The following is a 57671-nucleotide window of genomic DNA, read 5'->3' on the forward strand; positions in this document are numbered from 1 at the left end:
CCGACGCTGCCGCGTCCACCGCAAGCCCGGCTCGCGAACATGACGACCACAAGATCGCCCCTCAAGGATGAGCCGGGATGGGCGACACATACGCCAAAACCGAATTTCGGTAAAGTGGAATCTTTTTGAGCATTGGGATTGACGACGCCGCGACACACGAGGCCAAATCATCCCTTCGGCCGCACCGGCGTCCCATCGGCCATGAGGGTCACGCCCTTCCGCTCGACGATCATCGCGTAGGCCCGCGGCTGGCGGTGGACGTCGAAATTGAAGGTGGTGCGCTTGTAGGAATTGCAGAGGTCGAGATCGCAGCGCGCCAGCGCGATCTCGTCGCCCTTGGTCGTGCATCTCGCGACGATCTCGCCGGAGGGCGCGATGATGCAGCTTCCACCGATATGGTCCACGCCCTCCTCGACGCCGGCCTTGGCGACGCCGACTACGAAAGTGCCGTTCTGGTAGGCGCCGGACTGCATCACCAGATGATTGTGGAACAGCGAGAGATCGTCATGCTCAGGCGCAGGCGGATTGTGCACCGGCGTGTTGTAGCCGATCATCACCATCTCGACGCCCTGCAGGCCCATCACCCGGTAGGTCTCGCTCCAGCGGCGGTCGTTGCAGATCGCCATCCCCATCACGCCACCGAACACCTCGGTCACGCCGAAACCGCTACCCGGCTCGAAATAGCGCTTTTCCAGATGCTGGAATTCGCGCCACGGCTCGTGTTCTGCGTGGCCGGGCAAATGGACCTTGCGATACCTGGCGACGATCGTGCCGCTCTGGTCGACCAGGATGGAGGTGTTGTAGCGCCTGACAATTCCAGCCTCGATCGTCAGCTCGGCATAGCCTAGATAAAATCCGATGCCGATCTCGCGAGCGAGATCGAACAGCGCCTGAGTCTCCGGCCCCGGCATCTCGCGCTCGAAAAAGCTGTCGATCTCCGCCTGATCGTCGAAATACCAGCGCGGAAAGAAGGTGGTCAGCGCGAGCTCGGGATAGACGATCAGGTCGCAGCCATTGGCCCTCGCCTGGCGCATCAGGGCCATCAGCCGCGCCACGACTTCGGTCCTCGTCTCGGTCCTCGCGACCGGGCCAAGCTGGCCGGCCGCGACATTCACAAATCTCGCCACGAATCTTTCCTTCGTCCGCTTCCCGGATCACGTCGCGGCAGAGCCTATCGCGCGACGCGCCGCGCGCACAGCCTCGGTGTCCGGCAGGGTGCCCAACCGAGAGGCAGCCCTACCGTCACGGGGGAAGCGCCGACTATGGCTTGTGATTTAACGCATACACATCGCGCGGAAACGCCCTCACAGCGCGCGACTTACCATCCCGCCGAGGCTGAGACAGGCGCGTTAAAGAACATCGTCTGATCGCGCGCCGCCATGCGCGATGGCTGGCGTCGATGGTGCCGCTCCGCAATGCGCTTGTTCGGAACGGTCCGCGCCACTTCCTTCGGCGTCGCGGCAGGCTGCGTCACCATCGCAAAAGCTTGGCGCGGGCTCTCCTGCGTCGGGATCGCGTTTACGACGGCAGGTACGGAGGTCGGCGGAACCGCCTCGGCCTTGGACAGGGAAATTTGCCGTACCCTGGTATCAAGCACGATCTTCTCGGGCCAGACTTGCGCAGAATGAACGCGCGCAATCGATCGATCCGGACCCGTCCCGGCGGCCGCGCTCACGGGGCCACCCATGTAGTGATCTGCAAGGAACAGGAGGGCGAGCAGAGCGCCGCCGATGAAGACGAAATAGCGGATGAGCGGCATGGGTCCCTCGATCGCCTCGTTGTCGAGGTCCCTGCAGCAACGGGAAGGAGTGGCAATCGTTCCGGAGCGTCCTCGAAGCAATCGCGCCCGGCGGAGAACCAGATCTGCTCCCTCAGCCCGCGCGCTGGCATTCTCCTTGCTGCACGACAGTCAATCCCTCAGATCCGCAGTGGGTCTGTCTCAAAGTGAGGCGATTGCCATGCAGCCGACGTACCGTTTCGAAGCGACCATGCCGACCCAGCTCCACGCCCTGATCTCCGATCTGCGTTGGCGCATGCAGATGATCGACGCCGACATTCTGGACGAAGAGCGGAGAGCTGGAATCTCCGATCCCAAAAACCTCGCCTACCCCATGCTCGCGCAGAACCTGAGGGCCCGGCGCGACAATATCCAGGTGAGTATCGCAATTCTCGAAAGCCGGCTTGAAAAGCAGTCGCCCGAGTGGCCGCGCGCTGCCTGACGCGCACGATCTGGGCGATAGCTCGAGCCGCACCCCGATACCGCGAGGGAACTCGCGTTGCCCATCTGCAACGGTTCCCTGCCGTCTGAAGCCGGACAAAACAAACTCCCATTCCGGCCACGAACCGCTCTCACAACGCCGTGAGACTAGCAGGGGAACGACGATGCGTGCACAACGCGTTTGGAAAGTGAACGGGGCCGCCAGCATCGGGCAGCTTCAATCGAGACTGGACGATCTCAACAAGCGTCTCGGTCAGCTCGAAAACCAGCATCCGGAGAGCTGGAAGGTCGAAGAACTCAGATCGAGCGCGCTCAGGCTGTCGCGCGAGATCGACGACATCCGCTGCGCCGAAGCGACGGCGGCACTGAGCGAGTTGCTGCGGAAATAGCCGGCGTTTGCGATTCGCCTGGCGCGCAAGGAACCAACGTTGGCCCCCGCCATTGCCATGCCGAGCATGGAGCAAAATCATGACTAGGCACCTGACGCGGACCTATCTCGCCCGCGGGGTGGCCGGCGCGGTGTCCACGCTGGTCCTGTGCGCGGCGACGGCATTCACCATCGCGCGCCATTTCGCGCTGTGAGGTAATTCGCATGACGTCCGACCCCGAGGAATCGGTAAGGCTGCAAGGCTTCGGCGAGATGACGTTGCGCACGGCCATCACGACGCTGATGCTGCTTGCGCCGCGCGAGCGGGTGGACACCGCCATCTTCCGTGTCCGCGACGGCGAGCGACTGGCCACGAGCGAGATCGCCGAACTCGCGTCGAGCTGGGGCATCGAGCCGACGGTTCACGTCAGGTCCCCGCGACTCGTCCCAGACCGGCACTGGCCGGAAATCGTTCGCGGCATGGTGCGCGAGGCGCCGTTGCCGTCGCTGATGGTGGCATTCATGCTCGGTGTGCTGGTGGCGAGGCGGTAGTCCCCCGACCTGCCGTGCCGCGCCGCTCCATCAGTGCCGGCGAGCCAAGGGCGCTTTCTGCCGCCGCAAGCGCCCTTCTTGGACACGAGCTTTGGACCCGAGCCGCTATTACGTGAACATGAAGTAATCGCTGTGAAGGTTCGCGACCGTGGACCCCTTGATCAGGATTGTATCGTGGCTGTCCAGTGTGACCAGGACATCCGAACCCTGCTGGGTCATGTGAAGATCGTTGAAACTTGCAGCAAGCAAAGAGCTGACCGAGATCTTGTCCGTGCCGGCGGAGGTATCGGTGTTGAAGCTGTAGACCGTGTCATTGCCGCCCTGATAGGCTACCGTGCCGCCATTGGTGGAGCGGAAGTAGAACGAATCGTTGCCCGTGCCACCGGCAAGATTCAAGTTGTCGGCATAAGCATAGACTTCGTGGGCCCCGCTGGTGTGCGTATATTCGCGCATCGTCAGGTTGCCGCTAAGATCCATCGTATCGGTGCGGATATCACCGGTCCCATCCTGGCTGTAATAGTCGACAGCACGGGCGCCGCCAGCCTCGATGAGCGTGTGGTTGAGGATCGCACCGGTGCTGGAGTAGTTGGAGATTTCCTTGCTACCATCTGAATTGTGCTTTTCCAGATAATCGTAGCTGCCGTCGGAGTGGAAGCGTTCGACGAGCGTTAGGTTGCCGCCGTCGTCGTTGGCTTGATGCGTCGAGGTGTAGGACTGCCCGGTGATTTGATAGACATAGGCATCCGACGAGCCGTCCTTGTGAAGAACGCTGTCCTTGATCAGCACACCGCCCGTATAGGATTTATTCTCTGCGCTACCGTCCACGTTGGCCGTGTACTCGGTCAGCTTGTAGCCGGCCAAGGTGTCGTAGGTGGCGGTGGTGGTGCCGGTCGAGGTGACCGAGACCTCCGTGCTCAATTTGCCGGTGCTGGTATAATAGTCGTAGAGCTTCGAACCATCCGCGTGGTAGGCCGCCTTGTAGTCGTAAGTGCCGTCGGAGTGGAACCGTTCGACAAGTGTTGCATTGCCGCCGGCGTCACTGGCTTGATGGGTCGAAGTGTAGGACTGCCCGGTGATTTGATAGACATAGGCATCCGAAGAGCCATCCTTGTGAAGGACGTTGTCCTTCGTCAGCACACCATTGGTGTAAGTCTTGTTCTCAGCGCTGCCGTCTGCATTCGCAATGTAGTCCGTGAGCTTGTAGCCCGTCGCTGTGTCATACGTAGTTGTCGTGGTGCTGGTCGATGTGATGGCCACTTCGGAGCTGTGAAGCCCTGAGCTCGTATAGTAATCGTAGACCTTGGAGCCATCCGAGTTGTAAACCACCTTGTACTGATAGCTGCCGTCGGCGTGGAAGCGCTCGACCAGCGTCACCTTGCCGCTCGCGTCGCTCGCCTGATGGGTCGTCGTGTAGGACTGGCCCGCGATATTGTAGACGTAGACCTCGGACGCCCCGTCCTTGTGACGGACGTTGTCCTTCATCAAAGCGCCGTTTGCATAGGCCTTGTTGTCGGCGCTGCCGTCCACGTTTGCCGTATAAACGCTGAGCTTGTAGCCCGTCGTCGCATCATAGGTCGTTGTCGTGGTGCCAGCCGACGTGATGACCACTTCGGAGCTGTGAGCTCCCGTGCTCGTATAGTAATCGTAGACCTTGGAGCCATCCGAGTTGTAAACCACCTTGTACTGATAGCTGCCGTCGGCGTGGAAGCGCTCGATCAGCGTCACCTTGCCGCTCGCGTCAGTCACCTGGTGGGTCGTCGTATAGGACTGGCCGATGACATTGTAGACGTAGACCTCGGACGAGCCGTCCCTGTGAAGGACGTTGTCCTTCATCAACACGCCGTTTGTATAGGCCTTGTTGTCGGCACTGCCGTCCGAATTGATCGTATGAACCTGGAGCTTGTATCCGGTCGCGGGATCATAGGTGGTCGTGACCGTGCTGGAAGACGTCACGCTGATTTCCGTGCTCAGCGCACCGGTGCCGCTGAAGTAATCATAAACCTTGGAACCGTCAGTGTTGTACACAGCCTTGTACTGATAGCTGCCATCGGCGTGGAAGCGCTCGATCAGCGTGACCTTGCCGCCCGCATCGTACGCAGTGTGATCTGACGTGTAGGATTGGTCGGTAATGCCGTAGTGATAATAGTCGAGCCGCCCGTCGGTCTGCGCAATGCTTTTCGAGGTGATCGCACCGCTGCTGCTGACACCCCAAACGATGGTCTCGGTAAGGGAACCGCCGGCGTCAAAATCCTGCTCCTTGATCCAGCCGCTGCCGCTCCAGGTGACGGAGAAGGAATAACCGCCGTCGATCTTCGACAGGAGATCGCCATAGCGGGCAATGACGTATTGCATGGTCTCGGACGACGAGACGGCCAGAACATGCGAGTCGCTCAAGGTCACCTTTTCCAGTCCGGCGGCGCTCACCAGAGTGTCCATCTGAGCGACGAAGTCGGCCGATGTCATCGTGAGGTCGTAGTCCACCGTCGTCGGGACTTCGGCCGCTGCGGAAGGCGCGCCGACTTCGATCACCAACGGGTGATCGCTGAGCCCGATCTGGATCGTGCTGGTGTTGTAATACACCGCAATCGGGTCGGTACCTGTCAGCGGATCATAAACGTAAATGACACTTTCCACCTGCCCGAGACGAACGGTAACGGAAGTTTCCGGCGTCGTGATTTCGGTCTGGGTCGCATTGTCCCATACGAGCGTATCGGCCCATACGACGAGATCGCTGACGCCGCCTGACTTGTTCATCAGCATCGTATGAGTGTTGCTGGGCGCATTGGAAAGCGTATAGCTCAGATCCGAGCCGGTATGAGAGCTGCCGTCGTCACCGTGGCTCAAGATGGTCGTCAGATTGTGGAGGGCGACAGCGGCTTCCTTAGGCGTTCCATCAACATGGAAGAGACCGAACGAGGCTTCCTTTTCGCCGCGAGACGCCGAGGATGGCGAGTCAAACAGCTCGTAAAGATAGGTGGCGGAGGATCCGTCTTCATACGCCAGAAGCAGATTGGAGAGGACAAGCTTCGCCTGCGCGTCTTCGTTTACGCCGATGCCGGTGACGCTCGACAATGTCGTATAGCCGGTCTCCGTCACAATGACCGGATCGTTCGTCGAAATATCCTGCGCCAGACCGAGATCGTCTTCGATCTGAGCGTCAGCAAGCGCGCCTGTCTGCACATAGACGTGGGCATTCGCCGCGTCCGAATAGGCGCTCATGTCGCCGACTACAGCGTTCGTCGCGTCGGTCTGGTATCCGATACTGAAGTTGACGACGGTGACGTCGCTGAGAACACCGTTGGCCTTCACAGCGGTATAAAGAGCCTCCTGAAACGCTGCTGCGCCTTCAAGCGAGGTCAGTCCGTTGTAGGAAAAGGTGTTCAGGTTGGCTTCGTTGATGCCTTCGATGGACGACAGAGCGCCCGGGTGCTCCGTCGCGAACTCCGCAAGAGAAGCGATGTAGCTGGCCAGCCCGCTGCTGCCCGACTCGGGCAGCGTGTAGCTGACGCGAAAATCGAAAGAGATACCTGCATTGGCAAGCGCGTCGACGACGGCATTTGCATGCCCGATTGCGCTGTAAGAGTCGCGAACGTGACTGATGCCCAGATAGTTCAGGCTGCTGATGATCAGGCTGGAGTTTGTATATGCGTCGGTATAAGCGCCCGCATTGGTGTTGGCGCCGAGAGAATTCAAGAAACTCGACGCGCTGGTAACCGTCGTGTTTGACATGTAGAGCCCCATTGGTCGTGGAGCTCAGACTGGCAAGCTCTCCTAAGAAAACTCCCTTCATGAAAGCTAAAATTGTTCGGCTTTCGCCTAAATTTTCGGCTGTTCCCTACATCAGCGAGGATTCCATGCCCACATCAGGATGACGGTGGAAGGAACCACCAGAATTCACGTCCGCTCGCGCGAGATCGACGACATCAGCTGAGCCGACGCAACGGCGTCGTTAAGCGAGCTTCTGCGCAACTTGCCGGCGCCCGATCATTCGGCGTTACTCGGGAACCGGCCTCCCCTCGCCGCCAGTTCCATGCAGTGCATGGAACAAGATCATGACCATGCGAGCCCATCACGCACGCGGCGTCGCCGGCGCGGTGTCCACCCTGGTTGACGAGATGACGTTGCCCGCGGCGGTCGCGACGATGACGGTGATGGCGCTCGCGCGGCGCGAGCAACAGGAGGCTGCCATCTTCCGCGTCCGACGGCCCGCGTTTGGCCGCGAACGAGATCACTTCGCCTCGGATTGGGGCATGACGCCGATGGTGAAAGCCAGTTCGCCAAGCAGGTCCCGGAGCAGCGCTGAGCGAACATCGCGCGCGGCATGGTGCGCGAGGCGCCGTTGCCGTCGCCGATGATGGCGTTCCTGGTGGGCGTGCTGGTGGTGCGACGGTAGTCCTCTGACCTACCGCGCAGCGCCGGACTATCTTTGCCGGCGAACGAAGAGCCATGCCGCGCGCACAAGCCGCCCCTGGCTTTTGTGCGTTATTATAGATGCTTAGCTGTAAAAACGACTCGCGGAGGCTCCGTCTAGGTCAATCGGTTACAGCCGCGATGTAAACGGCCGGAACGGTTAGGGGGGTCACATCGGGAATTGAGTAAATCCAGGCAGTCATCGCGAAAACATTGACGATGAGCTTGGCATCCGCACCCGTCATCGAGCGAGGCGGCAGGTTCTCACATGAGCTGACTCACATGATCAAGCTCACCTTCACGGCTCAATCAGCGGACTATCGGCCAATAATCTACCTTTCGCGGAATGCGCGGTTCATCTGATCGCTGAATGGCTTTAGGAGATAGGAGGCCGCGGTGCGTTCCTGTGTGGATACAAACACTTCAGCGGGCATGCCCGGGACGAGCTTGAGCCCCTTCAGTTGGACAATCTCATCCTCGCTTGGAAGCAGCTTTATCTGGGTCAAATAGTACTCCTGACCGTTTGCCGGATCGCGCGCCGATGCTGGCGACACCATCGCCACCGTGCCCTTCAATTCCGGTGTCGTTGTACGATTGAAGGCAGTAAGCCTGATACGGGCAGGCTGCCCTACTCTTACCTGATCGATGTCAGCCGGTGAGACTTTGATCTCGAATTTCAGTTCAGCGTTCTCCGGGACCACGGTCGCGATCTTGGCAGCCGGCGTGATGACGCCTCCCACCGTGAAGGCAAACAGTTCATTGATGTGGCCAGAAGCCGGCGAACGGATTTCGGTGCGAGAAAGGCGATCCTCGATCGCGAGCCGACGCTCGTGAAGCTCCGCGATTCGCGCGTCCACCGTGCGCAGCTCTTTCTGGGCTTCCGTGGCCGCGTTATGATCGACGGCAATGATTTGGACCCGAATCTCACTGGTCCGCACCTTGGCGCGAGCGATGCTCGCCTGAATTTCGCCGCGCTCCCCGAGCAGGCGCGCCGTATCACGGTGGGCTGCGTAAACGCGCTGATGTTCGACAATCTTGCGCTCGAACAGATCTTGCAGCTTGTCGCGTTCGGACATCACCAGCTTCAACTCCTCCTCCTTTGCGGCGAGGCGCGCTTCCATGCCCCTGATCTCCTCGCCGGTCTGGCCGATGCTCAGTTCGAGCTGCTCCTTCTGGCTGTCCCTGGCGATCTTGTTGCCGGTGAAGAGGCGGGTTTCACCGTGGATCACGTCGTCGGCAGTCCTCGAGAAGATGGCATGAAGATCCGACGGGATTTCAATGGCCGCCAAGTTGTCGCGTTCGGCTAGCAAACGCGCGCGGCGTCCAAGCGATTCGACGAGCTGGGAGCACACGATGAGAAGTTCCGCCCGGATCTGAACGTCGTCGAGGGTTGCCAGTATCTGTCCCTCACGCACGAACTCTCCCTGCCGAACCGCAAGCGTCTTGACGATGCCGCCGTCCCGATGCTGGACCTCCTTGAGGTTCTGGTCGACTTTGACGGAGCCCGGAGCAACGATGGCCCCCTCCAGCATCGCCATCGCGGCCCAGCCGCCGCAGCCGGCCACGAGCATTCCACTCAGCACCGTGCCAGCCAGGATACGTGGCCAGAGGCGAAAAGGCCTCGCGGCTACAGCCGGCCTCTCGGACCTGGCGGGTGCCGGAGCGGGCACGAAGTCGGAGGCATCGACATGCTTCATGGCTTGGTGTCCTTTACGAGTGAATGGCCGCGAACTGCAGATGGTGGTGACCGGAAATCTCGATAGTCAGGACGTCTTCCGGATCGGGGCGGTCGGCCACGTCAATGGCGGTATATTGACCATCCGCAAGGTCTTCGAAGCGGAAGCGAACCGCTCTGCCATGGCCGCTATTGTCGTCATCCGCGTAGACTTGTTCGAACAAGTCCTCGATCTGTTGCTGCGCGTCATCATCACCAAGAATGATCTGATAGCTTGCGACGACGATTCGGTCCCCGATCGTGAAGTCCGTGATCTTCCGTACCACGTCGCGACCGGGATCCTCACTGGACCCGCGCTGGAACTCAAAAACGTCGCGACCGGCGCCGCCCGTCATCGTCACGGAGGCGTCGGCGGACACGATGCGATCGTCGCCGGAACCCGCAATGATCTCCTCGAAACCCGCAATCAGGTCCTCGCCAATCCCGATGCCTTGCGCTGTTCCGTTGCGCAGATCGATGGTGACGTTCAGCGCGGTCGCCGAATAATCCAGCGTGTCGTAACCCGAATTTCCGTCATAATTGTCAGGAGCCGCATCGGCGGATGCGACCACATGATCGTCGCCCTCCCCACCCCTGACGATATCGGCACCGGCGCCATCCGAAATGGAGTCGTTGCCCGAGCTTCCAACCAGAACGTCATCACCGGCACCTCCCGTGATCACGTCGTCGCCGGCCCCGCCGTCGATCGATGCTGCGGTCGTGCCCGCACCGAGAATGTCATCGCCGGCGCCCCCGACAACGACCTCGAACCCGGCGATACTGTCCACACCAATGTCTTCACCGACCACACTGCCGGTGCTGAGGTCGACGACAATGCTGCGCACGGCCGACGAATAGTCCAGCGTGTCGGTCCCGTTGCCGCCCTCGAACGTGTCGCTTGTCGCATCGGCCGAAGCCAGGACGCGATCTTCGCCCTCCCCACCCCTGACGATGTCGGCCCCGGCGCCGTCTGAAATGGAGTCGTTGCCTGAGTTTCCAACCAGAACGTCATCACCGGCACCTCCCGTGATCACGTCGTCGCCGGCCCCGCCGTCGATCGATGCTGCGGTCGTGCCCGCACGGAGAGTGTCATCGCCGGCGCCGCCGACAACGACTTCGAACCCGGCGATGCTGTCTGCACCAATGTCTTCACCGACCGCACTGCCGGTGCCGAGGTCGACGACGATGCTGCGCTCGGCCGACGAATAGTCCAGTGTGTCTGTCCCAATGCCGCCCTCGAACGTGTCGCTTGTCGCGTCAGCCGAAGCCAGGACGTGATCGTCGCCTTCGCCACCCATGACGACGTCCGAGCCCGCTCCATCGGCAAGCGTGTCGTTGCCGGCGTTGCCGGTCATGACGTCGTTGCCCGCGCCTCCGGCCAATACGTCGTTTCCGGTGCCGCCCGACATCTGGTCATTGCCCGCACCACCATCGAGCGTGTCGTCGTTCTCATCTCCCTGAAGAAAATCGTTTCCAGAGCCCGCCAACAGGATGTCACGCCCTGCGCCGCCTTCGATGTGGTCGTCGCCATCTTCGCCGTAAAGTGTATCGTTGCCGGCTTCACCGAAAATTCTGTCGTTGCCGGCGCCGCCGAATACGATGTCGTTGCCGGCGCCCGCGAATACAATATCGTTACCTGCGCCCGCGTAGACGACGTCGTCGCCCGCGCCGGCCAAGATGTGATCGTCGCCATCGCCCGCGAATATCTTGTCGTTCCCCTCGCGGGCGTCGATGTTGTCGTTGCCGCCGAGCGCGATAATGGTATCCGCACACTTGGTACCAAGCAGATTGTCGTCGCCTTCGGTCCCGATGATCGGTGGCGCCTCGACGACATTGAAGGATGCGGTCTGAACCACGAAATCGCTGCCGTCGCTGACGGCGTAAGTCAGAGTGACTTCGCCGAGCATGCCGCGGTCGTGCGCGAACTCCCAGCCGCCGTCCTCAGTCCGCGTCAACGTGCCGGACGAGGAGGACAGGCCGACCACGGTGAGACGATCGCCGTCCGGATCGGTGGCGCCCGCCAGCAGCGCCATGATGGTGATGGTGAGCGCCTGACATCCGGCCACATCGGGCAGGTGGACCGGGCCGGAAAGCCGCGGCGCGCGATTGCGGATATCCGGCGCCGGACCTGGAGAATCGCGCGTATTGTTGGGCTTGTCGCCGCCGCCTCCACCCCCGCCTCCGCCGCCTCCACCATTCGGAGCATCGGGGCGGTCAGGAGAGCGTCTGTCGCTGGCGCTCCTCGGCGTTTCGCCGCCGAAATCAGTGTCGAGTTTCGGCTGCGAGGTACGCGCCAGTGCGATGACGTCACTGGACCCCAACGCAACGGCTTCCTCGTCCGGGCGGGCTGAAATCCGTACCGCTTCAGTCTTGCCGGACGTTTTTGCAGCCATCTCGACATCACCGGGCTCGGCTTCCGAATCGGCGACGGCGTCGTCCTCCTTGATGGCCTGCTCCTCAGTATCCGAGCTGTGCGGCGGCCGGTGATCATCGTGCTCCGCCAGCGTCGCCGGCAGGAAGCTCTTCAGGTAGGCGGTGCAGGAGCCGACGATCAGCAGAAAGATGAGCGGCACGAAACGACGGCGCCGATCCTCCTTCTCCTCGTAGTCCTCACGGTCGGGCCCGGTCTCGCTGGTTTGCCGCTTGGTGGCCTGAATGTTGATCATGCGGGCCTCCTCATCTGGGATTCGGTCTCACGGGTTTCGGTAGCCGCCGTCGGCTGCAGGACCGGGGTCATGATGTCTTGCTTCTTGCCGAATGCGACCATGCGGCCAGCTTGAACGATGGCGACGAGGTCGACTGCAACCAGCGCGCTTGGCCGGTGCGCGATCACGATGGCGATGCCGCCGCGGGCTCGTATGCTCTCGATCGCGGCCGTCAGCGCCGCCTCTCCCTCTCCGTCGAGATTCGAGTTCGGCTCGTCCATGACGACGATGAAGGGATTGCCATAGAGCGCGCGTGCCAACGCCACCCGCTGCCGCTGGCCAGCGGATAGCGCGCAGCCTTGAGGTCCAAGCCTGGTGCGATAACCGTCCGGCATCCGGACGATCATGTCGTGGACGCCAGCCGCTTTCGCAGCCTCTATAACCTTACGGTAGTCCGGATCCGGCTCGAGACGGCAGATGTTGTCCTGGATGGTGGCATCCATCAGGGCGATCTCCTGCGGCAGATAGCCGATATGTTTGCCGATCTCGTCCTCCCGCCATTGCGAAAGATCTGCGCCGTCGAGCCGGACGCTGCCGCGCAGCACTGGCCAAATCCCGGTCAACGCCCGCACCAGCGTGGTCTTGCCGCCGGCGCTGGGGCCGATGATGCCGAGCGCCTGGCCGGCCTCGAGCTCGAAGCCGACCTCGCTCAGCACGACTTGACCTGATCCCGGCACCGCGACCGTGATCTTGTCGACCGAGAGACGCTCGGTCGGCTCGGGGAGTTGCATGGGTTCATCGGCGGCAGCGAGCGCCACAACGGTGTCCCGAAGCCGATGATAGGCCATGCGCGCGGCGATGAAGGATTTCCAATTGCCAATCGCGAGATCGACGGGAGCAAGCGCCCGGGCAGAGGCCACCGATACTGCGATGATCGTGCCGGCGGACAGTTCGCCTTTGATGGTGAGATAGGCGCCGAGACCGAGCAGCGCCGACTGGAGCACCATGCGCAGCACGCGCGACACCGCAGCGAACGAGCCGGTTATGTCGTTGGCGCGGGTCTGGAGCTCGAGATGCTCCCCGTTGGCCTCGTTGAAGCGGCCCACGGCACGGCCCGCGAAGCCCATCGCCTTGAGGACTTCGGCATTGCGCGCATTGCAGTCCGCAATGCCATTTCGCGCGATCGCAGATTTTCGTAAATTGACGGCGAGCCGCTTGGTCATGATCTCGCTCACGACCGTGAGCACGACGAGAACGAGGGCGCCAGCTACGGTCAGTGCGCCCAGCATCGGATGCAGGACATAGATGAAGGTGAGGTAGATTGGCATCCACGGCAGGTCGAACAGCGCCGAAGGACCCTGGCTGCCGAGGAAGCCGCGGACCGTATCGACATCGCGACCGCGCTCGAGCGCCTCGGAGGTCGAGAAGCCGAAGCGCGGCATGTCGATGGCGACCCGATGCGCCAGCGGTGCAATCTTGCGGTCGATCCGAGCTCCGACCCGCACCAGTACCTGGGAGCGAACTACGTCGAAACAGCCCTGGAATAAATAAAGCCCGATCGCAAGCGTAGAGAGTACCAGCAGCGTCGGCACGCTGCCGCTGGTCAGGGCCCGGTCGTATATCTGCATCATGTAAACCGAGCCGGTCAACGCCAGCACGTTGATCATGCCGGAGACCATGAAGAGGAAGAGAGCAACGCCTCGCAGGCCCTGCGTCAATTCCCTGAGCCGGCGGCGTTTCGCAGCGGTAAGTTCTTTCGATTTCGCCATTGGGTGTGAAGCCGTCTGGTCGGAGGAATCTGAGGGGAGCGAGAGAGACGGGACGGGGCCATTCCCGTCTCTCGGCGGCCGCGACTACAGCGTGGTGTTCGCGGTCGCAACGTTCTGGTGTCCGGCGATCTCGATCTTGAAATCGGCGGCCGTGTTGCCGTCCACGTTGCCCTGGACGATGGTGAAGTCGCCGTCCGCCCGGGTTTCATAGGTCACCGCGAGCTGTCCGGCCGCGGTGAAGGCTGCACCCGTAACCAGCGTGAAGCCCTGGTCTCCGACGACCGAGTAGTCGGCGTCGATGCCGCTGAGGTCGAGCCGGTCGCCAGGCTCGAAGCCGACGATGGTGTCACCGTTGGCCGCTGCCACCGAGTTGAACTTGAAGATGTCGTTGCCGAGACCTCCGTTCATCACGTTCACCGAGTTGCTGGCGACGATGGTGTCGTTGCCGGATCCGGTGTTGACGTTCTCGACTCCCCAGAGCGTATCGTTGCCGGTCTGGGAGCTCATCGCCGTTCCGTTCGACATCGGTCCGGAGCCCAGGTTGACGTAGGCGTTTGCGGTGATTGCCGACATGTCGAGCGTATCGATGCCGCTGCCGCCGTCGCTATCGTCGCCGAAATACGCGTCGTTGCCGTCGCCGATCTCGGCCACAATCAGATCGTTGCCTGCACCGCCGAACACCGTATCGTCACCCGCGCCGGCATTGATCAGGTCATTGCCGCCATCGGCGAAGATGCGATCCACTCCCGCGTCGGTGTAGACAATATCGGCACCGTCGCCGGCGAATACCTGGTCGTCGCCGGCCCCCGAGAGGATCACGTCGCGCCCGGCGCCGCCGTTCACGAAGTCGGCGCCCTCGCCGGCCGAGATCGAGTCCGCACCAGCATTGCCGACCAGGACGTCATCGCCGGCGAAGCCCACGATATTGTCGTCCCCGCCAGCGCCGGTGAGAACGTCGGTCTGCGGCGTACCCGCCAGGACCATCGCGGCGATCGGCGGCGCCGTGTCGGTACCATCGCCCGTGCCTGTACCTGTACCTGTACCTGTACCTGTACCTGTACCTGTACCTGTACCTGTACCTGTACCTGTACCTGTACCTGTGCCTGTGCCTGTGCCTGTCCCTGACCCGGCATCGTCGCCATCGTCGTCACCATCGTCGTCGCCGCCGGAACCGGTGTCATCTCCATCGTTGTCGTCGTCATCATCGTTGCCCGCATCGTCACCGTTCCCGGTTCCGGTGCCTGTTCCTGTTCCTGTTCCCGTTCCGGTACCAGTGCCAGTGCCGGTACCAGTGCCACTGCCGGTCTGGATGGTCGCGAACACGTCTTCCGAAAGATTTGCAAGACCGGTGTTGCGCGCAATGATTGCACCGAAGCCTTGCTCCTCGACGGTCTGATAGAAGTCGAGGTTCTCGACGCGATCGAGATAGTACAGGCGATCGCCTTCCTGGAGGCGATCGAGTTGTTCGTGAAGCACGACCCACATGGTCTGGCCGACCACGCCGCCATTGATGTGCTTCTCCGCGAGCCCGCCGACGAACAGGTCGACGCGATCGATGCCTTTCACGGTATCGTGGTTCGGACCGGTGAGTTCGATACCGGGATTGATCGCCTGGAATGCGGCAATGTCCCCGGCCGCCAGCACGAGATCCGGGTAGGCCTGCTTGAACTGCGCGATCAAAGCATCGCTCAGATTGTTGCGGGTCTGGAAGTCTTCCCAGGAGGTGTAGGGCGTGAGGTTGCCGCCTGCGAAACCCACCGCTTCCTGAACGTACGGGTCGGCAGAGGCCATCAGGTCGGCGCGGATCTGGTTCATCGAGCCGATGCCGACGTCCCATTCCCGCGCCACGTCGAAGGCGAACACGTCCGCGCTGATCCGCACGAGATCGTTGCGCACGGCATCCACGATGTTGACGTCGACCGCTTCGGCCGCCTGCAGGACGCTGCCGCCGAGGATGGCACCAACACCAAGCTGTTCGTAGCCAGGCTTCGGCACGTAGCCCGGAGGCAGCGTGTTCACGAACGCACTTGCATCGTTGGTCGGGTTGAGGAAGGCGTCGAACAGGTTGACCTGGGTCGGTTGACCCTGGGCATTCAGCACCGTCATCGTCTGACCGATCAACGAATGGCCGAACCGGTAGGCTGCCGTAGCGAACTCATGGCTGACCCGGGCATCGACCTCTGGATGATAGCCGTCGAAGCCGTGGTCGCCGTCGCCGCGCATTCCGCCAAGGAGATGATCGGCGAACTCGGTATAGACCACGCGTTGATACTCGGCCTCGTTGACGATCTTGGCCGCCTGGAACAGTTCCTCAGCTGTGCCGGTGAAGCCGGCGGCCAGAAGCCCGTCCACATGGAAGTTGTGGTTGCGAGCCCAGATGGTGTGGATCGAAGTCAGCGCGATATTCTCGTTGGCCCTTCCGTCACCGGCCACATAGTGGTCGAGAAGGCTCATGAAGGGATTGGTGTCGAGCAGCAGCGGGAAGCCGCTGTTCATGAAGTTGTTGACCATCGCAGGCAGCATCGCGTCGTCGATGACACCGCCGTTAACGAGGCCCGGGAAGTAGTCGCGGAATGCGACGTGGTGGTCGCCGGGCAGCGAGTCCGCCGTGAACACCGTGTTGTTGGCCCAATGGTGCAGAATGACTTCCCGCAGCGTGGGCAGCAGGTTGAAGTCCGGGTTCGACGGGTCCGGTCCGCCGGCGAGCAGCCGGCCCGTGAAGCCGCCGTTGCCATCGCCCTCCCGCAACAGCTGGCCGACCAGTTCGTCGGAGCCGTAAGCCTGGTTCTGGTCGACAAAGGGCGAGGTCTTGTTGAGGTGCTGGGGCACGCCATCGGCGTCAATCCCGGCAACCGTGCCGCGGGTCAGATCGGCGGGATTGTCCGTGCCCGGCGCGTGTCCGGTCCCGGGGGCGCCAATCTGGAGCGTGCCATTGCCGCCCTTGCCGAGGAAGTCGAGGCCGTGGTCGAAGTACTGACCGAACGCCGTGAACAGACTGTTGACGCCGGACGCCTCTTTCGGAAGCCCAGCCTCCTGGGTGCCGAGCGCGTTGCTGATCGCGCGGGGATCGAGCCCGTTGAACAGCGGATTGATGGCGCGATTGCCGGTCGCCGGATCGTAGTCGCCGTAATGGGCGTCGGTGATGCGGATGAACGGCTGGTCTGCCGAACCGTAATTCGGATGCGCCAGGTTGTTGCCGGTGCCTTCCAGATCGCGGATGCCGACCGCGTCATTGTCCTCGCCGCCTTGGAGGCCGTTGACGAGGTTCTTCAGCGCCAGCACGTCGGAGGCGTTGAAGGTGATGCTGCCGCCGCCGGCCGGGTTGTCGTTACCGCCGCCACCGTCGTTGCCGCCGGAAGCGGGGATGCCATCGGGGATGACTTCGTCCTGGGGACGAGCACCGATCATGACGTCGTCGTTACCGGTGGTATGGAAGGCAACGTGGTGTGCCGATCCCAGATTGGTCAGGTCGACGGTGGTCGCGCCACCTTGGTCGTTCACCGTGATGGTGTTGAACGAGAGGTTCGTCGGATTGAAATTTCCGATCGGAAGGACTGTATCTGTGCCAAGGCCGGTATTGATGACGATTTCTTCGATTTCGGAAAGTTCAGCAATGATGTTGGCGTTTGTCACCGCTCCGGCCACACCGTTGGTGTTGCGGGTAACGACGATTTCCGTTCCCGCACCGAGACCGATGAGACCTGCGTGAACAGCGCTGCTCTGAATGCCGTCGGCCGCATTGTTGTTCCAGTCGTCGGTGTTGGAATAGATCCTGTAGACTTCATTGGTGGCACTGCCGTTGACGATGAAGGTGTCGCCGAGCGCCCCCTCCGTCCCGCCGTTGACGACATCGCGGCCGTCGGGGGTAAGACCCAGCAGACTGGCGTTCCAGGTGATGGTGTCGTCGTCGGCACCACCATTCAGGATGTCGTTTCCGGTGCCGCCATTGAGGATGTCGTTGCCGTCTCCGCCGTTGAGCGTGTCGTTGCCCCCGTTACCGTTGAGCGTGTCTGCTCCGCCGAGACCGCTCAGGGTGTCGGCGAAGTTTCCGGCCGCCGCGGTGATGACGTTGTCGCTTGCGTTGCCGGTGCCTGCAAACGCCCCGTTGGCGGTGTTGGTCAGATTCTCGACGCCGGTCGTCAGCGTGTAGGCGGCAAGCGTCGTCTCCACCGTATCGACCCCGACTTCGAGTGCCGACTCGATCACCTGGTCGCCGGCGTTGTCGACGACGTAGATGTCGCTGTTGAGACCGCCGGTCATGATATCGGCGCCCGTGCCGCCATCGAGCCGGTCGTTGCCCACGCCGCCGTTGAGGACGTCGACACCGCCGCCACCCGAGAGCGTGTTCGCCGCGGCGTTGCCGGTTATCGTGTCGGCATTGTTGGTACCAACGACATTCTCGATATTGGCGATCGAGGTGAAGCCACTTGCCGTTCCGGCGAGCAGATCCACATTCACCCCCGGACTGGCCGCAGCATAGGCCAGAGTATCGACACCTGCGCCGAGATCGGCTGTGACCGACTCTACGCTGGTCAGCGTGCTTCCCGACACGAGCGCAAGTGCCGAGCCAGCGAGCGTGACATTCAACGTGTTGTTACCCGCTGTGCCCCCGACGGCCAGCGTATCGGTGTCTGCGCCGCCGTTGATGGTGTCGGCGCCGCTGGCACCGGCGATGATGTTGAAAGTGTCGTTCCCCGCAAGCCCGGACATCACGTTCGCAGCTGCATTGCCGGTGATCACGTTGGCGAGCGCGTTGCCTGTGCCGTTGATCGCAGCGGTTCCCGTCAGCGTCAAGTTCTCGACGTTGGCGCCGAGCGTGAAGGTGACCGAGGATTGCACATTATCGGTGCCTTCGTTGACGAGCTCTGTCGCCGTATCGGCGCCGTTGTCGACGACATAGGTGTCGTCACCGGCTCCACCCGCCATCGCATCGGCGGCCGCTCCGCCGTCGAGCCGGTCGTTGCCCTGCCCTCCGTTGAGCGCATCCGTGCCGGCACCGCCGTTGATGACGTCATCCCCGTCGGATCCGTTCAGCGTGTCGTTGCCACCCCGACCGTTGAGGAGATTGGCCAGAATATTGCCGTTCAGGACGTCGTTGGTCGCGTTGCCGCCGACCTTGGCCGAATTCGCCGAGACGAAACTCTCTGCGAGGCCATCCTGGTCAACGTAGCTGACGGTGACCCGGAAGAAATTGAGATTTCCGGCCGGCACCGCGTAATTCTGCTGGTTCGCGGTGCCTGGGGCGAGTGTCCAGCCGTTCAGGCCATCGGTCGACTGCTCCCAGCGATAGGAGAAGCCGCCTGCCCCGGGCAGACCGTTGACGTCGACAATGCCGGAGCGGTCGGCCGTGAGAACGTTCTCGGCGCCCGTGATCGTCACCGAGCCGGTGGCGCGGCCGATGAAGACATCGACCGTGCCGTTCGGCAAGCCCGCCGCATCGCGGGTCGTGAAACGAGCAATTTCGATGTTGGCGAGGGTGTCGATGCCCTCGTCATCGAGCAACGGAATCCGCAGCCCGTCTGCGCCGAGTAGCGGAGCCACGACGTTGTCGGTCACGGTCACGGTGCCGTTGGCGTTGCGGGTGATCGTGAAGTCCGCACGGGCTCCGGCAAAGGTCGCCACGTCGACATCGGCTGCGCTGGCGCCATCCGATATGATCTCGCGGACAGCTTCGAGCTGGCCCGGATTGATTTTTCCGGTGCGCATCAGGTCGGCGAGCGATTTGCCGTCCCAGTCGGAATGGCCGGACCCAGTCACGATGCTTGTCAGACCGTCGACCGAGAACAGCACGGCGCCCGTGGGCCCCGTGGCATCTTTGGTCTGATGAACGGCAATGCGAACGTTGAGCCAGCGGTCGCCGTCGATCATGTCGTTGCCGGCGTTGCCGGTGATCACGTCACTGCCAGCACCGCCGAGCAGGATGTCGCCGCCGTTGGCCGGATCGAAGACTGTCGTGTCGGGGGCGAGGTCGCGGAAGTGCGCTCCGCCTGCGATCGCCGCAACGGTCGCCGCCGATTGGCCGAGCAAGCCTCCCGGCGCGAGCTTGATGAAGTCTTCCATGCCGCGGATCAGGTCGACGTTCTGCGACAGCAGCTGGCTATCGGTCGCAGGTCCCCCGACCGGGCCGGTTCCGACACCGACCGCGCCGACCGGCGCGGTGGTGCCGATCAGGGTGTCGTTGTGCTTCCAGCCCGAGGCGCCTTCGACGGAGTCGTTGCGGTCGCGGAGCGTCAGCGCGGTTTGAGTGAGGAAGCGCGAGATCCCGAGGTCGATAATGCCATTGGTCTCGTCGCCCTTCTGGATCGACCAGTCGAACCCCAGCATGCCGTTGTTGCGCTGAATGCCCGCACCCTGAACCATGATGTCATCGCCGGACTCACCGTCATAGTCGGTGTCGTTGCCCTGGCCGTCGAGAATGTCGTGGCCGATGATGGGCGAATCGAAGAACAGGTCAGAGTTTTCACCGGAAAGGCTATCGAAGCCCTCGCCGCCTTCGAGCCAATCGTCGCCTTCATTGCCCATCAGGCCGTCGGGCGCAGTACCGCCGAGGATAAAGTCATTGCCGGGCCCGGCAAACACTTCCTTCGTGTCCGTCACGCCCATGATGAAGTCGCTGCCCTCGCCGCCGAACAGCAGATCGATGCCCTGGTCAGCTACAATGACATCGTCTCCCGCCTCGCCGCGGAGGAAGTCGTCGCCGAACGGATCCTCGATGATATCGTCGCCATCTCCGCCGAAGACCTGGTCGGACTCCATGCCGGCGTTGAGGTAGTCGTTGCCACCGTCGCCCCAGAGCGTGTCGATGCCCTTGTCGCCGATCAGGCGGTCGTTGCCCTCGGTGCCGCCAAGCGCGACATGCTCGCCGCCCGAGAATTTAAGCACGCCGCCGTCCAGGATTGGCTTGCCATCGGCATCGAACACGGGGTTACCGTTCACGATCCGGGCAGTCCCCTCGATACGCAGCACCTTGGGATCAATCGCCTGCAGGAAGGGATCATCGTGGGTTGGATCGAGGTCGCTGCGGTTGAGCGGATCGGTATGGTCGCGGGAGGGATCGCCGCTGTAATTCTCCTGACCCGCAAACCGGTCGAGTTCCAGGATCATGTCGGTGGTCGACATCAGGACGCCCGGCAGATGGGTCGAATGAAGATCGCCGAGATCCGTGTTGCGCATCACCAGATCGGTGAAGGTGTTGGGTTCGAGCAGGTTGAGCAGGTTCATGCCCTGCGTGCGGCTCAGGTAGTAGAAGCGGTCACCGTTCTGCAGGTGCTCGAGCTGATACTCGAAGATGAAGTTGAACGTCGAGCCCAGTTGGCCGCCGAACTCGTTGAGTTCCTCGGCAAGGCCGCCGATCCACAGATCGATGTGGTTGAGACCGCCAAGGCTGTCATCATTCGGTCCCGTGCCGTCGGCTGCGTAGGCACCGGTGGCATTGAGGAAGTCGAGCCGATCGGCCGCCAATGGATCCGACGCGTGGATCGTGTGCGCCGGAACCGGCGGGTTCATGTTGGCGTTGGCCGGCACGTCCTGGTCGGTGCCGAGCACCAGCACCATGGCGGCCGCGCGTTTGCCTTCTGAGGTGGTTTCCGCCTCGATCAGCGGATGCGTGCCGTAGGCGGCGATGAAGTTCACCACAGACAGCGGATGCTTGATGTGCTGGGCGAAATCGGTCCAGCTGACGTAAGGTTTGACGTCGGCTGCGCCGGTCATCGCGTAGATTTGAGCGCGCGTCTCGTTGAGCGGCGGGATACCGGTCTCTCGTCCGCGGGCCATGTTGAGGGCCGGGAGATCGAGGGGCAGGCCGAGCAGATTGTTGCGCAAGGCTTCGACGACGAATTCGTCGATCTCGTTGCCGACCTGACGAGACATGCCGCGGATCAACGCGCCGGTGGCGGTCTCATCGCTGAGGCCGTCGGGCGTGATGCCGCCCGCGGTGAATTCGATCGGATTGAGGAAGGCTTTGATCAGGGTGACCTGCGCCGCGTCGTCTGCGTTCGGGGTGTCGCTGTTGACCAGCGACAGATCGTTGTCGAGACGGTCGACCGTGTCGGTCAGCATGGAGTGGCCGAAGCGATACACGGTGTGTGCGAATTCGGCGATGATCGCCGGGTTGAGATCGGCGGAATTGGTGAACACGAACGGATCGACGTTCGGCTGGATGCGCCGGGCGAATTCCTCGAACACCAGATGCTGATACTGCATCTCGGTGACAAAGCGGGCCGCCTGGAACAGACGCTCGCCATCCCAATTCAACGCGTCGATCGCGGCGTCCTTGAGCGCAGCATTCGGCTCGGCCAGGATGGCATCGAGCTCGGCCTGGGAGATGCCGTTGCGGACGCCGTTGATATCCGGCGCCATCCATTCATTGACCACGGCCGCGCTCGCCGAGGCGATGATGGTGTCCTTGTTCACCTCGACCAGACGGTTATGCTCGGAATGGAAGATGGTGTGGACAGCAGTGAGGCCAATATTCTCGTTGCCGCGGCCGTCGCCGGTGACGAAATGAAGGTCGAGCAGCTCGTTATCGTAGACGAGGTTATGGCCCTGATTGTCCATCGGAACGGAGTTGCCGACGACTTGTGCGTCGACGCCCGTATCGGGATCGACGTCGTCCGGCCGCAACTGGCCATTGACGATGACCGGGGCCGCCGTATTGGCGATGTCGTTGAGGAAAGCGTGGCCGGTGCCGACGGTGTGAACGGAGAACGAGGACGCGCCGGCGTGCGGCGTAAAGCTGGCGGGCAGGTCTGCCAGCGTAATGTTATGGAGGTCGAGGCCCCCTGCCTTACCCTCGACGGTCATCAGGGTCGTGAAGGTCTGGGCGCCGACCACCTCGGTCACGGTCACCATGACCTGGGCGTAGCCGTGCGCACCCGGCTTGAAGCGACCGTAGGCATCGACCACCAGCTGGGGCACGTCGAGCACGTCGGCATCGTTGAGCATCAGGCCGAGCTTCGTCGCTGCCTGGGCTTTCACCTCGGACCAATTGGCGATGCCGCCATGAGAGCCGTTGAGCAAATGACCGGTGTTGGCCGCAAACGAATCCGCGACATTGTCGCCATTCGAATCGACGGTGAACTTGTATTCGCGCAGGAAGACCTGATGCGAGGCGCTGGAAGTATAAGTTTGGTTCTGGTCGACGAACGGCGTCGTGGTGTTCTGCGACTCGGTGCCGTTCGGGTTCGGGTTGCCGTTCGCGTCGAACGGCGTGGTACGCGACAGCGTCATGAAGCGCAGCTCGGGCGGAAGGTCGTCGGCGGTGCCGAGGATGTGGTCAGCGCCCGCGATCAGCGGATCGTCCGCCTGCAGCGGCATGTAGATAGTGCCGTTACCACCCTTCGTCACAAGGTCCAGACCGTGGTCGAAGAACTGGCCGAAGAAGGCCATCCAGGCGCTGTTGGGCGGGGAAAGGCCGATGTCCGGAGACCGGTTCTCGATCAGAAGCGAACCATCCGGCGAAATCTCGAGGCCGTTGTCCTGCAGCGCAGCGACAAGGGCCGCGGAAGCGCCGGCCGCGGTGGTGCCTTGCTCGGCCGCCACCAGCGCCGCGAGGTTCGACGTCGCCATGGCGGAATATCCAGCCACATCGACCTGCGCCTGGAGGATCTGGGCGAATTCGGAAAACGACAGTCCGTCGCCGAGCGCTGCGGAATAGCCGCTCAGCGCGGTGTCCATCGCGGTCAGTGCCGTCTGCAGGGTCGCGGCCTTGTCGATGTCGGATTGCGCGACGCCGGTTGCGGATTGCAGCGCGACGACGACGGCGTCTTGCGCCAGCTTGGCCGTATGAGCGGCCGAAGCAGCGTCGCCGACCGCCGCCTGGTCGGCCGGGTCGAACGAATTGTCGTTCATGCCGTTGCGAAACTCGACCAGCTTGGCGAGCACGTCGGCCATGCCGTTATTCACCGCCAGGGCCGAGGCGTCAGCGGCGACATAAGCGCCGTGGGTGGCGCTGTTGCCAGCAGCCGCGATCGCCGCGGCACGCGCCGCCAGGATCGAGTCGGCGGCCGCGTTCGGGTCGGCGGCGCCCACCACCTGGAGCGCGGCGACCAGCGCGGAGCGATTGGATAGGGTCTGATCCACGATCAAGTTGGAGATGATGCGCGGATCGGCATCGGCCACGCTGTGCGGGTTGACGAATGCACCGGGAGCCACCGGGACCGCGGGATCATAATTGGTGTTGGTCACGAACAGGCCGTTGGGAAAACCCGGGGTTCCCGGAGGAACCAGCATCATGGTGTCGCCGTCAGCCTCGTTGATGTAGACCGGGGTTAGCAATCGCGGGAATATCTCGTCGGCAGCGCCGACCTGACTCTGCCCCGGCAAAAGGTGATTGAAGCTGCCGTCCACAGTGCGCAGTCCGATCGGCAGCAGCGCCGCGTCCTGACCGATGATATCGACCAGGCTCTCTCCCGCAACATTCCGTTCAGCTACCTTGATCTGGTCCAGGATCTTGGTGAGGTCGGCGAGGTTGACGACGAAGCTGGTGCTCATGACTGGATCCCCTGCTGCTCAGGAACGTTTGCGATGCGCCCACTAAGGCCCGCAAACGATCAGAGAGGTAGGGGACAAGGTCCCAGCTTCGTCGGGACTGAAGCCGGGGTGATTGCTCGGACCTTGGTCTCATCGCGCGGCGACGTAGGTCGATAGCAAGCCACAAGCCCGAAACCATTGTTGCTTGCCTCGTACCGGCGTTCCTGCGCCTCGACGCTTTTGGGGCACGGACAATTGGCGCCGCGGTCTCACGCGCCCCGTCCATGCCCCTGTGTTTCATCGGTGTGGCAAGGAAGCGGCGTTTTTATTGCCGAAATTTCCCGGATTTATTGCCTAATTTTCCCGGACTGTCGTCGCGATACGTTCAAACATCCTCTCGATGACGTTTGCAACAGTGCGGCATAAGGACGCGAAAGGTCAGTTCCGGGAATAACCCGGATCGAATTTGGTTTTTTCTCGGAGTGGTGTGGCGAGTCGATGTCATTGGATTCAAGAATATCGTCCATGTCGCAGCCCGGTTGGCAAATTGGATTGGCCTCGGCCGACATTTTACAGCGTCCCACGCGATTGCTGCCGACCTTCCTGCTTGCGGCAGCAGTCACCATCATCTGCTCGATGACACTGCTTGCTTATGCCGTGTCCAACGCCTTGCAGACGAGCTTGACGCTAACGGCTGCCGAAGAAGGCGCATCACTTCTCGATCTTTTTCTGAGTCCGTTGGTGCAGGAGCTCGCAACCGCCAACAAATTGTCAGACGATAGCGTCAAGAAGCTCGACGAGATATTCGAGACAAGGCTTGGCAGACGTTCGAAATCGATCGAGGTCTGGCGGCGCGACGGCACCTTGGCCTACTCCAGCGGCAACAAGCATCGTGTCGGAACGAAGTCCATCCCGACCGAGATGAACGCCGCTCTTCTGGGACAGGCGACGGCAGCCATTCGAGAAATTGCCGATCAAGTATCGCAGCACCCCATGATCGAGGTCTACGCCCCGCTGTACCGGTCGGGAACGAAGGAGATCATCGCGGCAGGCAAGGTCCTCAACGACGGCGAAAGGCTCGCCGGCGAGTTGCGGGACATCCGGATCAAGTCGGTTGCCATCGTTGCCGCCATCGCGGCACCGATGATGTTCGTGCTGTTCCTGCTGGTTAAGCGCGCAGCCAGCACTGTCCGAAGGCACCGCGTCGCCTTGAAGGAAAAAGTGGCGCAAACGGCTGCGCTGGCGCTTCTTAACGACAAACTGCGCCAGGAAGCAGATAACGCGCGGTTGGAGTCGATTCAATCGAACGAGCGCTTCCTGAATCAACTCGGTCAAGACCTTCACGACGGGCCAATCCAGGTCCTGACGGTACTCGGCCTGAAGCTCGGCGAGCTGCTGGAGACAAACGATCCGGAAGCCCCCGACGATGGTAGGCCCTCTGTCGCAGATGTTGACGAACTGCTGAACGGTACGCTGACCGAGTTGCGCGACATCGCGACTGGCCTAGTATTGCCCGAGCTCAGCGATCTCTCAACGACCGAAACCTTGCGCCTCGCCGTTCGACAGCATGAAGGCAGGACCGGTACAACTGTCAAATCGGAGATCGAAAATCTTCCATTATGTCCCGCGCCGCTGCGAGTCTGCCTGTACCGAATCGTCCAGGAGGCGCTGAACAACGCATATCAGCACGCCCGCGGAAACGGACAACGTGTGGCTGTATATATTGAGTATAACTCGCTAACGGTTGTCGTAAGCGACAGTGGAGCAAGAACCACTGCGCCACCGCAGGCGCACAAGCGAGGTCACCATGCAGGGCTGGGATTGAACGGGGTCCGCCGACGCGTCGAAGCGTTCAACGGATCGCTGGACGTGATCTCGTTGACAGACGGAACTCGTGTTTCGGTGAAGATACCACTCGCCAGCCTGACGGACTAAGGTAGCGGCGTTGTCGTTTGGCGAACCAATTTGCCGCGGGGCCGACATAACATTAACATCATCCTTCAATCTGCATTTACTTTCGAGATTTCTGTACTAAGAATATGGAATATTGATCGTTACCTAATTTTCGCTGAACTGGATCGCCTGGTTTTGACTGACGTGCGTTTCGGCTTCCAGGCCGGCCGAGCCGCCGGCTTTGTGCGACAAGAAATTTGTAGGAGTAATCATGAGTACGGTCACAATTGCCGTCATCGATGATCATCCGCTGATGATCGAAGCCATTCACGCTCTGCTACGTCGCACCAAGGGTTTCGAGATCGTTGGATCGGGGACAACAGCCTACGATGTTATCGACCTCTGCGAACGGAATCAGCCACAGGTCGCCGTGGTCGATCTGAGCATTCCGGGCGACGTCTACGCCGCGATCGAGAACGCGATAAGGATTTCGCCCACGACGAAAATCGTTGCCTTCACAGCAGCTACCGGCGTCGATTCGGCCATCCGCGCACTGGACGCGGGCGCCAGCGGTTATGTCCTGAAGGGAAGCAACACCGCCGAATTGATACAGGCCATCTGGTCGGTTCAAAGCGGCGAGACATATATAACGCAGAGCTTCGCAAGCAGGGTTATTGCCGGGCTTCGCGACGCTTCGCTGAGGCGCAAGGCCGCGCAGGCTGTGATCCTGAGTATTCGCGAACGGCAAATTGTTCGCCTGCTCATGAATGGCAAGACCAACAAGGAGATCGCAATTGCGATCAAGATCAGCGAGAAGACCGTCAAGCACTACATGACGGCCCTGATGCAGAAGTTGCAGGTTCGCAATCGTCTGGAAGTGGTGATCGCTGCGCAGAAATTCAACGAATCCCGCTCACCGGTCAGTTTGCATTCGTAAGAATCCAGGCATCCACGAGTGCGGCTTTTCGTGCGGAAGCAATGACGCTGCCAGCCCAGGCTGGAGGACGGACGGTATGGTGCGTTCTGCGACAGGCCTCCGGCTGCTTTCAAGTCTTCTTCTCTCTGTCGTTCTTCCGGCTAGCGCGGGCGCAATCGACGAGATCGAGTTGCTCTTCCCCGTCCGATGCGTGCTAGGCTCCACCTGCTTCATCCAGAGCTATGTCGACCATGATGGCACCGACCAGGTTCGGGACTATCAATGCGGCGGTCGAAGTTACGACGCCCACGACGGTACCGATATCAGAATTCCCGATATGGCTGTTCAGCGTCAGGGCGTGGAAGTCCTCGCGACTGCTGCCGGTACGGTCACCGCGATCCGTGACGAGATTGATGACATTTCGGTACGCACGATCGGCAGGACGGCAATCAAAGGCAAGGAATGCGGCAACGGCGTGGTTATCGATCACGCCAATGGATGGAAGACCCAATACTGCCATTTGGCCAGGGGCAGCGTGCGCGTCAGCAGAAACGAGCGCGTCTCGCCAGGGCATCCGATCGGCCTGATCGGTCTCTCCGGCGATACGGAGTTTCCGCACCTTCATCTCACGGTAAGGCATCGGAACAAGATCGTGGACCCGTTCGCTTACGAATTGGAGCCCACGCTCTGCGGGAGCGGGCATTCCATCTGGACCGGATTGACGAGCGACCAGTTGAAATACCGGTCGCGGGAAATCCTCAACGTCGGCTTCACCGATCACTCTCCGACCATGGACCAGATCGAATCCGGCGAAGTAACGAAATATCCCGTGAGCTTGCAATCCGAGGCGCTTATTGCCTACGTCCGCGTGATCGGCTTGCGGGAAGGCGATCAACAGACCGTCACGGTCCGCGATCCCGACGGCGTCATCCTTTCGGAGTACGAGGCGCCCGCTCTCGACCGCAACAAGGCCCAGTACTTCGTTGCTTCCGGACGAAAACGCAAAGCTGCCGAGTGGACGCCTGGCAGCTACACGGCAGCCTATTCAGTGGCAGGAAGCGACGGAAACGTCCTGCGCAAAACCTTCGAAATTCAGCTTGGTGCCAGATAGCGCTGCTTCGCGCCGGCCGGTTTCACATCAATGATGATGGTGGTGGGCGTGTGGCGTGGACTCGTCCGCACGCCTTGCGTACGTCATTGCCTCAATGTAGGCGATGACGTCGCTCGAATCGAATTCCGACAGTCCCAGATTTGGCATCCGCACTTCCGGATATTTTTGGGCAAGCGCGAGCGCGGCGGGATCTTTGCTGGCTCTCATCTTCTCCGGCTTCATGATATAGGCGGTGAGCCAATCGCGGCTCCTTCGGGTACTGATGCCCTGGAGATCGGGACCCACTCTATTGCCGCGTCCGATGGTATGGCACCCGCCACAGGTTTTCAGGAACAGAGCCTGTCCCGGCAGATTCAACGGGTCGTCCACGAACGTACCCGCATTGGCCTGCTCTGTGGGCCGTAAGGCGGCGCGTTGAACGGGATCCATGGCGCGAACGGCTGACGCCAGCACGTTGATATCGCCAAATGCCGAATTCCTCTCCCACTCGCCGGTCACGTCGTTGAACAAAAGGACTTCGTTACGATGCTCGGTCAGAGCCCTGCTGCGTTCACCAAGCCGATGCCGAATGAGCTCGATGTCTTGCGCCTTGCCGGTGAGGAAGAGCCAGCGCGATCCTATGCCGAAGGCCTTGCTGTACTCCTTCAGCTTGTCGGGCGTATCATTCAGCGGATCGATGCTGATCGATACAAAGAAGTAATCCCGCCCCGCGCTGTCGCCGAGGTTGTCCTCAAGCTGGGACAGCCTCGCCGTCACGACCGGGCAGATGTCGCGACAGCTGGTGTAAATGAAGCTGATGATGCTGATCCTGCCCTTCATCACGTCATCATAAAACAGCAACGTACGCCCATCCTGCGTGACCACCGGGACGTTGGGGATGTAACCCTCCTTCCAGCGCGTTTCTGCGGCCTGCGTTATCCCGGTGAAGACAAACATGACGAGCGCAGCAAGCCAGCTGCTTGCCGCCGCTCTCCTCCAGAAATGCGCGAGTGACGCCACGTTGATGCGCATGTTCGCCCCCTAAGTCTTCGAAACAGGACCCGTGAAGAAGCGGCTGTTGACCGGATCCGCCTCCGGCAAGACTTCGGGCTGCTTCCAGGTCACGCCGCTCGCGGACGGAAGCGGCGTCATCGTCGGCTGGTAGTGCGGCTTTGACCCAGTCTTGGCAAAATCAGGATCGCCAGGCGGCGGCGACAGCAGCTGGTATCGCAACAGCATGGCGAAGTCTTCGTGAACCGTGTTGTGACAATGGTTGACATAGGCACCGCCAAATTCGCCAAACCGAACCTGGAACTTGACCCGGCCGTCCGGCCTCAACCGCCAGACATCCTTCCTCACCAGCAGTTCAGTTGCGGGGATCGTGCCCACACCGCGATTGATAGTGACGCCCTCTTCGAAATGGAGGTGGATTGGATGATCCCATCCGCCCCCGCCGTTGATGAGGGTCCAATGCTCGACTTCACCGGGCTTGGGAATGAGGGCCGAGATCCGGTTTGCATTCAGCGTGTGCGCCGCCTGCCCGTTCACGCGGATCGACCATGGGAATATCTGAGTGTCGCCGCAGTCCGGGATGCATTGTTTTTCTGGATTGTTGCGCGAGTCTCCATCGCCGAACCGCCCGAACTCGATCACCCTTTCCCGAACCGGCGCGACCACTGGAATTTGCGTTGTCAACGTCCGCCGACCCGACTTCCAATCCGGATCGCTCAGGTCGACGCTGGGATCCGGACTTTCCGCCGTATAGGTCGTGCTCGGATCGTCAACGCTCTTCAGCGAGTAAACGACACGGAATTCAAGGATGGGGCCGACGCACGGATCTTCCTCTCCCTTGAAGGCCTTCTTCAGCGAGACAGCACCATCCGGCTTGCGTCCATCCGACTGCTTCAGGAGGTTGAGGAGGTACAGGCTGTCGCCGGGCCGGAACGCGGAAAAATCGATGACGATATCGTAGCGCTCCGCGACGCCCTGCTCGTCAAGCTGAGTGAGTTGGATCGGGCTCACGACAAAATTTCCGTCATTGGCGATAAAATAGAAGGGGACCGGCGTTTCCGGCGCAAACCTCAGGCTCTTGTTCACGGCCAGCGCCAGCTTGATGAAACGCGACATCGCGGCGTTCAGGATGCGGAAGCGATACCGGCGGGGAAGGACTTCGAAATACGGATAATAGGACCCGTTGACCAGAAGCATGTCGCCGACGAATCCGTCGGTGTCGAAAATATCGAAGAACAGCTGGCCATCCTTGTCCATGGCGGGGTTGGTGATCGCCAGATTGACGTCGAAATCGATATTGCCCCAGGCGAGTCGATTGCCGCTTGGCAGTCGCAGATTGATGTTGTTTCGGTCGGCCCTATCGCTGCCGCGGTCGGGACCGCTGTAGAAGTTGCAACTCGCAAACATTCCCTTATGGACATTCTCAGCAGTGAAGAAGAACCGGTGGTCATGCAGCCACAGCGTCCCCTGTAGTTCGCGAAAATCTCCGGCGACCGGAACAACACCGTCTCCATCGTCGGGACCTGAGGCCTTGCGCAGGTGATTCTGATCGCTGGTCAGCCAGACGCTCGGCATGTCGCGTCGCGCCAGCGCCGTGCTCCAGTGATAATCGTAGAACGTCCCGGGAAAATGGTAAGCGTTACAGGCGCCGTCGCTCTCGGCGCCATTGTGCGCATTGTGGAAATGGATCGAGATTTCGTTGCGCCCAAAGCCGCCGTTGAGGGCGCGATCGACCGGCAGATCGTTATAGATTCGCGTCAGTACGGGCTCGCCGTAGCGGGCCTTGATCAGGCACGGCGCGCCATAGCCCGTCCTTCGCCCCTCCCGCGCGCCCTGCATTCCGGGCGGTCGCGGTCCGAACGACCACACGGCGTTCGGATTCTGGTCAGGCATCTCGTCACAGAACTTCGTCGCCGAGCGGCATTGGCCCATCGACATCAGATAGCCGACCTTCGGATAGAACTCCTCCCAGCGCTGGTGCGCGAATAGCGGCCCCGGCGGACGCCCTTCCATCGGCCCGATATAGGTGACCGGATTGCGATAGCCGGCGCGTCCCGAATTGTCGTAGTCGGTGTGGTACGAGAAATTCCTGGCGGCAGGCTCGTTCACCCCAGGAGCGACTTGCCACGCCGCGTCGCCATTGGTCTGGCGCAACAGTGGAATTGGCTTCTGCAATTCCTGGCGCGGCATCCGGTGGGTGAATTTCTTTGCGCCGAACAGAGGACTTGGCGGCGTGCCTGTCGGCACCTGCGCATATGCACTTGTTGCGAATGGACTCAATCCGTTCTTCGCCAGGATTGCGCCTGTTGCCGTCAGAAGGCCCCATCGAAACAGATCGCGCTTCGAAATAGTGCCCTGCGAAAGGGCGCTGACAATCTCGAGGCGGTTCGCGCGCGCGTCCTCAGCCTCTTTCAAGCGGCGCTTTGACTCGTTTTTGGAGAGATACATGTCTAGCCCCTGCACAATCACGATCCAGCCAAGCCGAACCTGCGCCGGGGAATGACATGGAACAAGGTACATAGGTCTCATGCGCGCTGGCCTAGGTCCGGTGAAGTTTCAGACCAAAGTCTCAGATCGCGCGTAGTTGCCCGTTCACATCGCAAGAGCATTCCTGACAGCGATGATGGTCCCTCGGCACAATCCATGACGCCCGACACGGCTGACTGGGGGGGGTCCTCACCAGCCTTGGGATGAAGCGAAGCTGCGCGCTATCGCGAAAGACATCATCAAGGGCGGCACGACTGCGAGGATTGGTTGGCTAAGCTTCAGGGCAGCTCGAGCTCGTCGCGTGCAATCAGATCGCCGGCGGTCCAGAACTCTACGGCATCTTGCTCGGGGCGATCGGCCTGGGGCTGTCGTCGGTGCGTTCATGCTGCCCTGGATGAGGGCGAACTTCGGACCCGACGCGCTTGCCCGGGATCGGACTTGCGGTGTGCCTGATCGCCGGCATCTCGTGGATCGCCGTCCTCGCGACGGTCAACGTCTCCGTTCAGGTCCCGTTGCGGGATTGGGTGCGCGGCCGGGGCGCTGCGACATAGCTATGCAGCGTGGCGTGCCACTCTGGGCTGGGAGGCGGCAGGGTTCCTGGGCATGTCTCCCGAGGTCCTGCAGGACACTTATGGCCACCACCACCCTGACTTTTTGCAGGGGGCAGCTACGGCGATTGGTAAAAAGGGCCGGTATGTTTCGGGGGGTTGAAACGGTGGTTGACTCGGGAACGACCAACGATCAGAAGGAAAAACCTAATGATTTCTGGTCGGAGTGGCAGGATTCGAACCTGCGACCCCTGCGTCCCGAACGCAGTGCTCTACCGGGCTGAGCCACACTCCGACAAGAGGCCGGCTTATAGCGTCGGGCTTGACGCACCGCAAGCGGCCGGCATGAGGAATTTTGTCCCTGTGAAAACGGGTCTTAAAACGCTGATTTTACCGGCGGGCCATGCCGCCGCCGAGGCCGCCGCCCGGCGGCTGGCCGCGGGCGGGCTGGTCGCGTTCCCGACCGAGACGGTCTACGGGCTCGGCGCGGATGCCGCCAATGCCACCGCGATCGCCCATCTCTATGCCGCCAAGGGGCGGCCGGCCTTCAATCCGCTGATCGCACATGTCGCCGAGCTCGCGGCCGCGCAGGCGATCGGGCGGTTCGATGACCGCGCCTTGCGGCTTGCCGAGGCGTTCTGGCCGGGGCCGCTGACGCTGGTGGTGCCGAAAACGGAGGGCTGCCCGGTCGCCGACCTTGCCACCGCGGGCCTCGACACCGTCGCGATCCGCGTTCCCGCCCATCCGGTGGCGCAGGCGATCCTCCGCGCCTTTGGCGGGGCGGTGGTGGCGCCGTCCGCAAACATTTCCGGCCACGTTTCACCGACGCTGGCCTCCCATGTCGAAAGCGACCTTGCGGGGCGGATCGACCTGATCGTGGATGGCGGCCCGGTCGAGGTCGGCGTCGAATCCACCATCGTCGGCTGCCTCAACGCGCCGATGCTGCTCCGTCCCGGCGGGCTGTCGCGCGAACGAATCGAGGCCGTGCTCGGAGCAGCCCTGGTGCGTCCGCCCGCGGAGGCCGACAGCGACGACAGCCAGCCACTGGCGCCGGGCATGCTGGCCTCGCATTACGCGCCGCGCGCCCATGTGCGGCTCGATGCTCACGACGTTGCGCCGGGAGAAGCGCTGCTGGCATTCGGTTCCGCGCGCCTGCCCGGCCTTGACGCCGCCACTGCCGTCATGAATTTGTCGCTCGCGGCCGATCTCGATGAGGCTGCCGCCAATCTGTTCGGCTATCTTCGCGCTCTCGACGCAAAGCGCCCGCGAGCGATCGCCGTGATGGCGATCCCTGAAGAAGGCTTGGGCGAGGCGATCAACGACCGGCTGCGCCGGGCTGCCGTGGCGCGATAAAGTGCCGGAATGAGAGACGAGATGAACATCGACACATCAGCAACCCCTCCGCTTGCGCCCGAGTTGATCGACCAGTTCCGCAGAATCGTCGGCGAACGCCACGCGATCACGGACGCGGCCGACATCGAGGCTTACGTCACCGAGGAGCGAAACCTGTTCCACGGCCGCTCGCCGCTGGTGCTGCGCCCGGGCTCGACCGCGGAAGTCTCCGAGATCTGCAAGCTCGCCTCCGCGCACAAAATCGCGCTGGTGCCGCAGGGCGGCAACACCGGCCTCGTCGGCGGCCAGACCCCGCACAATGGCGAGGTGGTGGTGTCGCTGCGCCGGCTCGACAAGATCCGCGAGGTCGACACCGCCTCCAACACCATGACCTGCGAGGCCGGCGTGGTGCTGCAGATCGCGCAGCAGAAGGCATCCGACGTGGACAGGCTGTTTCCACTGTCGCTCGGCGCGGAAGGAAGCTGCACCATCGGCGGCAATCTCTCCACCAATGCCGGCGGCACCGCCGCGCTGGCCTATGGCGTCGCGCGCGAGATGGCGCTGGGCCTGGAAGTCGTGCTCGCCGACGGGCGCGTGCTCAATTTGCTGTCGAAGCTGAAGAAGGACAACACGGGCTACAATCTGCACAACCTCTTCATCGGTGCCGAAGGCACGCTCGGCATCATCACCGCGGCGACGCTGAAGCTGTTTCCGAAACCGCGCGCGATCGAGACCGCCTTCGTCGGGCTGAAATCGCCGGCGGCGGCCTTGAAGCTGCTCACGATCGCGCAAAGTGAAGCCGCCAATTCACTGACGAGCTTCGAGTTGCTGTCGCAGATGGCGGTCGATTTCTCGGTCCGCCACGGCATCGACGTGCGCGATCCGCTTGCCGGGAAGCATCCCTGGTACGTGCTGATGGAGTTGTCGGCAGCCGGCGACGACGCCCGCACGCCGCTGGAAACGATCCTGACCCGCGCGATGGAAGAGGAGATCGTCGACGACGCCGTGATCGCGGCCAACCTCACCCAGCGCAACGACTTCTGGAAGCTGCGCGAGGAGATGTCGTCCGCACAGAAGCCCGAGGGCGGCTCGATCAAGCACGACATTTCCGTGCCCGTTGCCACTGTACCCGCCTTCATCGCGGAGGCCGATGCCGCCGTGGTGAAGCTGATCCCCGGCGCGCGGCCGGTGCCGTTCGGCCATCTCGGCGACGGCAATCTGCATTACAATGTCAGCCAGCCTGTTGGCGCCAACACCGCGGATTATCTCGCGCGCTGGCATGAGATGAACGCTGTCGTCTTCGCGATCGTGCTGCGCATGGGCGGCTCGATCTCGGCCGAGCACGGCATCGGCGTGCTCAAGCGCGACGAACTGCCCGACGTCAAGGACAAGACCGCGATCGAGCTGATGCGGTCCATCAAGGCGATGCTCGATCCGCACGGCATCATGAATCCGGGGAAGGTGCTGTGAGCGCGCTTGCGATCGACGCGATCGCCGACGCCGAGGTCGAGCCGGTCGTCGCCCTGTGGCAGCGCTGCGGCCTGACGCGGCCGTGGAACGATCCGCATGCCGACGTCGCGCTGGCGCGGCGGCGCGAGAACTCGACGATTCTGGTCGGCCGCGACGGCGGCACCGTCGTTGCCACCGTCATGGTCGGCCATGACGGCCATCGCGGCTGGGTCTATTACGTCGCCGTCGATCCTGATGGCCGCAAGCGCGGCTATGGCCGCGCGATCATGTCCGCGGCCGAGGACTGGCTGCGCCAGGCCGGCATCGCAAAGCTCCAGCTCCTGGTCCGCCGCGAGAATGCGCAGGCCAATGCGTTTTACCAGTCGCTCGGCTTCGAGGAATCCACCTCGGTGATGTTCCAGAAGTGGCTCGACGGCCGCGAACACTAGCTGAAAGACAGTCATGACCATTTCCGATCGCGTCCGCATCAAGGACGTCCGCGTGCTCTCTGACAATTGGACCATCCTGAAAAACACCACGTTCGAGTACCGGCGCGCCAGCGGCGAATGGCAGACGCAGCACCGCGAAATCTATGAGCGCGACAACGCCGCGGCCGTGCTACCCTACAACCGCGCGCGGCGCACCGTGATCCTGGTCCGCCAATTCCGCCTGCCGGCGTTCATCCGCGGCTACGACGATCTCCTGATCGAGGCCGCCGCCGGCGTGCTGGACGACGCCTCGCCCGAGGTGCGCATCCGCGCCGAGGCCGAGGAGGAAACCGGCTACCGCCTGCACCACGTCCACAAGGTGTTCGAGGCCTTCATGAGCCCCGGCGCCGTCACGGAGAGGCTGCATTTCTTCGTCGCCGAGTACGAGCCGGAGATGCGCGTCAGCGCCGGCGGCGGCCTCGCGCACGAAGGCGAGGACATCGAGGTGCTGGAGCTCTCCATCGACGAGGCGCTGGCGATGATCGCGGACGGCCGCATCATCGACGCCAAGGCAATCATGCTGCTGCAGCATGCGGCGCTACATGTGTTTCGGTAGCTTTACCCGCCGCTGGAGGGGACCCTCCAGGAGAGGGTAAGCGGCACCGCCGATGCGGCATCATCCGCAACTGCAATTCTGGCCTGCGCCGCGCTGCCCCCCGTTGAGCTCACCGCCGACTATCTCTAGTCTGGTCCCAACCAAGAACCAGGAGACGCGCCCATGTCCGCTCTGCGCGACGACGAATTCGGCTTTGCACCCGACTACGATGCCCCCGTCCCCTACATGCAGCGCACCCGCGACTATTACGCGGCGATCGGCTATACCACGGCGTATCGCTGGGCGCATTACACCGAGGCGCCATTCCAGCCGTTGAAGAAGCCGCTCGGACAATCGCGCGTCACCATCATCACCACGGCTGCACCGTTCGATCCGACCAAGGGCGACCAGGGGCCGGGCGCGGCGTATAATGGCAGCGCGAAATTCTACCAGGTCTATGACGGTGACACGTCGAGGCAGCACGATTTACGCATCTCGCATATCGGCTACGACCGCAAGCACACCACGGCCACCGACAACGGCACCTGGTTTCCGCTGCCGCAGCTCTTGAAGGCGAGCGCGGCGGGACGGATCGGCGACGTCGCCCCGCGCTTCTTCGGCGCGCCGACCAACCGCAGCCATCGCGTCACGCTCGACACCGACGCGCCCGAGATCCTGGCGCGCTGCCTTGCCGACCAGGTCGACGTCGCGGTGCTGGTGCCGAACTGCCCGGTCTGCCACCAGACCACGGCGCTGGTGGCGCGGCATCTCGAGGCCGGCGGTATTTCGACCGTGATCATGGGCTGTGCCAAGGACATCATCGAGCACGCCGCCGTGCCGCGCTTCTTGTTCTCCGACTTCCCGCTCGGCAATTCCGCCGGCAGGCCGCAGGACGTCGGCTCGCAGGCGCAGACGCTCGAGCTGGCGCTGACACTGCTGGAGACCGCAAGCGGCCCGCAGACCACGATGCAGTCGCCGCTGCGCTGGAGCGAGGACGCCTCCTGGAAGCTCGACTACAACAACGTCGCGCAGCTCTCGCCTGAAGAGCTCGCGCGCCGCCGCGCCGAATTCGACAAGCAGAAGGAGATCGCGCGCGGCAATCGCGCCGCCTGACGTCCTCCGACAACCAGAACAAAAAGGGAGAGAGACGTGACGCGACCGTTCGAGGGCGTGAAGATCCTGGATTTCACCCAAGTGCTGGCCGGCCCCTATGCGAGCTACCAGCTCGCGCTGCTCGGTGCCGACGTCATCAAGGTCGAGCGGCGCGAGGGCGAGGACATGCGCCGCACGCCGCTGTCGCGCGAATGGGCCGAGCGCGGCCTTGCGCCGGCGTTCCAGGCCATCAACGGCAACAAGCGCAGCCTGACGCTCGATCTGCAGAAGCCCGATGCGATCGCGATCGTGAAGAAGCTCGCGAGCCAGGTCGACGTCGTCATGGAGAATTTCCGCCCCGGCGTGATGGACAAGCTCGGCATCGGCTACGAGGCGCTCTCGGCGATCAATCCGAAGCTGATCTATTGCGCCGTCTCAGGCTTCGGCCAGACCGGCCCGGATCGCTTGCGGCCCGGCTATGACGGCAAGATGCAGGCGCTGTCGGGCATCATGGCGATCACGGGCCATCCCGAAACGGGTCCGACCCGCGCCGGCTTTGCGGTTTGCGACGTGCTTTCGGGCGCCACGGCTGCGTTCGGCGTGTCGAGCGCGCTGTACCAGCGCGACCGCACCGGCAAGGGGCAGCTCATCGACGTCTCCATGCTGGAGGCGACGATGGCGTTTCTCTCCGGGCAAATCGCGGACTGGTCGGTTGCCGGCCATCGCCAACAGTTGTCAGGCAATCAGGCCGTCAGCCGCCGGACAACGGCGAATTTGTTCAGATGCGGCGACGGCCACATCCTGCTCGCCGTCAACAACGATAAGCAGTATCGCGCGCTGATGAGCGCGCTCGGCCGCGAGGACACGCTCTCCGATCCGCGCTTCGCCGACTGGTTCTCGCGCAACGAGAACGAGCCGGCCCTGCGCGCCGTCATCGAAGAGGCGCTCGCGGCCAGGCCCGCGCGCGAATGGGAGAGGATTTTGGAGGACGCCGGCGCGCCCTGTTCCAGCATCTGGAAGGTCGAGGAAGTGATCGATCATCCGCAGATCAAGGCCCGCGGCGCGATCCAGGAGCTGGATACGCCCTACGGCCTCCTGCGCTTCGCCGGCAGCGGATTCAAGCTCGCGCATGGCGGCGGCAAGCTGGACCGGATGGCGCCGGAACTGGGCGCGGATACGGACGCGGTGCTGGGAGAGTTGGGTTTCGATGCGGCGGAGATCGCGGCGCTCAGGGCAAGGGAGATCGTGTGAGCGCGTAGCCTCACTCCACCCTACGGCGCCGGTGATCAGAACAACGACCCTTGTCCGCCATCCTCCGGCCCGGCCACCGTTTTCCGCGCGGCCTTCTTCGGTTTCGCGGCCTCTACCTCCGCCTCCATCTCCTCCGCACTGATCGGCAGCAGCAACTGCTCGTCGTCATTGGCGACGCGATTGACGCGGGTGGAGACCGGGTGCCAGGCGAATTCGCCGATGCGCGGGGCCGTCATCAGCGGCAGGATCGTATCGACCTCGTCGCCCCTTATATCGAGCCAGCGCTCGAAATCGCGCGGGCTGATGGTGACGGGCACGCGGTCATGCAGCGCGGCCAGATCCTCGCCTGCCGCCGCCGTGACGATTGCGACCGTATCGAGTTCTTCGCCGTTCGGCCCGGCCCAGGTCTCGAATATCGCGGCAAAGCCGAGCGGCGTGCCGTCGGCGCGGTGGATGAAGAAGGGCTGCTTGCGGCCACCTTCGGCCTTCCATTCGTAATAGCCGTCAGCCGGGATCAGGCCCCGCCGCCGGCGAATCGCGCGTTTGAACGCGGGCTTCTCCAGCACCGTTTCCGAGCGGGCATTGATCAGGAGCGTAAACCCTTTGGGATCCTTGACCCAACTCGGCAACAGCCCCCAGCGCATCAGACGGAAATGCCGCGCGCCGTTCTCGACCAGAACAACCGGAATCGGTTGCGTCGGGGCGACATTGTACCGGGGCGGGAAATTCGGCTGCTCGATGTAGCCGAACAGTTGCCGTAAAGCCGCGGGGGCCGAAGTTATGACGAAGCGTCCACACATCCTAGGGCGTCTATATAGGGTCTGTTCAGGTCCTTTTAACCCCGAACGTTAACACTGCGGCGGATGAGCTCAACGGCCTCCCAACCCGCGCGGACGCATGCACAGACGGGCCCCGAGGCCGCCGCCTGGGCCGAGCGGCTGCGCGTGGCCAACATCAACCCTCGGACCGGGCTTGCCACCGACTATCTCAACCATTTCAATGAAGCCGTGATGCTGTTGGAGATGGTCCCGGACATGCCGGAATGCGCGGAAGATTTTTTGACCTGGTCGCCGCTGTCCTATGCCGAGCATTTCACGGCGTCGAATTTCAAGGCCCGCGATCTGGCGATCGAGGCCTATGAAAAAGCCGATCCGAACCTGCGCACACAGTTCGACCACATCACCGACACCATGACCTCGATCCTGACCGCGGTCGGATCGGCCATGCGCGAGGTCGAGAAGGACACGACCCGCGTCCGCCTCGCCGAGCAGGCGACGGCCTGGGTCAAGCCGTTGATCGCGGCCTGCGGCGGCATCATCAATGGCGGCGCGGAAGCCGACGTCGATACCATCATGGCGAACTGAACCGTGGCTGCGGTCGCCCAGCCCAGCCATCCCCAGGTCGCGGTCAGTGCCGCGATCTTCCGCGACGGCAAGGTGCTGCTGACCCGCCGCGCCCGCTCGCCCGCCAAAGGGTTCTATTCGCTGCCGGGCGGCCGGGTCGAGTTCGGCGAATCGCTGCACCAGGCGCTGGCGCGCGAGGTCGACGAGGAGACCGGGCTCGCCATCGAGATCATCGGTCTCGCCGGTTGGCGCGAAGTGCTGCCGGCCACGGCCGGCGCCGGCCATTACCTGATCATGTCCTTTGCCGCCCGCTGGGTGGCCCGGGAGCCGGCCCTGAATGATGAGCTCGACGACTACCGCTGGATCGCCCCGGACGCCCTGGCGAGCCTCGGCGACCTCAAGCTGACCGGGGGGCTGGAGGAGGTCATTCAGGCCGCCGCCCGGCTGATCGGGCCCTGACCGCCTCGCCTTGCTTCCACCGGCGTGAAGAGGCATACACCCCGCCGATGTCCACGCGATTTCTGGCCATTTTCGCCCTGATTCTCGCCTGCGCCTCCGCGCCCGCCCGGGCCCAGGACGTGGCGGCGCCGTTCGACGCCGATTTGCAGCGGCTGGCGGAGATTCTCGGCGGGCTGCACTATCTGCGCGGCATCTGCGGGTCCAACGAAGGCAACAAATGGCGCAACGAGATGCAGGCGCTGATCGATGCGGAAACCCCCTCCGGCGAACGCCGCACCCGCATGATCGCCGGCTTCAACCGCGGCTATAACGGCTTCCAGCAGACCTACCGGAGCTGCACGCCCGCCGCGACGGTGGCGATCCGCCGCTATATCGAGGAAGGCTCGAAAATCTCGCGCGATCTCACGGCGCGTTACGCGAACTGAGCGCCCGCCCCCCTCATCCGAACGCAAGTCCCTCATCCTACGCGTCGCAGGAACCCTGTCATCGTCTTTGTTCACAGCCGTTAACCGTTCCTAAAGATGTGGCCTAGCGGGCGTTAATGCGCGTGCTACACCTCTCGCACAGCGCATCGCCGTGGATCGCGCCCCAGCCCTGTCGAGTTTCATGAGCCATCCAGTGTCCTATGCCCCCGCCCGCGCGCCGCTACCCGATCACGAGCAGAAACAGGCCGCGCTGAGCTATCTCAACGAGGCCTGGGCCGAAGCGCGCCACGATGGCGTCGACGGCGACTGCCTGGCGCAGGCGAGCCTGTTTGCGGCCTTGGCCGAGCTCGTGGGCACCTATGGCGAGGACGCGGTGGCGAAATTCGTCGAGGGCTTTCCCGGCCGCATCCGCAACGGCGAATTCTCCGTCGACATCTCCCGGCAGTAACCGCTGTTCGAAAATGACCCCGCCACGCGGGCGGGGCCAGTCTACGGATGAATGACTTTGCGAACAGGATTTTGCGAACGAGTTCGCGAAGTCTGCTGCGTTTATCGCACGGAAGCCGCCTTACCCGGACAAGCATTAGTCTCGCGACGGCCGGGAGATGTTCCCGCTGCGGTCGGGAAATGTTGTCTCTAGTCCGTCTCGATCGGCAGCGCCGGGTCCCTCGCCCACTCACCCATCGAGGCGTCGTACAGCGTCAGCTTGTCGTAGCCGAGTTGCGTCAGCATCAGCAGGTCGATCGTCGCCGAGATGCCGCCGCCGCAATACAGGATCACATCCTTGTCGCGCGTGACGCCTGCCGCGGCGAACTTCGCTTCGGCATCCGCAAGCGAGGTCAGGGTCTTGTCGGCATTCACGAGCGTTGCAGCCGACACGTTGACGCTGCCGGGAACACGGCCGGGCCGGCCGTAGCGGCTCGGCTCGAGGCCGCGATGAAACTGCGGTCCCAGTGCGTTGACGATTGCCGTGGAGGGATCACCGATCCGCGCCTTTACGGCGTTCTTGTCGACGAAGAAGCCCGCGCGCGGCGCGGCCTTGAAGGTCGTGGCGGGATAGCCCTTCGATGCGCCCGTTACGACCGGCCGCCCCTCGGCCTTCCATTTGTCGAAACCACCATCGAGCACTTTCGCATCGACGCCGAGCGAGCGCAGCATCCACCAGAACCGCGTCGACCACATCATGGTGCCGATGCTGTAGAGCACGATGGTCTTTGACGCATCCGCGCCATGGCGGCCGAACGCGGCCTCCAGCTGCGCGATACCGGGCATCATGAAGAACTGCTGCGCGGAGGTGTCGGAGAACTCGCCCTGCAGGTCGAGGAAATCGGCGCCCGGGATGTGGCCGGCCGCGAAGGTCTTGTCGCCGGGCACTGCGCGATAGGGCAAATCGCTGCCCGGTGGCACCGGCTCGTTGTAGGTCGTGCAGTCGTAGAGGCGCAGGTTGGGATCGCCGAGTATAGCGGCGAGTTGGTCGGTGGTGATGAGGGGTGTCGGTTGGGACATCTGACTGCTCTCCCTATCGAGGGAGTGTAGCTTTCTCCCCTCGTCTTTGCGCGCAGCGAAACAATCCAGACTGCCGCCGCGGAGGGATTCTGGATTGCTTCGCTCCTCGCAATGACGAGGCTGCATCCTGCCCTACTGCTTCAGCGTCTCCAGAAACCGCACGGGCTCGCCTTGCGAAGCCGTCACCAGTTCGCCCTGCCACATCACGCGGCGACCGCGGATGAAGGTGCCGACGGGCCAACCGGTCACACGCACGCCATCATACGGCGTCCAGCCGGCCTTGGAAGCCACCCATTTGTTGGTGATGGTTTCGCTGCGCTTGAGATCGACGATGGTGAAATCGGCGTCGTAGCCCGCGGCGATGCGGCCCTTGCAGGCCATGTTGTAGAGGCGCGCGGGGCCGGCGCTGGTGAGGTCGACGAACCGTGCCAGCGACAGCCGGCCGGCATTGACGTGGTCGAGCATGAGCGGCACCAGCGTCTGCACGCCGGTCATGCCCGAGGGCGAAGCGGGATAGGTCTTCTGCTTCTCTTCCAGCGTATGCGGGGCGTGATCGGAGCCGAGCACGTCGATGATGCCCTGCTCGATGCCGCGCCAGATGCCGGCGCGGTGATCGGCGCCACGCACCGGCGGGTTCATCTGCGCCAGCGTGCCGAGCCGCTCGTAGCATTCGGGCGCGACCAGCGTGAGATGGTGCGGCGTCGCCTCGCAGGACGCGACGTCCTTGTGGTCGCGCAGGAACTCGATCTCTTCCTTGGTCGAGATGTGCAGCACGTGGATACGCTTGCCGGTCTCGTGCGCGAGCTTGACCAGGCGCTGCGTCGCCGTCAGCGCCGCGGTCTCGTCGCGCCACACCGGATGCGAGCGTGTATCGCCCTCGATGCGCAGCGGCTTGCGCTCGTTGAGGCGGTATTCGTCCTCGGCATGGAAGGCGGCGCGGCGGCGGATCACCTGGAAGATACGGCGCAGGCTCTCGTCGTCCTCCACCAGCAGCGCGCCGGTCGAGGAGCCGATGAACACCTTGACGCCGGCGCAGCCCGGCGCGCGTTCGAGCACCGGCAGGTCCTGCACGTTCTCGCGGGTACCGCCGATGAAGAATGCGAAATCGCAATGCATGCGGTGATGGGCGCGCTTCACCTTGTCGGTGAAGGTGGCCTCCGTCACGGTCAACGGAGACGTGTTCGGCATCTCGAACACGGCGGTGACGCCGCCCATCACGGCGCTGCGCGAGCCGGTCTCGAGGTCTTCCTTCTGCTCCAGCCCGGGCTCGCGGAAATGCACCTGCGTGTCCATCACACCGGGCAGGATGTGCAGGCCCTTGCAGTCGATCACTTCCGCGGCAGACGCCTGCGACAGCGGGCCCAATTCGGCGATCCGGCCGTTGGTGATGCCGATATCGCGAACACCCTCGCCGTCCTGGTTGACCACGGTGCCACCCCTGAGGATCACATCGAAACGCTGGGTCATGGCTGAAGGCCTCTCTCATCCCCAAGCGCAGGGCTCGAGGTCTTGTCGTTTAATCCTTGCGGGCTTACGTTCCGGAGCAACATGTCGCAAGAGATTTTCGCATGAAATCAGCGTTTCTTCCCGACCGGGGCGTGGTCAAGGTCGCGGGCGAGGATGCGCGCAACTTCCTCAACGGCCTCGTCACCACCGATCTCGACAGGCTCAAGCCGGGCCTGGGGCGATTCGGTGCGCTGCTGACGCCGCAGGGCAAGATCATCGTCGATTTCCTGATCACGGAAGCACCTGCCGGCCATGGCGGCGGGTTCCTGATCGACTGCCCGAAGCCGCTCGCCGAGGGCCTCGCCACCAAGCTGAAATTCTACAAGCTGCGCGCCAAGGTCATCGTGGAAAACCTCTCCGACGATCTCGGCGTGCTCGCTGCCTGGGACGGCCAGCCGGCCGCGCAACCGGACCTTGCCTTTGCCGATCCGCGCCATGGCGAGCTCGGCTATCGCATCCTGATCCCCGAACAGCTCAAGGAGAAGCTCTCCGATCTCATTGGCGCCGAACTGGTCGATGCCGCCGCCTATGAAGCCCACCGAATCGCGCTCGGGGTGCCTCGCGGCGGGCTCGATTTCACGTACAGCGACGCATTCCCGCACGAGACCAACATGGACCGGCTTGCCGGCGTCGATTTCGACAAGGGCTGCTATGTCGGCCAGGAGGTCGTCTCGCGGATGCAGCATCGCGGCACCGCGCGCACCCGCAGCGTCAAGGTGCTGCTCGATGACCTCTCGCCGGAGGCCGGCGTCAGCATTCTGGCCGGTGACAAGCCGGTGGGCACGATGGGTTCTTCGGCGCAGGGCAAGGGCATCGCGCTGGTGCGCATCGACCGCGTTGCCGACGCGCTCGACGCCGGCCAGCCGCTCACCGCCGGCGGCCTTGCCCTGACACTCGCCGAACCTGAAATCGTCCGTATTCCCGCCAAGCAGCCCACCGCATGAGCCGCGCCCCCCGCCTGCATCCCGACGGCCTGACGCGTTGCCCGTGGCCCGGCGAAGATCCGCTCTATGTCGCCTATCACGACACCGAATGGGGCGTGCCGGAATATGGCGACCGTGCGCTCTATGAAAAGCTGATCCTCGACGGCTTCCAGGCCGGCTTGTCCTGGATCACGATTTTGCGCAAGCGCGACAATTTCCGCAAAGCCTTCGACGACTTCCAGCCGGAGAAGATCGCGCGCTACAACGAAAAGAAAGTCCACGCGCTGATGAACGATGCCGGCATCGTTCGCAACCGCGCCAAGATCGACGGCGCGATCCTAAGCGCGAAGTCCTATCTGGACATCATGGAGAAGGGCCCCGGCTTCTCAAAGCTGCTGTGGGATTTCATGGGCGGAAGGCCCAAGATCAATCATTTCAAGACCACCGCAAGCGTGCCGGCCTCGACGCCGCTGTCCGTGCAAATCTCCAAGGAGCTCTCCTCGCGCGGCTTCAAGTTCGTCGGCCCCACCATCGTCTATGCCTTCATGGAAGCGACCGGCATGGTCAACGACCATCTCGTCGACTGCCATTGCCACGCGAACTGCGGCAAGACTCAGCGCAAGCCGCGCCTCAAGGTCAAATGAGCGCGAAGAAGACGGAGTCCGACTTGGCGTCCCGCGCCTGGCAGCGCATGCTGTCGGGCCGGCGGCTCGATTTGCTCGATCCCTCCCCGCTCGATATCGAGATTGCCGACATCGCGCATGGGCTGGCGCGGGTCGCGCGCTGGAACGGGCAGACCACCGGCGCGCACATCTTCTCGGTCGCGCAGCACACGCTGCTGGTGGAAACAGTGATGCGGAACGAGATGCCGCGCGCCGACCAGCGCATGCGGCTTGCCGCGCTTCTGCATGATGCGCCCGAATATGTGATCGGCGACATGATCTCGCCGTTCAAGGCTGTGCTGGACGGTCACTACAAGGCGGTCGAGAAGCGCCTGCTCGGCGCCATCCACATCCGTTTCGGCCTGCCGCCGGTGCTCTCCGACGACATCACGCTCGCCATCAAGGCCGCCGATCGCGGCGCGGCTTACCTCGAGGCGACCGAGCTTGCCGGCTTCAGCGAAAGCGAGGCGAGGCGCCTGTTCGGTCGCGACCCCGGCCTGTCCGACAGCGTCCGGCGCGACTACCTCACGCCCTGGACGGCGGCCCGGGCGGAGAAGCAGTTTCTGGAGCGGTTCAAGGCGGTGTTTGCGTAGCATCATCACTTCGTAGGGTGGGCGAAGCGAAATGCGCCCACCAAACTAGGCAAGATGTGCGAGCCGCGAAGCGGTGGGCGCGGCGCGATGCGCCTTTGCCCACCCTGCGAACGCTCGCTATAATCAGCGGCAAAAAGGTCTGCCATGATCCACGTCTGCTCCCTCGCCGCCCTTCCCGAAACCGTCCGCCTCACCAAGGCCAGCCACGTGCTGACCGTGATGGCCAATGTCGAGCAGGTGGCGCGACCGGTGTCGGTGCTGCCGGCCAACCATCTCAAGGTGTCGATGGACGACATCACCGAGGAGATGGACGGCTTCGTCGCGCCATCCGAAACGCATATCGAGCAGGTGTTGAACTTCGTGCGCGGCTGGGACCGCGGCGCGCCGCTGGTGGTGCATTGCTATGCCGGCATCAGCCGCTCCACCGCGAGCGCCTTTGCGGCCGTCTGCGCGCTCAATCCGGAACGCGACGAGGTCGAGATCGCGAAGAAGATTCGCGCGGCCTCCCCGATCGCCTCGCCGAACCGGCGCATCGTCGCCCTTGCCGACAGGGCGCTGGGACGCAACGGCCGCATGCTGCGCGCGCTCGACGAGATGGGCCCGGGCGCGATGATGGTCGAGGGCCGCCCCTTCGTGATCGAGCTCGAATGACCGCTGCGATCATCATCGCATGAGCGACAAGCTCCTGACGCCGATCGAGATCGGCCTGACCGCGGCGATCGTCGCGATCGAGAACCACGAGCCGTTGATCCTCACCGCGCGTAGCAGCGACGGGCTGGCCGGCCTGCCGTTCGGCCCGTTCGATGCGCTGAGCCATCGCACCTTCGAGATCGGCCTGCGCGCCTGGGTCGAGGAGCAGGCGGGCCTGCGGCTCGGCTACGTCGAGCAGCTCTATACGTTCGGCGATCGCGGCCGCCATGCCGAGGCCGGCGACACCGGCGCGCACATGGTCTCGATCGGATATCTCGCGCTGACGCGCGCCGTCGGCGGCGAACTCGCGGCGACCGGTGCGAGCTTCGAGCCGTGGTATCGCTTCCTCCCATGGGAAGACTGGCGCGAAGCGCCGCCCGCGATCATCGCGCGCGACATCCTCCCGGCACTGATGACATGGGCCGAGCAGGAGACCCCGGAGACGACGCGCGCGCTGCCGCGCAAGGATCGCGTGCGGTTCTATTTCGGCCTCGACGGCGCGCCCTGGGACGAGGAGCGCGTGCTGGACCGCTACGAGCTCCTGTACGAGGCCGGGCTGATCGAGGAGGCGCGGCGCGACGGCCGCCCTGCGGCATTAGCGCGCAAGACACTTCCCGCGCTCGGCACGTCCATGCGCTTCGACCACCGCCGGATTCTTGCGACTGCGATCGCGCGGCTGCGTGCAAAACTGAAGTATCGTCCTGTCGTCTTTGAACTTTTGCCCGCCGAGTTCACACTTACGGAACTGCAGTATACGGTGGAGGCAATCTCCGGCCGGCACCTGCACAAGCAGAATTTTCGCCGCCTGGTCGAAACCGAAGCCCTGGTCGAACCGACCGGGGTGATGTCGACACAGACGGGCGGACGCCCGGCGGCGCTCTACCGCTTCCGCCGCGACGTGCTCCAGGAGCGGCCCGCGCCGGGCTTGCGCGTCCGCTCCCGACGCTAACCCGACACATGCGCGATCGGCCTCTGCCCGCCGGTTGCCTGGAGGCTTCATGCTCGACGGCCCGTTTGACGTCTTTGCGCTGATCATTGCGATCATCGCCTTTCTGATCGCGATCAAGGCGTCCAGCCAGGCGGCCGAGTTGCGCCGCCGGCTGAACTCGCTCGAAGAGATGTTTTACGCGCAGCGGCCCGTGCAGCCGCCGCCGCTGATGCCCGCAGCGGTGCAGGCTGAAGCGCCCGCGACAGCCTCCGCAGAACCGCCGCCGCTTGCGCCCGAAGCCGCAGCCGAGGCCGCGCCGCCTCCGCCCGTGACCGAAGAGGTTTCGCCGCCCCCGCTCGAACCCGGCGCGGATGCGCCGCCGCCATTGCCCGCGCCCGCGCCCGGCTTTGAGGAACGGCTCGGCACCCGCTGGGTGGTGTGGATCGGCGGCCTTGCGTTGGCGCTCGGCGGCTTCTTCATGGTGCGCTATTCGATCGAGGCCGGCCTCGTCGGCCCCGGCGTGCGCGTGTTCCTCGGCGGCGTGTTCGCGCTTGCGCTCCTTGGTGCCGGCGAATGGTCGCGGCGCAAGGAAAGCATCTCCAACATCGCCGCGCTGCCGATCGCCAACATCCCCGCGATCCTCACCGCGGCCGGAACGGCGGTGGCGTTTGCCACCATCTACGCGGCCTATGCGCTCTACGGCTTCCTCGTGCCTGCGACCGCCTTCGTGCTGCTCGGCCTCGTCGCGCTGGGCACGCTGGCCGCGGCGCTGTTGCACGGACCCGCGCTCGCGGGCCTCGGCGTGGTCGGCGCGTTCGTGACGCCGATCCTCGTCTCCAGCAGCAAGCCGGATTATTGGGCGCTCTACATCTATCTCGCCATCGTCACCGCCGCGAGCTTCGGCCTCGCCCGCATCCGGCTGTGGCGCTGGCTTGCGGTGACAACCATCGCCTTCGCGGTGCTCTGGATCTTCCCTGGTCTCGACACTAGCGATTTGCAGGTTGCGCCGCACGCGTTCCATGTCATCGCCGGCTTCGTGCTGTCCGCGCTGCTCGTGGTCTGCGGGTTCATGTTCGGCCCCAGCATCGAGGACGGGGAGATCGAACCGGTGTCGTCGAGCTCACTCGGCGCCTATCTGTTCGGCGCGATGCTGATCGTGCTGTCGAGCGCGCATGCCGATCTGGCGCTGATCGCCTTCACGCTGCTCGTGGGAGCCACGCTGTTCGTCGCCTGGCGGGCCCCGGCGGCGACGGGCGCGCTGGGCGCGGCTGCAGCGACCGTCTTCATCGTGTTCGCCGAATGGGCGGTGCTCGCCAACCCAGACATGCTGGTGCTGCCGGGCGGGCCCATGGTCGGCGTCGGACCGGTTGCGACTGACAGCTCGGTGACACTGCATCTGGTGATGGCCGCGGTCTTTGCCGCCGGATTCGGCCTCGCGGGCTTTTTCGCGCAGGGCCGTTCGAATTCGGCGATCATTCCGGTCGTGTGGTCGGCGGCGGGGGTTGCAACGCCGATCGCGATCCTGGTCGCGCTCTACGCGCGCATTGCCCATCTCGATCGCTCGATCCCGTTCGCGATCCTTGCGGTGCTGCTGGCCGCGGCCTTTGGTGCTGCGACCGAAGCCCTGATGCGTCGCGAGACCCGGCCGGGCGTCGCCACCTCGACCGCACTGTTCGCGACCGGCACGCTCGGTGCGCTGGCGCTGGCGCTGACGTTTGCGCTGGAGAAGGGCTGGCTCACCATTGCGCTCGCACTGATGTCGCTCGGCACCGCCTGGATCTCGTTGCAGCGGCCGATCCCGGTTCTGCGCCGGCTCGCCGCCATCTTCGCCGCGATCGTCACCGCGCGCATCGGCTACGATCCGCGTATCGTTGGCGACGCCGTCGGTACCACGCCGATCTTCAACTGGCTGCTCTGGGGCTACGGCCTGCCGGCGGCATCGTTCTGGGCGGCGAGCCTGTTCCTGCGCCGGCGCGGCGACGACGCGCCGCTGCGCGTGGTCGAGGCCGCCGCGATCCTGTTCACCGCGCTGCTCGCCTTTATGGAGATTCGCCACTTCGCGACCGGCGGCGGCATGACATCGGCACCGTCGCTGCTGGAATGCGCGTTGCAGGCCTGCGTCGCGTTCGCCATGGCGATCGGACTGGAGCGGCTTCGGCTACGCAGCCGCAGCATCGTGCACAATGTCGGCGCCGTCGTGCTGACGGCAATTGGCGGACTCGTCGGCGTGTTCGGACTCTTCATCCTGGAGAACCCGATGCTGTGGCGGGTCGACGTCGGCGGCGCGGTGTTCAACCTGCTGCTGCTCGGCTACGCACTGCCGGCGGTGTTGCTGCTGCTGTTGTCCTATGCGGTGGTCGGCGAGCGCGGCAAGGCCTACGCCAACACCATCGCGGGCGGCGCGCTCGTGTTCGCGCTTGCCTATGTCACGCTGGAGATCCGCCGCTTCTATCACGGCCCGATCCTCACTAGCGGCGGCACCACGGGCGCCGAGCAATACACCTATTCGATCGGCTGGCTCGGCTTCGGCGTGGTGCTGCTCGGCGTCGGCATTCTCGTCAATTCGGAGCGGGCGCGGCTGGCGTCGGCCGTCGTCATCGCTCTGACGATCCTGAAGGCTTTCGTGATCGACATGTCGACGTTGACAGGCGTCTACCGCGCGCTGTCGTTCATGTGCCTCGGCATCGTGCTGGTCGCGATCGGCTGGCTCTACCAGCGCATCCTGTTCCGGCGGCAGGTCGCACCGCCGCCGGCTCAGCAGACGAGCAGCTAGGCCGCGCGGACCGAATCCAGGAACTGCGCGACCTCGACCTTCAGGCGCGTGCTGTCGGTCGCGAGCGATTTCGCCGCCGACAGCACTTCCGTCGAGGCCTCGCCGGTCTCGATCGCGCCGCGCTGCACGTCGGTGATGTTGGACGAGACCTCCTGGGTGCCGACCGAGGCCTGCTGCACGTTGCGCGAGATTTCCTGCGTCGCCGCGCCCTGCTCCTCGACGGCGGCGGCGATGGCCGCGGACACCTCGGACAGCCGCTCGATGGTGCCGCCGATCTCCTGGATGGCACTGACCGATTCCTGCGTCGCGGCCTGAATGCCCGCGACCTGCGCCCCGATCTCGCCGGTCGCCTTCGCGGTCTGCTCGGCCAGCGCCTTGACCTCGGAGGCGACGACCGCGAAGCCGCGGCCGGCTTCGCCGGCACGCGCGGCCTCGATGGTCGCGTTCAGCGCCAGCAAATTGGTCTGGCCCGCGATGGTGTTGATGAGCTCGACGACGTCGCCGATGCGGGCGGCCGCCTGCGACAGCTCGTTGACGCGCGCGTTGGTCCGCGTCGCCTGTTCGACGGCTTCCGCCGCCATCCGTGCCGAATCCTGCACGCGGCGGCTGATCTCGGTGATGGAGGACGACAGCTCTTCCGAAGCGGATGCCACGGCCTGCACGTTGGTGGAGGCCTCTTCGGACGCTGCGGCAACGACGGTCGCGAGCTCGCGCCCGCGCTGCGCCGTGCTGGTCAGCGTCGACGCGGAAGCCTCGAGCTCGGTCGAGGCCGACGACACGGTCCCGACGACCTCGCCGATCATGGCTTCGAACTTGCGGGTGATGGCGTCGACGCGGCGGCCGCGCTCGATCTTGGCCTCGGCGTCGGCTGCGGCGGCCTCGTCCGCGGCTTTCTTGGCGATCAGCGCTTCCTTGAAGATCTGGAGCGCATCCGCCATCGAGCCGATCTCGGTTTTCTCGCCGCGATGCGGCACCTCGGCCGAGAGATCGCCCTCGCCGAGCGACTGCATCGGCCGGATGATCGAGGCGATACCACGGGAAACGTCGCGCACGAGATAATAAGCAGCGCCGATCGCGATCACGACCGAAAGCACGATGATGCCGACCAGCACGCGAAAGATCATCGCGTAGCTGTCAGCCGCCTGCTTGGTCTCCAGTTCCGCGCCGCGATTATTTATCTCGATGCCTTTCTGGAGCAGCGGATCGGCGGCCTGCGCCATCTTCGCGACCCTGGTCTGCAACAGCTCGTTGGCTTCCGTCGGGAAGCGGCCGACGCTCTTGCGCGACAGCGCCATCACCTCCTGCACGCCGTTCAGATACTCACCCCACGCCGTGGTCCATTGCCCATAGAGCGAACGCTCTTCGGCAACGGTGATCAGTGGTTCGTAGACCTTGCGGGTCTTCTCGATGCGCTCCCGCAACGAGGCGAGGCGCTTCTCGGCAGCGTCCTTGCCCTCTGCGGTGTCCTGCATCAGATGCAGGCGGAGCGCGACGCGCAGCTCGTTGATGTCGGCGCGCAGCGAGCCGAGCGCGCGCACGCTGGGCAGCCAACTCTCCGCGATCTCGACCGTGTGCGCGTTGATGCTCTGCATGGTACCGATCGCGGTCACGCCGACGCCGGCGAGCGACAGAACGAGGACCGATAACACGGCCAGAAGCTTGAAGACGATCGACAATTTCGACATCACGACAAATCCCGATGATAGCTGGCAACGCACGACTTACCTGCGCCCGCAATCGTCACGACGGACGACAGGGCGTGGTCATTCCAACAATGCTGGCTGGTTCTTATCCGGTAAGATTGCTCTCATAGTTGCAAACAGGCGTTAACAGGAACCTACGTAAAACTACGGGACGCTCCCGGCCGTCGTTATTTTCTCTGCAACCGTCTGTTGCAGCTGCGCGAATTCGTGCTGCGGCGCGAGCGCGCCGCGCCTGCGTGGCAGCATCCGACCGAGGCGGACGGCCCTCACGCCGTCTGCACCGCCGCCAGGAAGCGCGCGACCTCGCTCGTCAGCCAGTTGCCATCCTGCGCAAGCGATGGGGAAGTCGGCCGATGATCGGCGAGGACGGCCGCCGTCAGGCGGCGCGCACGGTGTCGAGGAATTTGCCGACTTCGAGCTTGAGGCGATTGCTGTCGCCGGACAGTGACCGTGCCGCCGCCAGCACCTGCGAGGACGCGGAGCCGGTCTCGCCTGCGCCACGCTGCACGTCGGTGATGTTGGACGACACCTGATGGGTGCCTTCCGCCGCCTGCTGTACGTTGCGGGAGATTTCCTGCGTCGCCGCGCCCTGCTCCTCGACCGCCGCGGCTATGGTGGACGATATCTCGGACAGCTTTTCGATGGTGTCGCTGATGGCGCTGATGGCGCTGACGGAGTCCTGCGTCGCCGCCTGGATGCCGGAAATCTGCTGGCCGATCTCGCCGGTTGCCTTCGCGGTCTGCTCGGCAAGCGCCTTCACCTCGGAGGCGACCACGGCAAAGCCGCGGCCGGCCTCGCCGGCGCGCGCCGCCTCGATCGTGGCGTTGAGCGCCAGCAGGTTGGTCTGGCCGGCGATGGTGTTGATCAGCTCGACCACGTCGCCGATCCGCGCCGCCGCCTTGGACAATTCTCCGACGCGGTCGGTCGTGGTGCGGGCCTGGCTGACCGCCTCGCTTGCCACACGCGCGGATTCCTGCACCTGCCGGCTGATCTCCGTTATGGAAGACGATAGCTCCTCCGTCGCCGACGCCACCGACTGCACGTTGGTGGACGCTTCTTCGGAGGCCGCAGCCACCATCGTCGTCAATTCCTGTGCGCGCTCGGCCGTCGAGGTCAAGGTCGACGCCGAAGCTTCGAGCTCTGTCGCAGCGGAGGAGACGGTATCGACGATCTCGCCAACGGCTCCTTCGAAGCCGTCGGCAAGCCTGCGCATCTCGGCTTTGCGCTGCTCGGCCGCGGCCTGATCCTGCCGCATCTTGGCCTCGGCCTCCTCGCGTGCCTTCTGCTCCGACACGATCTTGAACTTCTCGACGGCCGCCGCGACTCCGCCGACCTCGTCCTTGCGGCCGAGGCCCGGCAGCACCACGGAGAAATCACCACCGGCGAGCTTGTCCATCGCGACCGTGAGCGCGCGGATCGGCCGCGCGATGGTCAGGAAGGACATGAGCCACGAACCGACAAGAACGAGCACGGCGCACGCACCGACCACCATGCCGAGACGTTCGCTCGCAGCCGTTTCCTGCGTCGCTGCGCTGATCTCCTCGCCGCTTCTGTGTCTGGCGAAATCGGCGATCTGGTCCGTCAGCGTGTCGAGCTGCGCAGCGATCGGCAGCGTCACCTCACGGGCCAGGCGCACGCCTTCCTCGGCCATCTTGGCAGAGCGGACAGGGTCGGTGCCCGCCAGGGCGATGGCCTCGCTGCGAACCGAGGCGTTCTGGAGTGCGCCTTTCGAGTAGTCCGCGGACAGGCCCTTGACCTTTTCGATGCGCGCACGATTTTCCGCGGAATGCGTCAGCTTGAGCATGGCGTCGACGGCGCCGTTCAGCGCTTTCGACCGCTCCACCAGAGTCTCGCTCGCCTTCTGCAATTCACCCGAATTGCTGGCGAGCCGGATATCGCGGACGGCGAGCTGCATGCCGCGCAACAAGAGTTTGGCTTCGATCGCGTCCCGCGCCAGCTCGAGCTGCGCGAATGCGGCCTGGTTCGAGCCGCGCACGCTGCCGTTGCCGGCAAGCTGACTTGCGATCATGGAAAGGACCAGAAGGATACCGAGGGCCGACGCAATCGCCAGCTTGGTCCCGATCCGCAAATTCTGAACGAGGCTCAACATGGGCATGCTTTCCTTGGGGAAATGCGCAGCCAAATCATTGTCGGCCGCCCTCGGCGTTGATCGCCCTTGCTCAAAAAATGAGCGATTGCCATTCCAATCTGGTTAACAACGGCCCCCGTGGAAATACTGCATGAGCGCGGAAACCCCTTGAAATCCAGCACGGAATGCGCGCTTAACAAGTTAATCACACGCAGTGATAGGGCTGTGGGGGGGCAGGCGCCGGGAGGCGAATGCGACTGAGAAAATGTATTGCTTCCGTTCGGAGGACCAACCCGGCGGAGTTCACATTTCGGAAGAACATCCCTCCGAACAATTCCGAGCTCCTCAACAAATCGAGTCGTAGCAGCGCGAACATCGATGCCGCGCGAACGCGCCTGGCGGCGCGGAGATCAATCGATGCGGTTGGGAAGCGGATGGCTTTCGCCGACGAGACTGATACAGAAGACCGGCTTCTTGTTCTCGTCGAGCAGCTCCATGCGCCACTCGGCGTTCGGCTTCAGGCTGCGCGCGATGCCGCCGAGCAAATTGGCGCAGACTTCGGTCATCTCGGTCCAGGCCGCGGCGCGATCCTCGAACTCATATGGCTGGTCGGCAGCGCCGGAATAGCGGCCAGTGCTGATACGGAAGAAGTACAGCGACATCGTTGAACCCTTTATCGGGCCGCGCCCCCCGGCCGTACGCAAACTGGGGCGCGAGTCGCTACCAACGCATGAAAGCCGCCGTCCGTATGACTACGGCGCGGCGGCTTCGTGTTTCGACGGCAGCTCTCAACGACAAAGTGCGCGGACCGTCCCGCGCAGCCAACTCACTGGGTCGAGCGGCGCAGCTCCAGCGGACCCTCGTTGCCGGCGGGCTCCGATTTGGCTTCCGGCTTCACCGGCTCGAGCCGGCTGCTCTCGACCCGCGGGGTCTCCACTCGCGCGGCGACCTCGGTGTTGGACGCGCCGACCGAACCGGTGTGTTCCGAGGTGCGCAGCGAGCGCGGACGCGCCGCAGCGCGCGCCATCAGCATCTGGTTGCCGCCCTGGTGGTGGAAGTCGCAATAGGCAAAGCCCATCCCCGACACCGAGCCGCGGAAGCTGCGATCGTCGGTCTTTTCAAGGTTGAAACAGGGCTCGAACGGAATGCCCTTGATCGAGGCGCAAACGTTCTGGCCGCGGATCTGGAGCGTGTTGCCGGGCAGGCGGAGATGTTTCACCGGGCCTGCGCCGGAGAACTGCACCGCGCCGGCGGCGCCGAGATCGTCCAGGATGCGGCCCGCGCCGCGCGTGCCATCGAAACACGTGAAGGCGAACACCTTGCCGGCCACGAAGCGCCGCGCCTCGTCGGCGTTCATGCTTCCTGCAATGGCCGGCGCCAACGTCGCTGCCGCCGTGACAGCCCCCAACACAATACGCGCAAGCATGCTCAACTCCGAACCAACCCCGCAGCGGGCTATGCCTTATCTCTTTACCCGCTGCTTACCATACTAACCATGGCGACATTGAAGCAGCTTGGTTGGCAAAGTCTGAACGCCGTTAGACAATTTTTACCACGATGCGACCCCGGACCTGACCCGCCAGGATTTTCGCGCCCCACGCCGAAACTTCGGAGAGCGCAATTTCATGAGTGATTTCAGATAGTTTCGTCCGATCCAAATCGGAAGCCAGCCGCTGCCAGGCGGCCTTTCGCGGCTCGATCGGGCACATCACGGAATCGATGCCGAGAAGGCACACCCCGCGCAAAATGAAAGGTGCGACAGACGACGGCAGGTCCATGCCGGCAGCCAGGCCGCAGGCCGCGATCGCGCCGCCATACTTCGTCATCGACAGGAGATTCGCGAGCGTGTTGGAGCCGACGCTGTCCACGCCCCCCGCCCAGCGTTCCCTGGCAAGCGGCTTGGCCGTCCCCGACAATTCGTTGCGGTCGATCACTTCGGCTGCACCAATCCCTTTCAGATAGTCCGCTTCCGTGGCGCGGCCGGTCGAGGCGATGACGTGGTAGCCGAGCTTCGACAGCACGGCGGTGGCGACCGAGCCGACGCCACCGGCCGCGCCCGTCACCACGACGGGGCCGCTTTTCGGCGACAACCCGTGCTTCTCCAGCGCGAGCACCGAGAGCATCGCGGTGAAGCCGGCGGTACCGATCGCCATGGCATCGCGCGCCGACAGGCCCTGCGGCAATGCGACCAGCCAGTCGCCCTTCACCCGCGCCTTCTCGGCATAGGCGCCGAGATGGGTCTCGCCCATGCCCCAGCCGGTGCAGACGACCTTGTCGCCCGCCTTCCATTGCGGATGGGAGGACTGCTCGACCGTGCCGGCGAAATCGATGCCGGCGATCATCGGGAAGCGGCGCACCACCGGCGCCTTGCCGGTGAGCGCGAGACCGTCCTTGTAGTTCAGCGTCGACCATTCCACGCGGACGGTGACGTCGCCCTCCATCAGTTCGGCTTCGTCGAACTGCGTGAGCTGCGCGGTGGTGCCCTTGTCCGCCTTGTCGATCCGGATCGCCTTGAACGTGGCCACAGCAAACCTCCCTGGCTTGTTTGCCGGGATGTTTAGCCGATCAGGCCGGCTGCGCAACCGCTCGCTGGACCGGTTTTTCCACAATCGGAAGATTGATCAGCGCGGAAAGCACGCCGAACAGGATCGAGAGCCACCAGATCGGCGTGTAGGAACCGAACCGCTCGAACACGATGCCGCCGAGCCAGACGCCGAGGAAGCCGCCGACCTGATGGCTGACGAAGGCAAAGCCGTAGAGGGTTGCAAGCCAGCGCGTGCCGAACATCAGTGCCACAAGCGCCGAAGTCGGCGGCACCGTCGACAGCCAGGTCAGACCGGAAATTGCGCCGAATGCGATCGCCGAGAACGGCGTGATCGGGAACGAGATGAAGGCGAGCGTGGCGAGCGCGCGGGTGAAATAGATCGCCGAGAGGATGTAGCGCTTGGGCAACGAGTTCTGGAGATAGCCGACGCTGAGCGATCCCATGATGTTGAACAGGCCGATCGCCGCGATGACCCAGCCGCCGGTTTGCGTCGAGATGCCGCGATCGACCAGGAAGGCCGGCAGATGCACGGTGATGAAGGCGAGCTGGAAGCCGCAGGTGAAGAATCCGAGCACCAGCAGCACATAGGAGCGATGGCCGAAGGCTTCGGCGAGCGCCTTCTTGAAGGTTTGGTCGTCCGCGGGCGCCTTGCTCGCGGAGCTGTCAACTGGCGGCGTCGAGAGCGCCAGCGACAGCGGGATGATCAGCAGCATCAGGAAGCCGAACACGGTGAGCGCCTGCTGCCAGCCGAAATTGTCGATCAGTGCGACGCCGATCGGCGCGAACAGGAACTGGCCGAACGATCCCGCCGCGGTGCCTGCACCGAGCGCAAGGCCCCGCTTCTCGGGCGGCAACAGTTTGCTGAACGCCGACAGCACCAGGTTGAACGAACAGCCGGCGAGACCAAAGCCGACCATGACGCCGGCGCCGATGTTCAGCGACAGCGGCGTCGAGGAATAGCGCATCAGCAGCAGGCCGCCGGCATAGAGCAGAGCGCCGACGCACATCACGCGGAACAGGCCGAAGCGGTCGGCGACCGCGCCGGCGAGAGGCTGGCCCAGTCCCCACAGCAAATTCTGAAAGGCGATCGCGAGGCCGAACACGTCGCGGCCCCAGGCATATTCACGGCTCATCGGCTGCACGAAGAAGCCCAGCGCCGAGCGCGGGCCGAAGCCGAGCATGCCGATCGCACAGCCGCAGAGGATGATGACAGCCGGCGTGCGCCAGTTGGAGGAACGGGAGACCGAACCGAGCTCGCCCATTTGTGTCGACATGCTGTTCCTCATGTT

At 63.5% G+C, this 57671-nt stretch carries 40 protein-coding genes and 1 tRNA gene; 22 read left to right on the forward strand and 19 right to left on the reverse strand.

Features of this window, described 5'->3' with window-relative positions; genetic code table 11:
- Positions 1-167: 167 nt before the first annotated feature.
- Together JQ572_RS31470 and JQ572_RS31475 are read right to left on the reverse strand one after the other, a co-directional pair.
- On the reverse strand, positions 168-1127 hold the full coding sequence (locus tag JQ572_RS31470; RefSeq protein ID WP_211386726.1) for an N-carbamoyl-D-amino-acid hydrolase: 960 nt from the start codon (positions 1125-1127) through the stop codon (positions 168-170).
- Between the two features lie 191 nt (positions 1128-1318).
- A complete protein-coding gene (locus tag JQ572_RS31475) occupies positions 1319-1759 on the reverse strand; it encodes a hypothetical protein (RefSeq protein WP_211386727.1) in 441 nt (146 codons plus the stop codon).
- Between the two features lie 199 nt (positions 1760-1958).
- Between JQ572_RS31475 and JQ572_RS31480 the strand changes: the two genes are divergently transcribed.
- The 3 genes from JQ572_RS31480 to JQ572_RS31490 all read left to right on the forward strand — a co-directional run bounded on the left by JQ572_RS31480 (position 1959) and on the right by JQ572_RS31490 (position 3137).
- On the forward strand, positions 1959-2219 hold the full coding sequence (locus JQ572_RS31480; RefSeq protein ID WP_211386728.1) for a hypothetical protein: 261 nt from the start codon (positions 1959-1961) through the stop codon (positions 2217-2219).
- Positions 2220-2382: 163 nt separating this feature from the next.
- Positions 2383-2607 (forward strand): hypothetical protein, encoded by a 225-nt coding sequence (locus JQ572_RS31485; protein ID WP_211386729.1) that lies wholly within the window; start codon positions 2383-2385, stop codon positions 2605-2607.
- Positions 2608-2810: 203 nt separating this feature from the next.
- The gene (locus JQ572_RS31490) at positions 2811-3137 is read left to right on the forward strand and encodes a hypothetical protein (protein WP_211386730.1); all 327 of its coding nucleotides are present in this window, start codon (positions 2811-2813) and stop codon (positions 3135-3137) included.
- A gap of 108 nt (positions 3138-3245) precedes the next feature.
- Here JQ572_RS31490 and JQ572_RS31495 read toward each other — a convergent pair whose 3' ends face one another.
- The 5 genes from JQ572_RS31495 to JQ572_RS31515 all read right to left on the reverse strand — a co-directional run bounded on the left by JQ572_RS31495 (position 3246) and on the right by JQ572_RS31515 (position 24166).
- Positions 3246-6866 (reverse strand): hypothetical protein, encoded by a 3621-nt coding sequence (locus tag JQ572_RS31495; protein ID WP_211386731.1) that lies wholly within the window; start codon positions 6864-6866, stop codon positions 3246-3248.
- Between the two features lie 1013 nt (positions 6867-7879).
- Complete coding sequence (locus JQ572_RS31500) at positions 7880-9244, reverse strand: HlyD family type I secretion periplasmic adaptor subunit (RefSeq protein WP_211386732.1); 1365 nt, start codon at positions 9242-9244, stop codon at positions 7880-7882.
- A 13-nt stretch (positions 9245-9257) separates the two neighbouring features.
- The gene (locus JQ572_RS35365) at positions 9258-11927 is read right to left on the reverse strand and encodes a cadherin-like domain-containing protein (RefSeq protein WP_211386733.1); all 2670 of its coding nucleotides are present in this window, start codon (positions 11925-11927) and stop codon (positions 9258-9260) included.
- Positions 11924-13675: a type I secretion system permease/ATPase gene (locus JQ572_RS31510; RefSeq protein ID WP_211386734.1), complete on the reverse strand. Its 1752-nt coding sequence runs from the start codon at positions 13673-13675 to the stop codon at positions 11924-11926. The genes JQ572_RS35365 and JQ572_RS31510 overlap by 4 nt, the downstream gene beginning before the upstream one ends.
- An 84-nt stretch (positions 13676-13759) precedes the next feature.
- Positions 13760-24166: a peroxidase family protein gene (locus JQ572_RS31515; protein ID WP_211386735.1), complete on the reverse strand. Its 10407-nt coding sequence runs from the start codon at positions 24164-24166 to the stop codon at positions 13760-13762.
- A gap of 504 nt (positions 24167-24670) precedes the next feature.
- Between JQ572_RS31515 and JQ572_RS31520 the strand changes: the two genes are divergently transcribed.
- The 3 genes from JQ572_RS31520 to JQ572_RS31530 all read left to right on the forward strand — a co-directional run bounded on the left by JQ572_RS31520 (position 24671) and on the right by JQ572_RS31530 (position 28065).
- A complete protein-coding gene (locus JQ572_RS31520) occupies positions 24671-26080 on the forward strand; it encodes a sensor histidine kinase (RefSeq protein WP_211386736.1) in 1410 nt (469 codons plus the stop codon).
- Between the two features lie 229 nt (positions 26081-26309).
- The gene (locus tag JQ572_RS31525) at positions 26310-26975 is read left to right on the forward strand and encodes a LuxR C-terminal-related transcriptional regulator (protein WP_211386737.1); all 666 of its coding nucleotides are present in this window, start codon (positions 26310-26312) and stop codon (positions 26973-26975) included.
- A 76-nt stretch (positions 26976-27051) separates the two neighbouring features.
- Positions 27052-28065, forward strand: coding sequence for a M23 family metallopeptidase (locus JQ572_RS31530; protein WP_211386738.1), 1014 nt, complete (start codon positions 27052-27054; stop codon positions 28063-28065).
- 27 nt (positions 28066-28092) lie between these two features.
- Here JQ572_RS31530 and JQ572_RS31535 read toward each other — a convergent pair whose 3' ends face one another.
- The 3 genes from JQ572_RS31535 to JQ572_RS31550 all read right to left on the reverse strand — a co-directional run bounded on the left by JQ572_RS31535 (position 28093) and on the right by JQ572_RS31550 (position 32385).
- Positions 28093-29076, reverse strand: a complete 984-nt coding sequence (locus tag JQ572_RS31535; protein ID WP_211386739.1) for an SCO family protein — start codon at positions 29074-29076, stop codon at positions 28093-28095.
- A 9-nt stretch (positions 29077-29085) separates the two neighbouring features.
- A complete protein-coding gene (locus tag JQ572_RS31540; RefSeq protein WP_211386740.1) occupies positions 29086-31503 on the reverse strand; it encodes a multicopper oxidase domain-containing protein in 2418 nt (805 codons plus the stop codon).
- An 805-nt stretch (positions 31504-32308) separates the two neighbouring features.
- Positions 32309-32385 (reverse strand) — tRNA-Pro (locus tag JQ572_RS31550).
- Between the two features lie 68 nt (positions 32386-32453).
- On the opposite strand from JQ572_RS31550, the gene JQ572_RS31555 reads away from it, so the two are divergent.
- From JQ572_RS31555 to JQ572_RS31580, 6 genes are all read left to right on the forward strand, one after another.
- Entirely contained in the window at positions 32454-33443 is a 990-nt protein-coding gene (locus JQ572_RS31555; protein WP_211386741.1) for an L-threonylcarbamoyladenylate synthase, read from the forward strand.
- Positions 33444-33464: 21 nt separating this feature from the next.
- The gene (locus JQ572_RS31560; RefSeq protein WP_211386742.1) at positions 33465-34892 is read left to right on the forward strand and encodes an FAD-binding oxidoreductase; all 1428 of its coding nucleotides are present in this window, start codon (positions 33465-33467) and stop codon (positions 34890-34892) included.
- Positions 34889-35320, forward strand: coding sequence for a GNAT family acetyltransferase (locus JQ572_RS31565; RefSeq protein WP_211386743.1), 432 nt, complete (start codon positions 34889-34891; stop codon positions 35318-35320). Before JQ572_RS31560 ends, JQ572_RS31565 begins: the two co-directional genes overlap by 4 nt.
- Before the next feature lie 13 nt (positions 35321-35333).
- On the forward strand, positions 35334-35915 hold the full coding sequence (locus JQ572_RS31570; protein ID WP_211386744.1) for an NUDIX domain-containing protein: 582 nt from the start codon (positions 35334-35336) through the stop codon (positions 35913-35915).
- Positions 35916-36077: 162 nt separating this feature from the next.
- A complete protein-coding gene (locus JQ572_RS31575) occupies positions 36078-37007 on the forward strand; it encodes a glycine reductase (RefSeq protein WP_211386745.1) in 930 nt (309 codons plus the stop codon).
- Between the two features lie 36 nt (positions 37008-37043).
- Positions 37044-38237, forward strand: a complete 1194-nt coding sequence (locus JQ572_RS31580; protein WP_211386746.1) for a CaiB/BaiF CoA transferase family protein — start codon at positions 37044-37046, stop codon at positions 38235-38237.
- 35 nt (positions 38238-38272) lie between these two features.
- Here the strand turns inward: JQ572_RS31580 and JQ572_RS31585 are convergent, their stop codons facing one another.
- Positions 38273-39037, reverse strand: coding sequence for an SOS response-associated peptidase (locus JQ572_RS31585; RefSeq protein ID WP_211386747.1), 765 nt, complete (start codon positions 39035-39037; stop codon positions 38273-38275).
- Between the two features lie 63 nt (positions 39038-39100).
- Between JQ572_RS31585 and JQ572_RS31590 the strand changes: the two genes are divergently transcribed.
- From JQ572_RS31590 to JQ572_RS31605, 4 genes are all read left to right on the forward strand, one after another.
- Entirely contained in the window at positions 39101-39601 is a 501-nt protein-coding gene (locus JQ572_RS31590; RefSeq protein WP_211386748.1) for a hypothetical protein, read from the forward strand.
- Positions 39602-39604: 3 nt separating this feature from the next.
- Positions 39605-40039, forward strand: coding sequence for an NUDIX hydrolase (locus JQ572_RS31595; protein ID WP_211386749.1), 435 nt, complete (start codon positions 39605-39607; stop codon positions 40037-40039).
- Positions 40040-40086: 47 nt separating this feature from the next.
- Complete coding sequence (locus tag JQ572_RS31600; protein WP_211386750.1) at positions 40087-40464, forward strand: TIGR02301 family protein; 378 nt, start codon at positions 40087-40089, stop codon at positions 40462-40464.
- Between the two features lie 181 nt (positions 40465-40645).
- Positions 40646-40912: a hypothetical protein gene (locus JQ572_RS31605; protein ID WP_007594892.1), complete on the forward strand. Its 267-nt coding sequence runs from the start codon at positions 40646-40648 to the stop codon at positions 40910-40912.
- A gap of 188 nt (positions 40913-41100) precedes the next feature.
- Here JQ572_RS31605 and JQ572_RS31610 read toward each other — a convergent pair whose 3' ends face one another.
- Together JQ572_RS31610 and JQ572_RS31615 are read right to left on the reverse strand one after the other, a co-directional pair.
- The gene (locus JQ572_RS31610) at positions 41101-41970 is read right to left on the reverse strand and encodes a sulfurtransferase (protein ID WP_211386751.1); all 870 of its coding nucleotides are present in this window, start codon (positions 41968-41970) and stop codon (positions 41101-41103) included.
- Positions 41971-42102: 132 nt separating this feature from the next.
- The gene (locus tag JQ572_RS31615; RefSeq protein ID WP_211386752.1) at positions 42103-43437 is read right to left on the reverse strand and encodes a dihydroorotase; all 1335 of its coding nucleotides are present in this window, start codon (positions 43435-43437) and stop codon (positions 42103-42105) included.
- A 101-nt stretch (positions 43438-43538) separates the two neighbouring features.
- Here JQ572_RS31615 and ygfZ point away from each other — a divergent pair, with 101 nt between their 5' ends.
- From ygfZ to JQ572_RS31645, 6 genes are all read left to right on the forward strand, one after another.
- A complete protein-coding gene (gene ygfZ, locus JQ572_RS31620) occupies positions 43539-44420 on the forward strand; it encodes a CAF17-like 4Fe-4S cluster assembly/insertion protein YgfZ (RefSeq protein WP_211386753.1) in 882 nt (293 codons plus the stop codon).
- Complete coding sequence (locus tag JQ572_RS31625; RefSeq protein ID WP_211386754.1) at positions 44417-45043, forward strand: DNA-3-methyladenine glycosylase I; 627 nt, start codon at positions 44417-44419, stop codon at positions 45041-45043. The genes ygfZ and JQ572_RS31625 overlap by 4 nt, the downstream gene beginning before the upstream one ends.
- Positions 45040-45654 (forward strand): YfbR-like 5'-deoxynucleotidase, encoded by a 615-nt coding sequence (locus JQ572_RS31630; RefSeq protein ID WP_211386755.1) that lies wholly within the window; start codon positions 45040-45042, stop codon positions 45652-45654. The genes JQ572_RS31625 and JQ572_RS31630 overlap by 4 nt, the downstream gene beginning before the upstream one ends.
- Positions 45655-45798: 144 nt before the next feature.
- The gene (locus JQ572_RS31635; protein ID WP_211386756.1) at positions 45799-46305 is read left to right on the forward strand and encodes a tyrosine phosphatase family protein; all 507 of its coding nucleotides are present in this window, start codon (positions 45799-45801) and stop codon (positions 46303-46305) included.
- Between the two features lie 19 nt (positions 46306-46324).
- Positions 46325-47293: an NUDIX hydrolase gene (locus JQ572_RS31640; protein ID WP_211386757.1), complete on the forward strand. Its 969-nt coding sequence runs from the start codon at positions 46325-46327 to the stop codon at positions 47291-47293.
- Between the two features lie 49 nt (positions 47294-47342).
- Positions 47343-50045 (forward strand): DUF2339 domain-containing protein, encoded by a 2703-nt coding sequence (locus JQ572_RS31645; protein WP_211386758.1) that lies wholly within the window; start codon positions 47343-47345, stop codon positions 50043-50045.
- On the opposite strand, the gene JQ572_RS31650 is transcribed toward JQ572_RS31645, so the two are convergent.
- The 6 genes from JQ572_RS31650 to JQ572_RS31675 form a co-directional block, all read right to left on the reverse strand.
- Entirely contained in the window at positions 50042-51730 is a 1689-nt protein-coding gene (locus JQ572_RS31650) for a methyl-accepting chemotaxis protein (protein WP_211386759.1), read from the reverse strand. The genes JQ572_RS31645 and JQ572_RS31650 overlap by 4 nt on opposite strands.
- Before the next feature lie 394 nt (positions 51731-52124).
- Positions 52125-53858 (reverse strand): methyl-accepting chemotaxis protein, encoded by a 1734-nt coding sequence (locus tag JQ572_RS31655; protein WP_211386760.1) that lies wholly within the window; start codon positions 53856-53858, stop codon positions 52125-52127.
- Positions 53859-54247: 389 nt separating this feature from the next.
- Positions 54248-54499 (reverse strand): DUF6894 family protein, encoded by a 252-nt coding sequence (locus JQ572_RS31660; protein ID WP_211386761.1) that lies wholly within the window; start codon positions 54497-54499, stop codon positions 54248-54250.
- 164 nt (positions 54500-54663) lie between these two features.
- On the reverse strand, positions 54664-55263 hold the full coding sequence (locus tag JQ572_RS31665; protein WP_211386762.1) for a hypothetical protein: 600 nt from the start codon (positions 55261-55263) through the stop codon (positions 54664-54666).
- Between the two features lie 112 nt (positions 55264-55375).
- Positions 55376-56362, reverse strand: a complete 987-nt coding sequence (gene acuI, locus JQ572_RS31670) for an acrylyl-CoA reductase (NADPH) (protein ID WP_211386763.1) — start codon at positions 56360-56362, stop codon at positions 55376-55378.
- Positions 56363-56402: 40 nt separating this feature from the next.
- Entirely contained in the window at positions 56403-57656 is a 1254-nt protein-coding gene (locus tag JQ572_RS31675; RefSeq protein WP_211386764.1) for an MFS transporter, read from the reverse strand.
- Positions 57657-57671 lie beyond the last annotated feature (15 nt).

It is taken from the genome of Bradyrhizobium sp. SZCCT0153, from assembly GCF_018129995.1.
GTDB lineage: Bacteria > Pseudomonadota > Alphaproteobacteria > Rhizobiales > Xanthobacteraceae > Bradyrhizobium > Bradyrhizobium japonicum_G.

Excerpts from the sequence above, each read along its gene's own strand:
- JQ572_RS31475 (WP_211386727.1), bottom strand. The coding sequence starts at position 1,759 with ATGCCGCTCATCCGCTATTTCGTCTTCATCGGCGGCGCTCTGCTCGCC.
- JQ572_RS31480 (WP_211386728.1), top strand. The coding sequence starts at position 1,959 with ATGCAGCCGACGTACCGTTTCGAAGCGACCATGCCGACCCAGCTCCAC.
- JQ572_RS31485 (WP_211386729.1), top strand. The coding sequence starts at position 2,383 with ATGCGTGCACAACGCGTTTGGAAAGTGAACGGGGCCGCCAGCATCGGG.
- JQ572_RS31490 (WP_211386730.1), top strand. The coding sequence starts at position 2,811 with ATGACGTCCGACCCCGAGGAATCGGTAAGGCTGCAAGGCTTCGGCGAG.
- JQ572_RS31495 (WP_211386731.1), bottom strand. The coding sequence starts at position 6,866 with ATGTCAAACACGACGGTTACCAGCGCGTCGAGTTTCTTGAATTCTCTC.
- JQ572_RS31500 (WP_211386732.1), bottom strand. The coding sequence starts at position 9,244 with ATGAAGCATGTCGATGCCTCCGACTTCGTGCCCGCTCCGGCACCCGCC.
- JQ572_RS35365 (WP_211386733.1), bottom strand. The coding sequence starts at position 11,927 with ATGATCAACATTCAGGCCACCAAGCGGCAAACCAGCGAGACCGGGCCC.
- JQ572_RS31510 (WP_211386734.1), bottom strand. The coding sequence starts at position 13,675 with ATGGCGAAATCGAAAGAACTTACCGCTGCGAAACGCCGCCGGCTCAGG.
- JQ572_RS31515 (WP_211386735.1), bottom strand. The coding sequence starts at position 24,166 with ATGAGCACCAGCTTCGTCGTCAACCTCGCCGACCTCACCAAGATCCTG.
- JQ572_RS31520 (WP_211386736.1), top strand. The coding sequence starts at position 24,671 with ATGTCGCAGCCCGGTTGGCAAATTGGATTGGCCTCGGCCGACATTTTA.
- JQ572_RS31525 (WP_211386737.1), top strand. The coding sequence starts at position 26,310 with ATGAGTACGGTCACAATTGCCGTCATCGATGATCATCCGCTGATGATC.
- JQ572_RS31530 (WP_211386738.1), top strand. The coding sequence starts at position 27,052 with ATGGTGCGTTCTGCGACAGGCCTCCGGCTGCTTTCAAGTCTTCTTCTC.
- JQ572_RS31535 (WP_211386739.1), bottom strand. The coding sequence starts at position 29,076 with ATGCGCATCAACGTGGCGTCACTCGCGCATTTCTGGAGGAGAGCGGCG.
- JQ572_RS31540 (WP_211386740.1), bottom strand. The coding sequence starts at position 31,503 with ATGTATCTCTCCAAAAACGAGTCAAAGCGCCGCTTGAAAGAGGCTGAG.
- JQ572_RS31560 (WP_211386742.1), top strand. The coding sequence starts at position 33,465 with ATGAACATCGACACATCAGCAACCCCTCCGCTTGCGCCCGAGTTGATC.
- JQ572_RS31570 (WP_211386744.1), top strand. The coding sequence starts at position 35,334 with ATGACCATTTCCGATCGCGTCCGCATCAAGGACGTCCGCGTGCTCTCT.
- JQ572_RS31575 (WP_211386745.1), top strand. The coding sequence starts at position 36,078 with ATGTCCGCTCTGCGCGACGACGAATTCGGCTTTGCACCCGACTACGAT.
- JQ572_RS31585 (WP_211386747.1), bottom strand. The coding sequence starts at position 39,037 with ATGTGTGGACGCTTCGTCATAACTTCGGCCCCCGCGGCTTTACGGCAA.
- JQ572_RS31590 (WP_211386748.1), top strand. The coding sequence starts at position 39,101 with ATGAGCTCAACGGCCTCCCAACCCGCGCGGACGCATGCACAGACGGGC.
- JQ572_RS31600 (WP_211386750.1), top strand. The coding sequence starts at position 40,087 with ATGTCCACGCGATTTCTGGCCATTTTCGCCCTGATTCTCGCCTGCGCC.
- JQ572_RS31605 (WP_007594892.1), top strand. The coding sequence starts at position 40,646 with ATGAGCCATCCAGTGTCCTATGCCCCCGCCCGCGCGCCGCTACCCGAT.
- JQ572_RS31610 (WP_211386751.1), bottom strand. The coding sequence starts at position 41,970 with ATGTCCCAACCGACACCCCTCATCACCACCGACCAACTCGCCGCTATA.
- JQ572_RS31615 (WP_211386752.1), bottom strand. The coding sequence starts at position 43,437 with ATGACCCAGCGTTTCGATGTGATCCTCAGGGGTGGCACCGTGGTCAAC.
- ygfZ (WP_211386753.1), top strand. The coding sequence starts at position 43,539 with ATGAAATCAGCGTTTCTTCCCGACCGGGGCGTGGTCAAGGTCGCGGGC.
- JQ572_RS31625 (WP_211386754.1), top strand. The coding sequence starts at position 44,417 with ATGAGCCGCGCCCCCCGCCTGCATCCCGACGGCCTGACGCGTTGCCCG.
- JQ572_RS31630 (WP_211386755.1), top strand. The coding sequence starts at position 45,040 with ATGAGCGCGAAGAAGACGGAGTCCGACTTGGCGTCCCGCGCCTGGCAG.
- JQ572_RS31635 (WP_211386756.1), top strand. The coding sequence starts at position 45,799 with ATGATCCACGTCTGCTCCCTCGCCGCCCTTCCCGAAACCGTCCGCCTC.
- JQ572_RS31640 (WP_211386757.1), top strand. The coding sequence starts at position 46,325 with ATGAGCGACAAGCTCCTGACGCCGATCGAGATCGGCCTGACCGCGGCG.
- JQ572_RS31645 (WP_211386758.1), top strand. The coding sequence starts at position 47,343 with ATGCTCGACGGCCCGTTTGACGTCTTTGCGCTGATCATTGCGATCATC.
- JQ572_RS31650 (WP_211386759.1), bottom strand. The coding sequence starts at position 51,730 with ATGTCGAAATTGTCGATCGTCTTCAAGCTTCTGGCCGTGTTATCGGTC.
- JQ572_RS31655 (WP_211386760.1), bottom strand. The coding sequence starts at position 53,858 with ATGTTGAGCCTCGTTCAGAATTTGCGGATCGGGACCAAGCTGGCGATT.
- JQ572_RS31660 (WP_211386761.1), bottom strand. The coding sequence starts at position 54,499 with ATGTCGCTGTACTTCTTCCGTATCAGCACTGGCCGCTATTCCGGCGCT.
- JQ572_RS31665 (WP_211386762.1), bottom strand. The coding sequence starts at position 55,263 with ATGCTTGCGCGTATTGTGTTGGGGGCTGTCACGGCGGCAGCGACGTTG.
- JQ572_RS31675 (WP_211386764.1), bottom strand. The coding sequence starts at position 57,656 with ATGTCGACACAAATGGGCGAGCTCGGTTCGGTCTCCCGTTCCTCCAAC.